The 57671-nt window shown below is 68.8% G+C and carries 51 protein-coding genes and 1 tRNA gene (2 of these 52 only partly in view); 32 read left to right on the top strand and 20 right to left on the bottom strand.

Features of this window, described 5'->3' with window-relative positions:
- The 5 genes from MTS1_RS13130 to MTS1_RS13110 form a co-directional block, all read left to right on the top strand.
- A protein-coding gene (locus MTS1_RS13130; RefSeq protein ID WP_023954763.1) for an endo-1,4-beta-xylanase crosses the window boundary here: on the top strand, positions 1 to 285 show its final stretch. The gene continues 1419 nt to the left of window position 1, outside the view; 285 of the gene's 1704 nt are visible here — the last part of the coding sequence; its start codon lies off the left edge, out of view; it ends in the stop codon at positions 283 to 285.
- Positions 286 to 424: 139 nt separating this feature from the next.
- Positions 425 to 1225, top strand: coding sequence for a hemerythrin domain-containing protein (locus MTS1_RS13125; protein ID WP_199485029.1), 801 nt, complete (start codon positions 425 to 427; stop codon positions 1223 to 1225).
- Positions 1226 to 1331: 106 nt separating this feature from the next.
- Entirely contained in the window at positions 1332 to 2033 is a 702-nt protein-coding gene (locus MTS1_RS13120; protein WP_023954759.1) for a hypothetical protein, read from the top strand.
- 1 nt (position 2034) lies between these two features.
- Positions 2035 to 3576 (top strand): DNA polymerase Y family protein, encoded by a 1542-nt coding sequence (locus MTS1_RS13115; protein ID WP_023954757.1) that lies wholly within the window; start codon positions 2035 to 2037, stop codon positions 3574 to 3576.
- A complete protein-coding gene (locus tag MTS1_RS13110) occupies positions 3576 to 6983 on the top strand; it encodes an error-prone DNA polymerase (RefSeq protein ID WP_023954755.1) in 3408 nt (1135 codons plus the stop codon). Before MTS1_RS13115 ends, MTS1_RS13110 begins: the two co-directional genes overlap by 1 nt.
- 92 nt (positions 6984 to 7075) lie before the next feature.
- Here the strand turns inward: MTS1_RS13110 and MTS1_RS13105 are convergent, their stop codons facing one another.
- The 5 genes from MTS1_RS13105 to MTS1_RS13085 all read right to left on the bottom strand — a co-directional run bounded on the left by MTS1_RS13105 (position 7076) and on the right by MTS1_RS13085 (position 12906).
- Positions 7076 to 8443 (bottom strand): alpha-amylase family glycosyl hydrolase, encoded by a 1368-nt coding sequence (locus tag MTS1_RS13105; RefSeq protein WP_023954753.1) that lies wholly within the window; start codon positions 8441 to 8443, stop codon positions 7076 to 7078.
- A gap of 62 nt (positions 8444 to 8505) precedes the next feature.
- Positions 8506 to 9801: an MFS transporter gene (locus MTS1_RS13100; protein WP_023954751.1), complete on the bottom strand. Its 1296-nt coding sequence runs from the start codon at positions 9799 to 9801 to the stop codon at positions 8506 to 8508.
- Positions 9798 to 10382, bottom strand: a complete 585-nt coding sequence (locus MTS1_RS13095; protein ID WP_023954749.1) for a helix-turn-helix domain-containing protein — start codon at positions 10380 to 10382, stop codon at positions 9798 to 9800. Before MTS1_RS13095 ends, MTS1_RS13100 begins: the two co-directional genes overlap by 4 nt.
- A gap of 84 nt (positions 10383 to 10466) precedes the next feature.
- Positions 10467 to 11210: an SDR family oxidoreductase gene (locus MTS1_RS13090; protein WP_023954747.1), complete on the bottom strand. Its 744-nt coding sequence runs from the start codon at positions 11208 to 11210 to the stop codon at positions 10467 to 10469.
- A gap of 4 nt (positions 11211 to 11214) precedes the next feature.
- Positions 11215 to 12906, bottom strand: a complete 1692-nt coding sequence (locus MTS1_RS13085; RefSeq protein WP_305079930.1) for a 2-isopropylmalate synthase — start codon at positions 12904 to 12906, stop codon at positions 11215 to 11217.
- A 273-nt stretch (positions 12907 to 13179) separates the two neighbouring features.
- Here MTS1_RS13085 and MTS1_RS13080 point away from each other — a divergent pair, with 273 nt between their 5' ends.
- Positions 13180 to 13887 (top strand): FadR/GntR family transcriptional regulator, encoded by a 708-nt coding sequence (locus MTS1_RS13080; protein WP_023954743.1) that lies wholly within the window; start codon positions 13180 to 13182, stop codon positions 13885 to 13887.
- Between the two features lie 636 nt (positions 13888 to 14523).
- Entirely contained in the window at positions 14524 to 15003 is a 480-nt protein-coding gene (locus MTS1_RS13075) for a DUF2087 domain-containing protein (protein WP_023954741.1), read from the top strand.
- Between the two features lie 12 nt (positions 15004 to 15015).
- Here MTS1_RS13075 and MTS1_RS13070 read toward each other — a convergent pair whose 3' ends face one another.
- The 6 genes from MTS1_RS13070 to MTS1_RS13045 form a co-directional block, all read right to left on the bottom strand.
- Positions 15016 to 15483 carry a DUF805 domain-containing protein gene (locus tag MTS1_RS13070; RefSeq protein ID WP_023954739.1) on the bottom strand — a complete coding sequence of 156 codons (468 nt, stop codon included), beginning with the start codon at positions 15481 to 15483 and terminating at the stop codon, positions 15016 to 15018.
- Positions 15484 to 15719: 236 nt separating this feature from the next.
- Complete coding sequence (locus MTS1_RS13065) at positions 15720 to 16271, bottom strand: GNAT family N-acetyltransferase (protein WP_023954737.1); 552 nt, start codon at positions 16269 to 16271, stop codon at positions 15720 to 15722.
- A complete protein-coding gene (locus MTS1_RS13060; protein WP_023954735.1) occupies positions 16268 to 16636 on the bottom strand; it encodes an SdpI family protein in 369 nt (122 codons plus the stop codon). Before MTS1_RS13060 ends, MTS1_RS13065 begins: the two co-directional genes overlap by 4 nt.
- A gap of 24 nt (positions 16637 to 16660) precedes the next feature.
- A complete protein-coding gene (locus MTS1_RS16360) occupies positions 16661 to 18259 on the bottom strand; it encodes a DUF4041 domain-containing protein (protein ID WP_023954733.1) in 1599 nt (532 codons plus the stop codon).
- Between the two features lie 187 nt (positions 18260 to 18446).
- Entirely contained in the window at positions 18447 to 18728 is a 282-nt protein-coding gene (locus MTS1_RS13050; protein WP_023954731.1) for an iron-sulfur cluster assembly accessory protein, read from the bottom strand.
- 117 nt (positions 18729 to 18845) lie between these two features.
- A complete protein-coding gene (locus MTS1_RS13045) occupies positions 18846 to 19484 on the bottom strand; it encodes a hypothetical protein (RefSeq protein ID WP_144083420.1) in 639 nt (212 codons plus the stop codon).
- A gap of 85 nt (positions 19485 to 19569) precedes the next feature.
- Between MTS1_RS13045 and MTS1_RS13040 the strand changes: the two genes are divergently transcribed.
- The 10 genes from MTS1_RS13040 (at position 19570) to MTS1_RS13000 (ending at position 32619) form a co-directional block, all read left to right on the top strand.
- Positions 19570 to 19641 (top strand) — tRNA-Arg (locus MTS1_RS13040).
- Between the two features lie 827 nt (positions 19642 to 20468).
- Complete coding sequence (locus MTS1_RS13035) at positions 20469 to 21134, top strand: hypothetical protein (RefSeq protein WP_023954727.1); 666 nt, start codon at positions 20469 to 20471, stop codon at positions 21132 to 21134.
- Positions 21135 to 21163: 29 nt separating this feature from the next.
- Positions 21164 to 22666 (top strand): Eco57I restriction-modification methylase domain-containing protein, encoded by a 1503-nt coding sequence (locus MTS1_RS13030; protein ID WP_023954725.1) that lies wholly within the window; start codon positions 21164 to 21166, stop codon positions 22664 to 22666.
- A complete protein-coding gene (locus MTS1_RS13025; protein WP_052007874.1) occupies positions 22663 to 25209 on the top strand; it encodes a GIY-YIG nuclease family protein in 2547 nt (848 codons plus the stop codon). Before MTS1_RS13030 ends, MTS1_RS13025 begins: the two co-directional genes overlap by 4 nt.
- 371 nt (positions 25210 to 25580) lie before the next feature.
- Positions 25581 to 26624, top strand: coding sequence for a DUF6615 family protein (locus MTS1_RS16540; protein ID WP_023954723.1), 1044 nt, complete (start codon positions 25581 to 25583; stop codon positions 26622 to 26624).
- Positions 26625 to 26800: 176 nt separating this feature from the next.
- Complete coding sequence (locus MTS1_RS13020) at positions 26801 to 27028, top strand: RNA-binding S4 domain-containing protein (RefSeq protein ID WP_023954721.1); 228 nt, start codon at positions 26801 to 26803, stop codon at positions 27026 to 27028.
- Positions 27029 to 27271: 243 nt separating this feature from the next.
- Positions 27272 to 28159 carry a phospholipid scramblase-related protein gene (locus MTS1_RS13015; RefSeq protein WP_023954719.1) on the top strand — a complete coding sequence of 296 codons (888 nt, stop codon included), beginning with the start codon at positions 27272 to 27274 and terminating at the stop codon, positions 28157 to 28159.
- Positions 28160 to 28334: 175 nt separating this feature from the next.
- Positions 28335 to 30461 carry a DUF262 domain-containing protein gene (locus MTS1_RS13010; protein WP_023954717.1) on the top strand — a complete coding sequence of 709 codons (2127 nt, stop codon included), beginning with the start codon at positions 28335 to 28337 and terminating at the stop codon, positions 30459 to 30461.
- A 75-nt stretch (positions 30462 to 30536) separates the two neighbouring features.
- A complete protein-coding gene (locus tag MTS1_RS13005) occupies positions 30537 to 32180 on the top strand; it encodes an ABC-F family ATP-binding cassette domain-containing protein (protein ID WP_023954716.1) in 1644 nt (547 codons plus the stop codon).
- A 31-nt stretch (positions 32181 to 32211) separates the two neighbouring features.
- Positions 32212 to 32619: a hypothetical protein gene (locus MTS1_RS13000; protein ID WP_023954714.1), complete on the top strand. Its 408-nt coding sequence runs from the start codon at positions 32212 to 32214 to the stop codon at positions 32617 to 32619.
- Between the two features lie 13 nt (positions 32620 to 32632).
- On the opposite strand, the gene MTS1_RS12995 is transcribed toward MTS1_RS13000, so the two are convergent.
- Complete coding sequence (locus MTS1_RS12995; protein WP_023954712.1) at positions 32633 to 33019, bottom strand: GntR family transcriptional regulator; 387 nt, start codon at positions 33017 to 33019, stop codon at positions 32633 to 32635.
- Positions 33016 to 34080, bottom strand: a complete 1065-nt coding sequence (locus MTS1_RS12990) for a hypothetical protein (protein ID WP_023954710.1) — start codon at positions 34078 to 34080, stop codon at positions 33016 to 33018. The genes MTS1_RS12995 and MTS1_RS12990 overlap by 4 nt, the downstream gene beginning before the upstream one ends.
- 127 nt (positions 34081 to 34207) lie before the next feature.
- Here MTS1_RS12990 and MTS1_RS12985 point away from each other — a divergent pair, with 127 nt between their 5' ends.
- Genes MTS1_RS12985 through MTS1_RS12975 form a run of 3 tightly spaced genes read left to right on the top strand, consistent with a single transcriptional unit; the run spans position 34208 to position 35935 of the window.
- Positions 34208 to 34453 carry a helix-turn-helix domain-containing protein gene (locus tag MTS1_RS12985; RefSeq protein WP_023954708.1) on the top strand — a complete coding sequence of 82 codons (246 nt, stop codon included), beginning with the start codon at positions 34208 to 34210 and terminating at the stop codon, positions 34451 to 34453.
- Complete coding sequence (locus MTS1_RS12980) at positions 34450 to 35442, top strand: SRPBCC domain-containing protein (protein ID WP_023954706.1); 993 nt, start codon at positions 34450 to 34452, stop codon at positions 35440 to 35442. The genes MTS1_RS12985 and MTS1_RS12980 overlap by 4 nt, the downstream gene beginning before the upstream one ends.
- A gap of 34 nt (positions 35443 to 35476) precedes the next feature.
- Positions 35477 to 35935: a DUF805 domain-containing protein gene (locus MTS1_RS12975; RefSeq protein WP_023954704.1), complete on the top strand. Its 459-nt coding sequence runs from the start codon at positions 35477 to 35479 to the stop codon at positions 35933 to 35935.
- 15 nt (positions 35936 to 35950) lie between these two features.
- Here MTS1_RS12975 and MTS1_RS12970 read toward each other — a convergent pair whose 3' ends face one another.
- Positions 35951 to 36340 carry a hypothetical protein gene (locus MTS1_RS12970; protein WP_023954702.1) on the bottom strand — a complete coding sequence of 130 codons (390 nt, stop codon included), beginning with the start codon at positions 36338 to 36340 and terminating at the stop codon, positions 35951 to 35953.
- Positions 36341 to 36445: 105 nt separating this feature from the next.
- Positions 36446 to 37876 carry a carboxylesterase/lipase family protein gene (locus MTS1_RS12965; protein WP_023954700.1) on the bottom strand — a complete coding sequence of 477 codons (1431 nt, stop codon included), beginning with the start codon at positions 37874 to 37876 and terminating at the stop codon, positions 36446 to 36448.
- A 198-nt stretch (positions 37877 to 38074) separates the two neighbouring features.
- On the opposite strand from MTS1_RS12965, the gene MTS1_RS12960 reads away from it, so the two are divergent.
- The 4 genes from MTS1_RS12960 to MTS1_RS12945 all read left to right on the top strand — a co-directional run bounded on the left by MTS1_RS12960 (position 38075) and on the right by MTS1_RS12945 (position 42630).
- A complete protein-coding gene (locus tag MTS1_RS12960) occupies positions 38075 to 39394 on the top strand; it encodes an ABC transporter substrate-binding protein (RefSeq protein WP_023954698.1) in 1320 nt (439 codons plus the stop codon).
- A 65-nt stretch (positions 39395 to 39459) separates the two neighbouring features.
- A complete protein-coding gene (locus MTS1_RS12955; RefSeq protein WP_023954696.1) occupies positions 39460 to 40353 on the top strand; it encodes a carbohydrate ABC transporter permease in 894 nt (297 codons plus the stop codon).
- Positions 40347 to 41294: a carbohydrate ABC transporter permease gene (locus MTS1_RS12950; RefSeq protein ID WP_023954694.1), complete on the top strand. Its 948-nt coding sequence runs from the start codon at positions 40347 to 40349 to the stop codon at positions 41292 to 41294. The genes MTS1_RS12955 and MTS1_RS12950 overlap by 7 nt, the downstream gene beginning before the upstream one ends.
- Positions 41295 to 41298: 4 nt before the next feature.
- A complete protein-coding gene (locus MTS1_RS12945) occupies positions 41299 to 42630 on the top strand; it encodes a cellulase-like family protein (protein WP_023954692.1) in 1332 nt (443 codons plus the stop codon).
- A gap of 6 nt (positions 42631 to 42636) precedes the next feature.
- On the opposite strand, the gene MTS1_RS12940 is transcribed toward MTS1_RS12945, so the two are convergent.
- Positions 42637 to 43500: an AraC family transcriptional regulator gene (locus tag MTS1_RS12940; RefSeq protein WP_023954690.1), complete on the bottom strand. Its 864-nt coding sequence runs from the start codon at positions 43498 to 43500 to the stop codon at positions 42637 to 42639.
- Between the two features lie 89 nt (positions 43501 to 43589).
- Here MTS1_RS12940 and MTS1_RS12935 point away from each other — a divergent pair, with 89 nt between their 5' ends.
- From MTS1_RS12935 to MTS1_RS16175, 3 genes are read left to right on the top strand one after another with little or no spacing between them, the layout of a single operon-like run.
- Positions 43590 to 46889, top strand: a complete 3300-nt coding sequence (locus MTS1_RS12935) for a DUF5107 domain-containing protein (protein WP_023954688.1) — start codon at positions 43590 to 43592, stop codon at positions 46887 to 46889.
- Positions 46886 to 47914 carry an alcohol dehydrogenase catalytic domain-containing protein gene (locus tag MTS1_RS12930; protein WP_023954686.1) on the top strand — a complete coding sequence of 343 codons (1029 nt, stop codon included), beginning with the start codon at positions 46886 to 46888 and terminating at the stop codon, positions 47912 to 47914. Before MTS1_RS12935 ends, MTS1_RS12930 begins: the two co-directional genes overlap by 4 nt.
- A gap of 47 nt (positions 47915 to 47961) precedes the next feature.
- Complete coding sequence (locus MTS1_RS16175) at positions 47962 to 48558, top strand: VanZ family protein (protein ID WP_052007935.1); 597 nt, start codon at positions 47962 to 47964, stop codon at positions 48556 to 48558.
- Between the two features lie 3 nt (positions 48559 to 48561).
- Here MTS1_RS16175 and MTS1_RS12920 read toward each other — a convergent pair whose 3' ends face one another.
- Entirely contained in the window at positions 48562 to 48915 is a 354-nt protein-coding gene (locus MTS1_RS12920; protein ID WP_023954682.1) for a LysR family transcriptional regulator, read from the bottom strand.
- 3 nt (positions 48916 to 48918) lie between these two features.
- Complete coding sequence (locus tag MTS1_RS12915) at positions 48919 to 50898, bottom strand: AarF/ABC1/UbiB kinase family protein (RefSeq protein WP_023954680.1); 1980 nt, start codon at positions 50896 to 50898, stop codon at positions 48919 to 48921.
- A 103-nt stretch (positions 50899 to 51001) separates the two neighbouring features.
- Here MTS1_RS12915 and MTS1_RS12910 point away from each other — a divergent pair, with 103 nt between their 5' ends.
- The 3 genes from MTS1_RS12910 to MTS1_RS12905 all read left to right on the top strand — a co-directional run bounded on the left by MTS1_RS12910 (position 51002) and on the right by MTS1_RS12905 (position 54205).
- Positions 51002 to 52810: a DEAD/DEAH box helicase gene (locus tag MTS1_RS12910; RefSeq protein WP_023954678.1), complete on the top strand. Its 1809-nt coding sequence runs from the start codon at positions 51002 to 51004 to the stop codon at positions 52808 to 52810.
- Between the two features lie 142 nt (positions 52811 to 52952).
- Positions 52953 to 53087, top strand: a complete 135-nt coding sequence (locus tag MTS1_RS16890; protein WP_023954676.1) for a hypothetical protein — start codon at positions 52953 to 52955, stop codon at positions 53085 to 53087.
- A gap of 194 nt (positions 53088 to 53281) precedes the next feature.
- Positions 53282 to 54205 carry an SDR family oxidoreductase gene (locus MTS1_RS12905; RefSeq protein ID WP_023954674.1) on the top strand — a complete coding sequence of 308 codons (924 nt, stop codon included), beginning with the start codon at positions 53282 to 53284 and terminating at the stop codon, positions 54203 to 54205.
- Here MTS1_RS12905 and MTS1_RS12900 read toward each other — a convergent pair.
- Positions 54192 to 54782: an ADP-glucose pyrophosphorylase gene (locus MTS1_RS12900; protein WP_023954672.1), complete on the bottom strand. Its 591-nt coding sequence runs from the start codon at positions 54780 to 54782 to the stop codon at positions 54192 to 54194. The genes MTS1_RS12905 and MTS1_RS12900 overlap by 14 nt on opposite strands.
- 3 nt (positions 54783 to 54785) lie before the next feature.
- On the bottom strand, positions 54786 to 55934 hold the full coding sequence (locus MTS1_RS12895) for a zinc-dependent alcohol dehydrogenase (RefSeq protein WP_023954670.1): 1149 nt from the start codon (positions 55932 to 55934) through the stop codon (positions 54786 to 54788).
- Positions 55935 to 56147: 213 nt separating this feature from the next.
- On the opposite strand from MTS1_RS12895, the gene MTS1_RS12890 reads away from it, so the two are divergent.
- Both MTS1_RS12890 and MTS1_RS12885 read left to right on the top strand, forming a co-directional pair.
- On the top strand, positions 56148 to 57230 hold the full coding sequence (locus MTS1_RS12890) for an iron-containing redox enzyme family protein (RefSeq protein ID WP_023954668.1): 1083 nt from the start codon (positions 56148 to 56150) through the stop codon (positions 57228 to 57230).
- Positions 57230 to 57671 carry the start of a glycosyltransferase gene (locus tag MTS1_RS12885; protein WP_023954666.1) on the top strand. Its footprint extends 512 nt past the window's final position, so the window shows 442 of its 954 coding nt (coding positions 1-442); it begins with the start codon at positions 57230 to 57232; its stop codon lies beyond the right edge, outside the window. The genes MTS1_RS12890 and MTS1_RS12885 overlap by 1 nt, the downstream gene beginning before the upstream one ends.

Genomic DNA, 57671 nt, shown 5'->3' with positions numbered 1-57671 from the left:
ACGACGCTCGATGCGTTCGAGGATGCTGGACTCGTCGTGCGCATCTCCGAGAACGACGTTACTGATGGCGACGGTCAGGAGGCGCAGGCGGAGCAGTACGCCACCGTGCTCTCGACCTGCCTCGGATCCGACGCCTGCGTCTCATACACGACGTGGGGAGTGGACGACGAGTACGACTGGTGGATCGATGACGACGGCGAGGTGCAGCAGGCTCATGATTTCCTCTTCGCAGAGGGGAAGCCGACGCCCGCGTACGCCGCGATGAGAGAAGTGCTCGCGGGCTGACCTCGCGCGTCATCCCTGCGCGGGGGCATCTATCGGCCGCGTCTTGCCCTGTCCACCCCCTGAGGTGACGCTCGCGCCCCTGCTTATCGTGCGCCCGACGGACGAGCGCCGCCCGTCGCCACGAACGGGGAGGATGACGATGACAATGAGATCGGTCGCCGATCAGAGTGTGCGGGAGCTCGGGGGACGCATGAGCGTTCTCGTCCTGCAGCGCGACGATCACGTCGAGTTGGACTCGTTGCTCGACCGCCTCGCGGTGTCATCGCACGAGGAGCAGCTGCCCGTCCTCCTCGACCTCTACCGGCTGGTCTTCCCGCACGCGTTCGCGGAGGAGTCCGTGCTGTGGCCCCTCATGCGCCGCGTGCTACCCGATGGCGAGCAGCTCACGCTCGAAGTCGAGCAGGAGCACCAGGAGGTGAACGATCTCGTCACCCGTCTCGAGCACCTCGAGCTGGGAACGGCCGAACGGGAGGCAGTACTGAAGCGTCTGGCTGAGGTGCTGCGTGAGGACGTGCGCGATGAGGAGGACGAGCTGTTCCCTCGCCTGCAGGAGCGGGTTTCGGTGCGGCGCCTGCGCATGCTCGGCCTGGCGTGGGAATTGGTGCGCCGTGTGGCTCCGACGAGGGCTCACCCGATCGTTGCCCGGCGGCCACCGGGAAACGTCCTCGCGGCGCTTCCGCTGTCGATCCTCGATCGGTCACGAGACCGCCTCGACGCGGCGCGGCTGGGGCGGGGTGGCGCGGACGGATCGCTGCGAGCGCTCAGTCAGGGATTGGCGCGTGCTTCTCACGCTGTGGAGCGACTGCCGATCCTGCAACGGGGTGAGGACGCCTCCACCAGCCGGGGAGCCGGCCGAGAAATCTCGCCGGTCGTGCCTGTCGTCGTCCTCGCCGCCGTGGGCGTCGCCGTGACAGTCGGGCTGGTGCGGCGGCGACGCTGACTACGGAGCGCACTCGTCGGCGCGAATGTCGGAAGTCGGTCGTATCTTCGATCTCGACATTGATGGTCTAGAACATATGTTCTACCCTTGCTGAGTGAGGTCGATCATGCGCAATCCCGCTGCCGCCGAGGACGTGCAGCGACTGCGCGCGCAGATGGAGCGGATGCAGGGGCGCCGCCTCGATGCTCCGGTGCTGCCGACCCATCCTGCCCTGGCCGGACTGCTGCCCGGGCGGGGGCTGCGGCCCGGCGCCGCCTATTCGCTCGGCTCGTCGTCCTCGCTGCTGTTCGCGTTGCTCGCCCAGCCGTCGCAGACCGGGTCGTGGTGCGGTGTGGTCGGGATGCCGGGCTTCGGGGCCGAAGCGGCGGAGCACGCCGGGGTCGACCTGTCCCGCGTCGTGCTGATCCCCGATCCGGGAGCCCGGTGGCTCGCCGTCACCGCGACGATCGCCGACGTCCTTCCCGTCGTCGCGGTGCGTCCGCCCGAGCGGGCGAAAGACTCCGACATCGCCAAGCTCGCCGGGCGGCTGCGCGACCGCGGAACGGTGCTGCTCGTGCAGGGGCCGTGGCCGCAGACCGAGGCGATGCTCGACGTCACCGATCCGCGGTGGTCGGGGTTGGGCGACGGTGACGGCTACCTCAGCGACCGCGAGCTGACGGTCACCGTGTCGAGCCGGCGGTTCCCGGTTCCCCGATCGGCGCGGATGCTGCTGCCCGCGCCCGATGGCGCGATCTCGGCCGCGCCGCACGAGCGGGCTCTCGCGGGCGGCCCGGTCGTCGAGCCGATCCCGATGCGACGGGCGGTCTGACGTGGGGGAGCAGGAGGCGACGGCGCCGGTACGCAGTCTCGTGGTGTGGGTGCCCGACTGGCCGGTCGTGGCGTTCGTGCGCGAAAGCGGCGGCGATCCGAACGCGCCGATCGCGGTCTTCGAGAAAGGCGTGGTCATCGCGTGTTCAGCGGCCGCGCGTGCCGACGGCGTCGCACGTGGGCAGCGTCGCCGTGACGCGCAGGCCCGATGTCCCGCGCTGCAGGTGGCCGACGCGGATGCGGTGCGCGATCACCGGGAGTTCGCGCCGATCGTGGCGCGCCTCGAAGAGATGGCGCCGGGAGTGCAGGTGCTCGAGGCGGGGCTCTGCGCGCTGCGTGTGCGCGGCCCCGCGCGTTTCTATGGCGGTGAGACCGAGGCCGCCGGCGCGCTGCTGGCCGCGGTGGCCGAGGGCGACCTCGACGTGCGGGCCGGTGTCGCCGACGGACCCTTCACCGCGCAGCAGGCGGCCCGGATGAGCACCCGCCCCGACCGGCCCATCCGGGTGGTCGAAGCCGGGCGCTCGGCGGAGTTCCTCGCTCCGTTGACGATCGCCGTGCTCGACGACGACTCCGTCGACCTCTTCGCCCGGCTCGGCGTGCAGACCCTCGGCGACCTCGCCGCGATCGAACCCGAACGACTGGTCGAACGCTTCGGCCCCCGCGGCGCGCGCTTGCACGGCCTCGCCTCCGGTGCCGATTCACGCCCGGTGACCCCGCGCACCCCGCCGCCCGAGCTCCACCGCGAGGTCTCGTTCGAACCTCCTCTCGAGCTGGCCGATCAGGTCGCGTTCGGCATGAGGGTCGCGGCCGAGGAGTTCGTCTCCGGACTCGGCGCGGTCGATCTCGTGTGCACCGAGCTGCGGGTCATTCTCACCGGCGACCGGGGCGAGACGAGCAACCGCGTGTGGCTTCACCCCGGCACCTTCGACGCCGCCGCCGTCGTCGACCGGGTGCGCTGGCAGCTGGCCGAGAGCGGCAAGCTCACCAGCGGTGTGGCTCGGGTCAAGATCGAGCCCGAAGCGGTGGATGCGGCATCCCACCACGCCGTCTCGCTGTTCGGTTCCGGTCCCGAGCAGCGGGTGCACCACGCCCTGTCGCGCGTCCAGGCGATGCTCGGTCACACGGGCGTCGTGACCCCGGTTGTCGGCGGCGGGCGCTGGCTCGCCGAGCGGCAGGTGCTCGTGCCGTGGGGCGACCGTCCGGTGACGAGCTCGCGCGAGCGGCCATGGCCGGGAAGCCTGCCCGATCCGCTCCCCGCGACGGTCTTCGAGCGGGCGCTGCCGCTGGCGGTCGTCGATCGGGAGGGTGACATGGTGGCCGTCGACGGGCGGGGCGAGCTGACGGCGATCCCGGCGGCGCTCGTGTCATCGACCGGGTCGCGCGGCATCCGCTCGTGGGCGGGGCCGTGGCCGGTGGTCGAGCGGGCGTGGGATGCCGCGCGAGCGCGCCATGCCCACCGCTTCCAGATGGTCGATGCCACCCAGACCGCGTGGCTGCTGGTGTGCGACGGCGGCGAATGGTCGGTCGAGGGGCGGTACGACTGATGGGCTTCAACAACCCCTCGGTGCCGTGGTCCGAGATGGAACGACTGCTCAGCGGCAACCGTGCCCCGAGCGCGCCGGCGGGTGCCGACGGCGGCGACAGTCCCGCGTGGTCGCGCAAGCGCGGAAAGTACTCGGCGCCGAGGATCGAGCGTCCTGAGAACGCGGTGCCGTACGCCGAGCTGCACGCGCACACGTCGTACTCGTTCCTCGACGGAGCCTCATCGCCCGAAGAGCTGGCCGAAGAGGCCGAACGGCTGGGGTTGCACGCTCTCGCCGTCACCGACCACGACGGGTTCTACGGCATCGTCCGCTTCGCCGAAGCCGCCGAGCAGTTGGCGGTGAAGACCGTGTTCGGGGCGGAGCTGTCGCTCGATCTGCCGCAGCGCGTCGGCGCCGCGCGCAACGAGGCCGACCCGCCGGGGGAGCATCTGCTCGTCCTCGCCCGCGGCGAAGAGGGCTACCACCGGCTGGCGCGCGCGCTCACCCAGGGGCAGCTCGCCGGAGCGGAGAAGGGCAAGCCTCGCTACCGGCTCGACGATCTGGCCGACATCGCCGGAGGCGAATGGAGCGTCCTCACCGGATGCCGCAAGGGAGCAGTGCGCCGGGCGCTCATCGAGCGCGGACCGGATGCCGCCGCCGCCGAGCTCGACGCCCTGGTCGACCGGTTCGGGCGCGATGCCGTCGAGGTCGAGCTGTTGGACCACGGCGAGCCGCTCGACTCGCGGCACAACGACATCCTCGCCGGCCTCGCCCGTGAGCGGGGTCTGCCGATCCTCGCGACGAACAACGTGCACTACGCCGTGCCCGAGCGCGCCCACCTCGCCGCGGCGATCGCGGCGGTGCGGGCCAATCGCGGGCTCGACGAGCTCGACGGGTGGCTGCCCTCGCATGCGGGCGCGCACCTGCGGTCGGGCGCCGAGATGACGCGGCGCTTCCGCCGGTTCCCCGGCGCCGTCGCGCGCACCGTCGAACTCGCCGACGAGCTCGCCTTCCCGCTGCGCCGTGCCAAGCCCGCCCTGCCGAAGCTTCCCGTTCCCGAGGGGCACACGCCGATGACGTGGCTGCGGCACCTCGTGTGGGAAGCCGTGCCGCGCAAGTACCCGAACTTGCCGGCCGAAGACCGCGACCGCATCGAGCGAGAGCTCGCCGTCATCGAACAGAAGGACTTCCCGGGGTACTTCCTCATCGTCCACGGCATCGTGCAAGAGGCGCGGCGTCGCGGCATCCTCTGCCAGGGGCGTGGTTCGGCCGCGAACAGCGCCGTCTGCTACCTGCTCGACATCACCGCGATCGACTCGATCTACTACCGGCTGCCGTTCGAGCGCTTCCTCTCGGCCCTCCGCGAGGAGGAGCCCGACATCGACGTCGACTTCGACTCCGACCGGCGCGAGGAGATCATCCAGTGGGTCTACGCCACCTACGGTCGCGAGCGGGCGGCGCAGGTGGCGAACGTGATCCAGTACCGGCCCAAGAACGCCGTGCGCGACATGGCGAAGGCCCTCGGGCACTCCCCGGGACAGCAGGACGCCTGGTCGAAGCAGGTCGAACGCTGGGGTGCGACCCTCGACACGGGCCCCGACCACGACATCCCCGAGCGGGTGCTCAGCTACGCCGCCGAGCTGCTGAAGGCTCCCCGGCACCTGGGCATCCACTCGGGCGGCATGGTGCTGACCGATCGTCCCGTCGGTGAGGTCGTGCCGATCGAGCACGCCCGGATGCAGGACCGCACCGTCATCCAATGGGACAAAGACGACGCCGCCTGGATGGGCCTGGTGAAGTTCGATCTGCTCGGCCTCGGCATGCTCGCCGCGCTGCAGTACTGCTTCGACCTCATCGAGGGGGCGACGGGGGAGAGGTTCGAGCTGTCGACGCTGCCGAAGGAAGAAGCGGCCGTCTACGACATGCTGTGCCGGGCCGACTCGATCGGGGTGTTCCAGGTCGAGTCCCGCGCGCAGATGGGCCTGCTGCCGCGCCTGCAGCCGCGCCGGTTCTACGACCTCGTGATCGAGATCGCCCTCATCCGGCCGGGACCCATCCAGGGCGGCGCCGTGCACCCGTACGTGCGCCGCAAGCTCGGGTACGAGAAGACGACGTATCCGCACGAGAAGCTCAAGCCCGTGCTCGAACGCACGCTCGGGGTGCCGGTCTTCCAGGAGCAGCTCATGCAGATGGGCATGGTCATCGGCGGGCTGTCGGGCGAGGACGCCGACCTGCTGCGTCGCGCGATGGGCTCCAAGCGCGGCATCGAACGCATCGACTCGCTCAAGCAGAAGCTCTACGAGGGCATGGCTGAGAACGGCCTGGTGGGGGATGCCGCCGACGACATCTACGCGAAGATCCAGGCGTTCGCGAACTTCGGCTTCGCCGAGAGCCACTCGCTGTCGTTCGGGCTGCTCGTCTACGCCAGCTCGTGGATCAAGCTGCACTACCCGGCGGCGTTCCTCGCCGGGCTGCTGCGGGCTCAGCCGATGGGCTTCTACTCGCCGGCGACGTTGGCGGCCGACGCCCGCCGTCACGGGGTCGAGGTGCGGCGCCCCGATCTGCAGCTCTCGGGGGCCGAAGCCGTGCTCGAATCCGTGTCGGGTGAGGCGGGGCGGCCGGGGCCGACGGGGCTCGACAGCTGCCTCGGCGAGCAGCCTCCGGTGCCGGTCTTCGACATCAACGCCCCCGACGAGTCGGCGGCCCATCGTCGCGACGGCGGCTTGGCCGTGCGGTTGGGGCTCGCCGCGGTCACCGGCATCGGCAAGAGGTTCGCCGAGCGGATCGTCGCCGAGCGCGAGGCATCCGGTCCCTATCGCGACATGCGCGACCTGGTGCGCCGCACCGGCGCCGACACGACGCAGCTCGAAGCGCTCGCGACCGCGGGAGCGCTGGAGTGCTTCGGGCACACTCGCCGCGAGGCCATCTGGCTGGCGGGGTCGGCCGCGCAGGACCGCATCGAGTACCTGCCCGATTCGCTCATCGCCGTGCAGCCGCCGCTGTTCACCGACCAGTCGAGCTACGACGTGCTGGCCTCCGACCTGTGGGCCACGGGCATCTCACCCGACGATCATCCGATGACCCACTACCGCTCGCAGCTCGACGCGCGCGGGGTGCTCACCGCGAACGACCTGCGTCAGCACGAGACCGGACGCCGCGTGGAGATCGCCGGGCTCGTCACCCACCGGCAGCGGCCGGCGACGGCATCCGGCATCACGTTCCTCAACCTCGAGGACGAGCACGGACTGATGAACGTCATCTGCTCGACGGGCATGTGGCACCGCTACCGGCGGGTCGTGCGCGACAGCCCGGCGCTCATCGTCCGCGGCATCCTGGAGCGGTCCAACGAGGGAGTCGTGAACATCCTCGCCGACGCCTTCGAAGACCTGCGGGTGGGGGTGAGGCATCAGTCACGAGACTTCCGCTGAGCCGGCGCCACCGCGCGACCCGAACCCGATGCGAGCCGACGCGAACTGTCGTCACGCGTGGGGGAGAACCGCCATCTGGGTCGGGTCGCGGGTCAGGCGGGGGTACCCGATAGCACTGCCCAGCCGCGCGGGGAAAGGGATGCCTCGCCGGCGCGCCTGTCGATGTCGTCGGCCAGCGATCCGGCGAGCACCTGTGTCGCGTCGGCGACCGGCACGGTCACCGGTGCGTCGCCGACGTTGAGCGCCGTGACGACGGCATCCGTTCCCGTCGCGGTCCGCAGCACCATCGCGGTGTTGTCGATATGGATCACGTCGGTGTGGGCGCGATGCAACCAGGGATGCTGCCGGCGCACGGCGATGAGCTGCTGATGCGTGCGGAGGATGTGCTGCGCGCTCTCGGGCAGCGACTCGGGAGCGGGCGGCGCGTCGGGGAACTCGGGGCGCACCGCGTCGTCGCCGCCGAGACGTTCCTCCTTCACCGCTTCGTAGCCGTACTCATCGCCCGCGTACACCGACGGCACGCCTGCCACCGTGAACAGCACCGCCAGTGCGTGCGGCATCAGGTCGGGGCCGACCGCCGAGGCGATCCGCGTGACGTCGTGGTTGCCGACGAAGGTCTGCGGAGCGAAGACCGACAGGAGCTCGTTGTTCCGCTCGATCGCGTGCTTCAGCTCGAACAGGTTGCGGTCGGCGATGCCGTGCCAGATGCCCTGCCACAGCTCGTACTGCGTCAGCGCGTCGATCGTCGACTCCTCGACGATGCGAGCGGCGTCGCCGTGGATGACCTCGCCGAGGAACCACGCCTCGGGATACTCGGCGCGAACCCGCGGCAGCACCCGAGCCCAGAACGCGGGAGGCACGGCGTAGGCGGCATCCAGTCGCCATCCGTCGATGCCCCGTCCGAGCCAGTGGGTCATCACCTCGACCACGAGGTCGGCGACGGCGGGTGAGTCGTGGTTCAGTGTCACGAGGGCGTCGTGCCCTTCGAAGACGTCGGCGTCCACCGGCACACCGGGCTGCCAGCCGTCCCACCGCACGCGGAAGAGGTCGGCGGTGTCAGCCTCCGGGCCCCGTTCCTCGAGAGCTTCGAAGGCCGGATGCTCGCGTCCCACGTGGTTGAAGACACCGTCGAACAGCACCCGGATGCCGCGGTCGTGGGCGGCCGCGATGAGGCGGTCGAGATCGAGCCCGTCGCCCAGCCGCGCGTCGATGCGGAAGTAATCGGTCGTGTCGTAGCCGTGCGTGCTCGACGCGAACACCGGCCCGAGCAGCAGCCCGTTGAGCCCGAGCTCGACGGCATGGTCGAGCCACGCCTCGATACGGCCGAGCCGGTGATCGACGGGCTGGTCCGCGCCGGCAGCGTCCGCCTGCGCGTCGGAGAGGTCCGGCCGGATCGGTGCTCCCGTGAATCCCAGCGGGTACACGTGCCACCACATGACGGTCTCGGCCCAATTGCTCATCCCGGCAGTCAACACGAGCGGATGCCGGATAGGGAACGACGTGCGAGACGCGGCGCTGGGGCCTAGAGTGCCGTCTGTTCGTTCGGGCGCCGTTCCATCAGCCGCCAAGCTCCGCCCGCGAGGGGTGCCGTCGTGACCACGGTGTAGATGATCGCGACGATGCCGAACGACGCGAAGAGACCGAGGCCATCGGCGGCGATGCCGCCGAGCAGCGCGCCGAGCGGGACCCCTGCCCACGTGCCGGCGTTGATCAGACCGAAGACGCGACCGCGCATGGGCGCCGGGACGCGTTCGAGCTGTACTGCGCCGAGGATCGGGTTCAGCGCGCCGGCCGCGAGCCCCGAGATGCCGGCGGCGGCGACGAGCACCGGGAACGGCGCGCCGAGGGCGAACACCGCGCTGGACGGGCCGCCGGCGACGAGGAAGCACAGCGCGAAGGTCACGCGCCGCGGCATCCTGTGCGCGATGAAGCCGAACGCGACGTTGCCGATGAGCGCGCTCCCTCCCATGACGGCGACGATGACGGCGAGGGCTCCGGCGCCGCCGAGCTCGGCGTTCGCGTAGAGAGGCATCAGCGAGGCGCTGCGGGCAGCATCGAGCAGATTGGTGATGAGCACCATGCCGACGATGAGGCGCATGAGCGGATCACGCACGACGAACCGGAACCCGTCACGCAGCTCGCGCCAGTACGAGCGCCGGGCTGCAGCATCCGTGTCGCCGTCGGCGGCCATTCGCACTGTCGTTGCCGGGACCATCAGGCGGGTGATCGCAGCCGAGATGAGAAACGCGACAGCGTTCGTGACGAGCGCCGCCATCGGTCCGAGGAGGGCGACGAGTGCGCCGGCGACGGATGCGCCGATGAGCTTGGAGAGGCGCTCCGAGCCGTCGAGGAGCCCGACGCTCCGCTCGATGCGGACGCGGGCGGTCTCGGTGAGCTCGGGCAGCATGACCCGGCGCGCGATCTGTCCGGGGGTGTCGAGCACGCCGCTCGTGAAGACGAGCGCCAGCAGAGCCCAGAAGGGCAGGCCCACCGTGAGCGCGAGCGCGGGGATCGCGAGAACCGTCACACCGCTCACGATGTCGGCGACGATCGCGGTGCGACGGCCGCCGATGCGGTCGATGACCACCCCGCCGAACACGCCTCCCACGATGACGGGCGCGGTCGCGGCGAACGCGGCCAGCCCGACCTCGACGCCCGAGCCGCCCGTGGCCAGGACGTAGAAGGGGATGGCGAAGGCCGTGATGACGTTGCCCGTCTGCGAGATCGCGTGCGCCGACAGAAGGGCGTAGAGGGCGCGGGATGCTGCGCGCCGGTGCGTCGCATCGGCCGAACGGACAGGGGAGTCGGTCGTGGTCATGGCCGGCGGTAGGCCTGGTAGACGAGGGCGACCGGTGCGGTGGTCTCGTCTGCGTCGTCGTGCCGCGCGCTCGCTTCTTGCCACCGGTGCATCAGCGATTCGAGTTCGGAGCGCATCGCGGCCAGCTCGTCGAGCGTGAGTCGTAGCGTGCGGTCACCGGTGGTGCCGGCGGCGACCCATTCGGCGGGGAGGGTCGGCATCGCGTCGACGTATTCGCTGTAGCGGGCGGCGTAGATCTGCGCGATCGACTTCTCCAGCGCCGATGAGGCAGCGCGTTGGGCTGGGTCGTCGAGGTGTTCGGCCGGTTCCCACGTCGTCTCGGCGGCGGCGGCCTGCCACCAGCGCTCGCGCTGGTCGGCGCTGCGCGGCTCGGCGGGCTCTATGAGATCGATCGAGGCGAGTTTGCTCAGGTGGTAACTGATCGTGCCCGGCGCTTCGTCGACGACCTCGCCGAGCTGAGCCGCCGTCTGCGGTCCGTTCTCGCGCAGGAGGCCGAGCAGCCGCAGTCGGGTCGGGTGTGCCAGCACGCGCATGGCGGCAGCGGTCTCGAGTCGTGAGGCGGAGCGGTCAGCAGAGGTCATAACCGCAACGCTAGATGCACAAGGAGCATTGCGCAACAAGTCTTGTGCTTTATCGGATGCGGCGGGCGAGGTGCGACAGACGCCTCAGCTCTGCGCTGCGAGCCACTCCGCGAACGTGACGGTGCCGCGTTCGGCGTTCGCGTGCCCGCGCAGGCGCCCCGACGACATCGCGCGACCGAACGATCCCGGCAGGCGCATCTCGATCGTGGTGCGGCGGATGCCGCGGGCATCGAGCAGCGCTCGCACCATGTCGATGAGCAGCTCGTCGCGCGGCCCGGTCAGGTCGCGCGCCCGGCCGACCGGCTCGCCCTCCGCGAGCGTGACGAGGTGCTCGGCGACCTCGCGTGCAGCGATCGGGCGTACCCGGGCGGCCGGCACGACGGTGATCGGACCCATCTTTCCGCGGACAAGCGTCTGCTCGGCGAACTCGTGGAACTGCGCAGCGCGGAGCAGCGTGTGGGGGAGCGCCCCGCGCTGCACGGCCCGTTCGTGCGCCAGCTTCCCGCCGTAGTAGGCGGCATCCACCCCGTCGATGCCGACGATCGAGAGCGCGACGAGGTGCCCGACTCCGGCGGCCGTTCCCGCCTGTTGCAGGTTGGCTGACACGCTCTCGAAGAACCGCCGCGAGCGATGCCGCGAGAGCGTCTGGATGCCGCTGACGTCGACGATCGTGTCGACACGGTCCAGCACCGACGGTGGGAGCGAGGCATGCTCGAGGTCATGACCGTTGCTGCGCGCGAGCGCGACGACGTCATGTCCGCGTTCGGTGGCGATGCTGTGGACGAGCTTGCCGACGGTGCCGGTGCTGCCGGCGATCGCGATCCTCACGAGGTCAGTATGACGCTTCGGCCGACCTCTGCGCGGCGCGGATGATCGCGTCGAGAGTGGCAGCGAGCACGGATCGGTTCGAGCCGGCGGCCCAGGCGACCACGCCGGAGCCGTCACGGTACTCGACGAGGGTCAGGGCGTCGGTATCGGTGCCGCTGCCGATGCTGCTCTGGTGCAGGCTGAGCACCTCGATGGCGATCCCGTGCTCGGCGAGGGCGGCCGTGAGCGCCTCGAGGGGTCCGACTCCGGGGTGCTCGCCGGTGTGCGTGACCCCGTCGACGGTGAGGGTGATCTCGGTGCCGGCATCCGTCGAGTCGTAGCGCGTCAGCCGCGGGCCGGTCGTGATGTCGCCGAGATAGGTCGTCCGGAACAGCTCCCACAGCTCGCTCGCCGTGGCCTCGCCGCCGCCGGCATCCGTGTGTCGCTGCACGTGCCGGGCGAACTCGATCTGGAAGCGCCGTGGCAGTTCGATGCCGTACGCCGTCTCGAGCAGGTACGCGACGCCGCCTTTGCCCGACTGCGAGTTCACGCGGATGACGGCGTCATAGCTTCGCCCCAGGTCGGCGGGATCGATCGGCAGATAGGGCACTCGCCAGTCGATCTCGCGCTCGTCGCGCCCGAGCGCGGCGGCACGTTCGCGGTGCTCGGCGAAGCCCTTCTTGATGGCGTCCTGGTGCGTGCCGCTGAAGGCCGTGTGCACGAGGTCTCCGACGTACGGATGCCGCGGGTGGATCTCGATGCGGTTGCAGTACTCGACGGTGCGCCGGATCTCATCGATGTCGGAGAAGTCGATCATGGGGTCGACGCCCTGTGCATGCAGGTTGAGCGCGAGCGTGGCGATGTCGACGTTGCCGGTGCGCTCGCCGTTGCCGAAGACGCATCCTTCGACGCGCTGGGCCCCGGCGAGTACGGCCAGCTCGGCACAGGCGATGCCGGTGCCGCGGTCGTTGTGCGGGTGGACCGACAAGATCACCGAATCGCGACGGGCGAGGTTTCGATGCATGTACTCGATCTGGTCGGCGTACACGTTCGGTGTCGCGATCTCGACGGTGGCGGGGAGGTTCAGGATGACGGGGCGCGCGGGCGCGGCATCCCACAGGGTCGTCATCGCGTCGCAGACCTCGAGTACATAGTCGGGCTCGGTCAGGTTGAACACCTCGGGCGAGAACTCGAGGCGGATGTTCGGCGAGTCGCCCGCGAGGCGCAGCACGTCCTCACCTCCCGCGATGATGAGCTCTGCCAGCTCGGTGCGGTCGCGCCCCAGCACGACATCCCGCCACACCGGTGCGGTAGCCGTGTACATGTGGATGACGACCTCGTTGCGGATGCCGCGGATCGATGCGACCGTCCGCTCGATCAGGTCGCGTCGTGCGGGCGTGAACACGACGATCGTGACGTCGTCGGGGGCGAGATCGGTCTCGGCGATCAGCCGCACGAAGTCGTAGTCGGTCTGCGAGGCGGAGGGGTAGCCGACCTCGATCTCCTTGTAGCCCATCGTCACGAGCAGTTCGAAGAAGCGACGCTTGCGCTCGGGATCCATGGGTTCGGCGAGGGCCTGGTTGCCGTCACGGAGGTCGACGGGCACCCACAGCGGTGCCGCAGTGAGGCGGTTGGCGGGCCAGCTGCGCTGGGTCGCCTCATCTGCTGCCGGGATGTCGACGCGCGCGAACGCGTCACGGTACCGGTGCGACCGCATCTGCGACTGGCGCTGCCGATTCCAGAGGGGCGCATCGGCGGGGACGGGGCCCGCGGGCGTGGAGAGGCGGGTGGAGGCGTGGATCGTCATGGGTCTTCTCGCATTGGTCGGTAGGGGAGACCGGCGCGGGGAGGCTCCACGGCGGGGAGCCGGTCTGGCTAGGCCCCGCCGTGGCGGCGAAGAAGGAGGTCGTGACGATCGAGCATGACCCAGACGCTAGCACAACTCCTCAGACAAGCTGAGGTGTTGCCTGATCGATGAGAGGATGTGGGTATGACCACCGTCCGACGGGAACCCCTCGCCGACCAGGCCGCCGAGCTGCTGCTCTCGCGGATACGTGCGGGGGAGTGGGCGCTGGGTGCGAAGCTGCCGGGGGAGACGACCCTCGCGCCGCAGCTCGGCGTCGGTCGCTCGACCGTCCGCGAGGCTATTCGCCAGCTCGCCGGGCGCGGGGTGCTGACCTCACGCCAGGGCGCGGGAGTTTTCGTCGCCGCGCTCGACGCCCCCGAGGACTGGTCGCGCGTCGTCGGACGGGCCGACATCCGTGCCGTGATCGAAGCTCGCCTCGCGATCGAGGTCGAAGCGTCGGCGCTCGCCGCCGTGCGCCGGACCCCGGCCGAGGTGCGGGCGCTCCGTGCCGCGTTGGATCGGCGCGCCGCCCACCGTTCGGATATCGAGGAGCACGTCGACACGGATGCCGCGTTCCACCGGGTCATCGTCGCCGCGTCGCACAATCCGCTGCTGCTCGAGATGTTCGACGGTTTCACCCCGCGCAGCCGCGAGGCCATGATCGCGATGCTGCGGGCGCGGGGCGGGCGCGGGGGTGCTGGTGCGGGTGCGGGTGCCAGTGTGGATGCCGGCGACGCGGACCACGAGGTGCACGAGCGCATCGCCGACGCGATCGCCGATCGCGATGGTGAGCGCGCGGCAGCGCTGACCCGTACGCACCTGATCTCGCTGCTGGATCAGTTGGCAGCCTGAGTGCGCCGGGCCCGGCGCGATGCCTGCGCACGTGAGGTCGGCGTGTAGTAGCGGGCGAGGCGGTTCATTTGGCAGCTGCGGCCCCTCCTGGCGCTGTGAAGGGGCGCGAGGTGTCAGGTGAAGCGTGGCCTCCCTGGGCTGCGCGAGTTCGCTCGCGTGTGCGTCGGTTCAGCTGTCAGCTGCGGCCCTTTCTTGCGCTGCGAAGGGGCGCGAGGTGCCGGGTGAAGCGCGGTCTGTCTGGGCTGCGCGAGTTCGCTCCCGTATGCGTTGGTTCACTTGGTAGCTGTGGCCCCTTCTGGCGCTGTGAAGGGGCGCGAGGTGTCAGGTGAAGCGTGGTCTCCCTGCGCCGCGCGAGCTCGCACGACGCGTACGCGTCGGTTCACTTGGCAGTTGTGGCCCCTCCCGGCGCTGTGAAGGGGCGCGAGGTGCCGGGTGAAGCGCGGTCTGGGTGCACGCCCCCAGCTGCGCGAGTTCGCACGCGCCTGGGCTTCTGCTCTCTCGGGATCCACCTGTCAGCTCTGGCCCCTTCTGGCGCAGTGAGGGGGCTCGAGGTGACAGGTCAGACATCCGATGGCCCGCGCTGCGCGGTCAGCTCGTCGCCTTGATGCGCGCGCTGTGGTCGGTGAGGATCGAGGGATGTCTGCTTCGTCGCTGCGTCCGATCCGCTCCCTCGTCATGATGCTTCGCAGTCCGCGCCTGCGCGTGGCCTTCGCTGAGCTGATCGGGCCGACGCCGGCGGCATCCGCGCGGGAGCAGTCTGAGGCGTTCGTTCGCAGCGGCGTCGCCGAGCGGGCGGATGGCGGCGTGCGGCTGAGCGAGAGCTTTCTGGATGAGGCGCTCGCCGCGCTCGACGCTCAGCTCAGCCCGCTGGCGGTGCTGCAGGGCTCGCGGATCTCAGCCGGTGATCTCGCGCTGGACGAGCTCGACCCCGCTGTGGCGGCCGTGGCCCGCCGAGTCGTCGGCGAGGGCGAACGAGTCGCCGAGTCGGCGCTCAACGAGCGGCTGAGCATGTTCGTGACGGATGCTGCGTTCTTCCGGCGTCACGCCGTCGACACCGGTGTGCTCGAGCGGACGGCCGACGGAGCGCTGTACTGGCTCGCCGACCGCCCGGAGTGATTTAGGCTGCGGTCAGCGGTCGAAGCGAGCTCCCGCGGGGTTCGAGGGGAGCACGCAGAGCACCAGCACGACCAGGCCCCCGATGCCGGCGACCAGGCTGAGGAACCAGAACGGCCCCGCGAGGTTCGCGTCGTGCAGGCGACGCCACGAGAGGGCGATCGTGGGAACCAGCGTCGCCAGGTGCCAGACAGCGATGAGCAGCGCGCCGATGCCGAACAGCGGGCCGGGCACGACCGCGCCGGTCATCGAGTCGTAGGTGGCACCGGAGAATCCCAGGATGCCGGCGATGATGTAGAGCACGGCGGTCACGACGGCGGCCGCGAGGTACCACCACCAGAACTCGCTGCGGCTTGCGCGACCGGTGAAGGTGGCGTACTTCTTCCAGAAGCGGCTGAAGGCCTGGCCGAAGCTCGCGCCGTAGAGGGGCTGCGAGAGCGGGTCGACGTTCGAGGCGGCGGGCTGCGGGGCGGCGTAAGACACGGGATCCTCCAGGGTGACGCGACGGGTCGCGCCGGGATGGCGCGCCTCATCCTCCCGTACCGGTATTTCGGCCGTGAGTCGTGTTGCGCGTCGTGACAGCGGGCATGTGCGATCGCTACGATCTCCGCCTCTCCGCTGCGGCGGTCGATGCGATTCGCTTTGTCAGGTCACGCCGCTATCGACGCCGCGAGTGGGCGCGAAGCGCCAGGTGGGTATGTTTCGCGGTCGCCCGGACCTCAGGGCTCGAGGATCCTCTGGAACAGTCGGTGGTCCTGCCAGCGACCGGCGATGAGCAGGTATTCTGGCGCGAGTCCGAACTCGACGAAGCCGCACTTTCTCAAGACGGTCTGCGAGGCGACGTTGTCGACGAGCGTGCCGGCCTGGATGCGGTGCAGCTGGAGTTCATTCGCCGCGAGACGTGAGATCTCGTTCACCGCAGCGGTCATGAGGCCGTGGTCCGCGTAGCGCTGGTCGATCCAGTAGCCGAGGTTCCCGCTTTGGAACGCCCCGCGGACGATGCCCGAGAGCGTGACCCGTCCGACGATTCGCGAGCCGTGGGCGAGGACGAGAGGCAGAGCGGTGCCGGCCTCGCGGCTCGCGATGAGCGCGGCGATCTCGGTCCGCTGCCCCGACTCGGTACGGAAGTCGTTCGAGCGGATCGGCTCGAATGGCGCGAGGTGCTCGGAGTTCACGCGGTAGGCCTCGGCGAGAGCCGCGGCATCCTCTAGGCGCAGCGAGCGCAAGACGACGTCGTCGTACAGGTCGATCTCGGTGGTCGCTGGTGTCACCGCGCTGCCTCGGTCGCCGCCAGCGCCGCTTTGATGCCGACGCGCGTTCCCCACATCATCACGATGACCATGAGCGCGGCGCCCACGAGCACCATGATCCCGAGTGCTGCCGGAGGCATGGGCACAAGCGAGATCACCCCGATCGCGACGGACAGGTAGCCGGTGAGGAGTGTCGCCCCTTTCGAACGCACGTGGGCGGCGAGCCACGCGTCGTCGTTGGCCATCGTGGCGGGGGTGCGGATGCCCGCGAGGGAGTTCCGCTTGAGCTTTCCGGATGCCGCGGCCCGCGCCATCCAGATCAGCAGAGCTCCTGCGCCGCCCATCGTGACGAACAGGACGATGCGGGGGATGATCTCGGCTTCCATCCCTTTGACCCTATCGAGGCGGGTTCAGGCGACGGCGATGGAGCTTCGATACTCGGCTGCGACCGGATCCAGGGTGTACTCGAGGACCTCGACGTGATGCTCGTTCAGCGCTTTGAGTACGTCTTCGGGTGTCACGCGGAAGTACTCTCGTCGCAAGTTCACCTTGTTCAGTCGTTGCTCAGCGAACTGCTGGTGCAGCATGGACTCGATCGCAACAGCGTCATCGGCGAAGAACAGCGCATGCACGTCGAATCGGAACGGCACGGACGCGTCCCCGAGCTCGTTCACCCGGTCCATGGGGTCGAGCCGTCGCGTGAGTCCGATCTTCACGACGTCGGGTCCGAAAGCACCGATGTTGCTGATCACGTAAACGTAACCGGCTCGAATGTTTGCGGCACGGTAGTCAACGTTCTCGATCGCGTTCTCAACATCGTCGAGCTTTTCGCGAATGCGCTGCGCCCCTTCGAGGTCACCCTTCGCCTCGAGGGTCGCGAGCGCGTTTGCGTAATGCGAGCGCTCCTTCTGCAGCCGCTCCTTCTCCCGCGCGAGCTCCTGCTCGGCCTTCTTCTGCTCTCGCAGTTCCTCGCGTCGTGCGCGCTCGAGCTCCTTCTCGGCCTGGACCGCCTGTAGGTGACGGCTCGCAAGTTCGAGCTCGCGCAGTCGAAGCCGGTGGTACCGGGGAGTGATGCGCAGGTCGATCATCTTGCCAAGACGCTCGACCTGATCGACGACTGTCGAGAGACGTTTGCGGGCGGCCTCGAGGTTGCCTGCTCGAACTGTCTTGACGCAGTTCTCAGCCTCGGCGTTGTAGGCCCGCAGAAGAAGCTTCGACATGTCGGCGACGAACTTTCTTCCCTTGGCGGCGCTGTTGTTGAACGTGAAGTTCTGCGTAGCCTGCGTGGCCCCGCCGGCCTTGATCTTGCTCTTGATCTCACTGCGCACGGACTCGAGCTCGGTCGCTAGTGCTACTGAGCTTTCCGCGGGGTGCTCGAAATCGAAGAGTCCGAACTCCTGCAGCTCGATCTGATTGCGGAGGTCGATGACCTGGGCGGCTACCGATGCCTTCTCCTGGTGGGCCGCGAAGGCACCGGAACGAGCGCGGTCAAGATCCGCTTCCGCCCGCGTGGTCTCCGCCTGAATGCTCACCTTCGCCGCGTCCAAGTCGGCAAGCTCTCGGAGGCCGTAGCGAGCGATGAGTTCCTCGAGGCGGGCGTTCTCTGCTTGGAGGTCCTGAGCGAACTTGCGGGCACCAAAGAACGGGACCTTCTGCGGCAGTGTTGGCCGAGCCGGGGAGAGTTCCTGCGGGGCGAGAGGCGCGCTCGGCTGTTGCGCGATGGCGGGCGCAGCTTCATCAAGGAGGGGTGCGCCGACCTGCCCGCCCGCAGCGGGCATGTCACCGCTCACTGATTCGCTGACCGTCGATTCACGGGCCGCACGCCGTGTCGTGGGCTGGCCGGGCGTGGTCGCGGCCCTGTCGGGTGTTTCGCGGACCTGCTCGCGCGTTTGAACCCCATCGATCACGATGTGGTCCGTCCAGGTAGCGCCGTCCCAGTAGCGGCTCTCGTATACTCCACCCGGGTCGGGATACCACGATGCGGGCGGCGGAGAAGTGCGATCGGTCACGTCGTTGGGCCTTTCAGATGAGACCCTTCTAATATGCCCGACGGCGGGCCATGCTCAAATTTCGCTTGTCGCCGGGAATGAATGCGCGTCGCATCCTGGACTCACTTTGCTGTCGCTCGGACAGACGAAAGCCCCGGCCTCCGCGCTGAGGATGCGGATGCCGGGGCTCTCGAAGTCTGTCGGGGTGTCAGCCCCGGACTCCGAGCGCGAAGCTGATCGCGCCCTCGCCGTCGACCTGTGCGTCGAGCACGCGGTCGTCCAGCGCAAGGGCTGCGGCCGGGTCGACGAAGATGCGGGCACCGTCGGCTTCGACGACGGCATCCTCGCTGTGCGGGGCCTCGGCGAGGGAGAGGGCGAAGCCGGTCTCGGGGGAGCCGGAGTCGCTGATACGGATACCGCCGGTCTCGGCGGGGATCTGGGCGGTGAGGTTTTTCACCGCGGTGGCGGCGTTCTCGGTGAGCGTGAGCATGAAGCTCTCCTTCCGTGGATTGCTGCGGAGCCCGCCACGATTCCGAGAATCCGAGCCGAGCGCAAACGTGAGCGCCGACTCCCAGGGGATTCTGAAGGTCGGCGGACGACTACCGCGTCAGAGGGTTCTGGCGAGAACGAAGCTCATGATCAGCCCGAGGAGCAAGCAGCAGACCCATGCGGTTCCCGCCGAGACGTACCAGTTCTGCCGGAGCTCGAGGCTGAGCCGATCCGGATGATCGAGCGGGGTGCGGCGCAGGCTCCGCTGCGTGATGAGCATCGGCGGAACCATCAGCGCGAAGCACAGCAGCAGACCGATCAGCTGCAGGAGCGCGCTGGATGACCGTCCGCCCGGAGCGATGATCTGCCACGCCTCGGCCAGCGCAAGGGTGATGTTGCGCGGCCCGCACAGCGCGACGAGCCCCGCCGCGCCGACGACCATGACGAGGATGCGCAGAGCGCGATCCGGTGTCGTCACGGACGCTCTCGGCGGAATGGCGCCGTGGTGCTGTTGAGCCCAGAACTCGCGGTGCGCTCGCCGTCGCGCGAGCGGCCACACCGCGAGGGCGATGAGCCCCGCGATCACCCAGCCGAGCCACTCGTCGCCTTGCATCGGGATTCCGAGCGCGTGGAACGCGACGAGTCCGCCGATCCAGGCGGCCATCGTGGCGAAGAAGAGGACGAACGCGGCCAGGATCCCGAGCGCCGTCCGCAGCGGCCTGCGCGCTGGCGCGCTCGCTGGGGTGTCTCGGGTCACGCTGGTCAGCATAGGGCGGGGGTGCGTTGGGGTTGAGGAGGGGCGGGATGCCGCGGCCCGCGGCCGTCTAGACTTGGGGTGCCTTGCCTCTGTAGCTCAGTGGAAGAGCCACTCCGTCCTAAGGAGCGGGTCGGGGGTTCGAATCCCTCCAGGGGCACGTTTGTCGAGGTCGTGACGGCGTCCGCTTCGGCTTCACTGCTGCAGCGTGAGTGCAAAGGCTTCCCCGAACTGGGGGAGCGACGTCAGCTGAGACTGAGCTCAAGGTGCCGTGTCACTCAGTACAGGACGGGGTGCTACCCGCGGCGTCGGCAGCGGTGACTCGGGGCTGCCCAAGCGTAAACTCATGCCGCTCCGCGAAAGCCGGGACAGAGTTCGGCGATCCGTTGCGAGCTAGAAGCGGCTGGATGGCTCGGCTGTTGCTGATCCTGACGATCAAGCAGATCGGACTTCCCGTTCCGGTGCTTCCTTCGCAGCAAACAGAAGTCCGCCTGCGATGCCGAGATTCACGTTGACATGGCGTCTGCAGCACACGGATGATCCGTCTTTGGCTCCGAGCACCCACGCGCATAGCTCAAGGAGGCAAAGACACGTCCGCCCCGGCCTCGTCCTGGCTCGCGCACTCTCTGATGCCGCTACCTGCGGACGCCCACCCCATGCCAAGCCTCGGCCCTCTTTCGCGGCATGCTGGCTATGCGCCACGCCGCCTCGATGATTCAGCCACGGCGAGCATGAGCCCTCGTTCACCGGCGCACGCGCGACTGCCGGGGCGGTTCTCGTGATGCATGAGTGGCGGACTGCTCGCCGGACGCTTGGGTCGTCGACGCAGAGCTTCCCACAGAGGTCGATGCGCGAGGAGGATACACGCAGCGTGCTTATCCCCTCCTCAGCTGACCAGTCCTACGTATGTCCCCGGCGCGCCATAGGGTGAGTAAGTGGCGGTGAGGCGTGGTCTCGGCGCCCATGAGCCACCAGTGAGGAGTCTCGATGGCGACGCCCATACCGGATAAGCAACCTCTCCAGCGAGTGCAAATCAAGTCCCGTCAGCGCGTACGCGAGCTGGCTGAGGTCTACACGCACAAGCGCGAGGTGGACGCGATGCTCGGGCTGGTCGACGACATGTTTCCCAGCGAGCTGCACCCCGAGAACACTGACCGGAAGTTCCTAGAGCCCGCTTGCGGCTCAGGCAACTTCCTCGAGGAGATTCTCGTCCGCAAGTTGAGGCACGTCACCGTCGCTCGGTACGGGACCGGGGCGCGCTTCGAACACCGAACCCTCCGCGCGCTCGCTTCCATTTACGCCATCGACATCGACGCGCAGAACGTCGGCGAGTCAAAGGACCGCCTGCGTGCCGTCGTCAACTCGCACCTCGACATGGAGGTCAACACGAAGGCAGCGACCATGGGCTTCGCCGATGCGGTAGAAGCCATTCTCGAGACCAACATCATCCGCGCAGACAGCCTCGCCGACGCCGATTCCATCCGGTTCGTGGACTACCAACCCTCACGCGGACACACATTCGTCCGACAGTGGTCACCGATGGTGGAGCAACCCGGAATGCTCGGCATCTTCGACATTGAGCAAGACGCCGTTCCCGTGCACTACACGGAACTCGCGCTCCACCCCACACCGACGGTCGGAGGAACCCGATGAGCATGACCATTCAACATGCGAGGCGGCACGTGCCCGACATCCTCGACTCGCTCGCCCAGCTGTCGAACGACGAAGTGCCGACGCCACCGAAGGTGGCCAACGCGATGCTCGACCTGCTGCCCACCGAGGTGTGGTCCAAGCCGGACTATCGCTGGCTCGACCCCGGGGTGAAGTCGGGAATCTTCCTGCGGGAAGCTGCCCGACGGTTGCTGGATGGGCTCGCGGAGTGGGAGCCTGACTTCGAGCGGCGCCGAGACCACATCTTCAGAAACATGCTGTTCGGCTCTGCCATCACCGAACTCACGGGCGCCATCGGACGCCGCAGCCTGTACTACTCGCGCGACGCGTCGAGCGAGAACTCGGTCGTCGTATTCGACGAGGCTGCGGGAAACCTTCCCTTCGTCTACGCCGAGCACACTTTCAATCGCCGGGGACGTTGCACGCAGTGCGGATCGCCCGACGACATCGAGCGCGGAAGCGCGCTGGAGAATCACGCATACGCGTTCATCCACGGCGCCTACCCCACCGAGGAGCACAAGGAAATGAAGTTCGACGTCATCGTCGGCAACCCGCCCTTTCAGCTGGAGGACGGCGGGCACGGCGCGAGCGCTGCGCCCATCTACCAGCACTTCGTTGAGAAGGCCATCGACCTGGAACCCCGATACGTCGTCATGATTACCCCGTCCCGGTGGTTCGCCGGCGGCAAGGGACTCGACAAGTACCGCGCCCGGATGCTCGCCGACCGCCGGATGAAGAAGCTCGTCGACTACCCAAAGCTCTACGACGCTTTCCCCGGCGTGAAGATTCGCGGCGGTGTCTCGTACTTCCTCTGGCAGCGCGACTACAACGGCCCGTGCACGGTTCAGACGATGTGGGACGGCAAGCCGGTAGGCGAACCGGCCGCGCGATACCTCGACGAGTTCGATGTGCTCGTCCGACGCAACGAGGCCGTGAGCATCCTCGAGAAAGTCCGGGCCAAGCAGGAACCCACCCTCGACGCGCGTGTCTCCAGCCGAAAGCCGTTCGGATTTCCTACGAACCACCACGGCGTCGCCAGGAAGGACAAGCTCCAGGACCCGGTCAAGTTACACGGCTCCCAGAAGGTCTCCTGGGTTGAGCGGTCCACCGTCCAGCAGAACGATGCGTGGGTAGACGACTGGAAGGTCCTCATGACCGCCGTCCAAGGAACCAGCGCGGCAGTGGAGACGATGTTTCTCGGCAAGCCTGTCGTGGCCGGTCCCGGTACAGCGTGTAGCGAGACATACCTCGTCGCAGGCAGGTTCGACGCGAGCTCCGAGGCTGAGTGGTACGCCACCTACCTCCGAACGCGATTCGTTCGCTTCCTTGTCTCCCTCCGCAAGTCCACACAGCACGCGACTAAAGAGGTCTACTCCTTCGTCCCGGAAGTGCCGCTCGACCGCGCGTGGACCGATGAGGCCCTTTACGGGCGATACGACCTGACGGATGACGAGATCTCGTTTATCGAGTCGCAGGTACGAGAGATGCCCGCCAACGCCGAGGTGTCCGAGTGAGCCTCGTCGTCGCCGATGTCGACGAGACCGTCGGCAGCGGCGCCCAAGCACGACGCGTCTACGCGTACACCGTCCCGGGGCGCAAGGACCAGTCCTGGCAGCGCGACACTGAGGCCGGTCCTGTAACTGGGGTGGGCGTCATCAAGGTCGGCGAGACCACCAAGCCGACGGCACGGCAGCGCATTCACCAACAGCTCAACACTGCTTACCCCGGCCTGACCGGCGTAGACATCCTCCTCGACGATCCTGCGGTACGTACAGACGGGTCGACGTTCCGCGACTACGACGTTCACCGCGCGCTCGCCGCGGCCGGTATCCGGCGCGTCGGCGGCGAGTGGTTCGAGGCGACGCTTGTCGAGGTCAAGGCTGCTATTGGTGTCGTCCGTGCCGGTCGGCGCTTCGACCCGACGCGTACGCTCGACTTCGGTATGCGGCCCGAGCAGGAGGCGGCTGTCGCCGAGACTGCGTCGTACTTACTCGAGCATCGTGACGATACGCGGCCTCCGCACTTCCTGTGGAACGCGAAGATGCGCTTCGGCAAAACCTTCACCACGTACCAGCTCGCACGCGAGATGGAGTGGTCGAAGGTGCTTGTTCTGACGTACAAGCCCGCGGTCCACGGCGCGTGGAAGGACGACCTGCTCGGCCACGTGGATTTCGAGGGCTGGAAGTTCGTCGACGCGACCGTCCCGGTCAGTGAGGCTGCGGCCATCGCCGACGGTGCGGATCCGTTCGTCTGGTTCGCATCCTTCCAAGACCTAAATGGCCGCGTCGCGGGCGCCGTGAAGGAACGCAACGAGCCCATCCATCTCCTGGATTGGGACGTCATCGTCATCGACGAGTACCACTTCGGTGCGTGGCGCGAGAGCGCACGCGAGCTCTACGACCCCGCAGACAAAAAGCTGGCCGAGGCGGAGGAGCCCGAGGAACAGGTCACCGAGGCCGACCTCGGTCTGAACTCGCGGAACTACCTTTACTTGTCCGGCACGCCGTTCCGGGCCATCACCAACGGTGAGTTCGGCGAGGACCAGGTCTACAACTGGACGTACATCGACGAACAGCGCCACAAGGAGCAGTGGCCTGCCGACCGCGGCGAGAATCCGTACATCGACCTGCCGCGCATGGAGATGTACACGTACCGGATGTCGCAGACGGCTGAGGAGTTCGCCGACGACGGCGAGTTCAACGGCTTCTCGCTGAACGAATACTTCCGCGCTCGCAAGGTGGGAGGCGGTGGCCGAAGTGACTACGAGTTCGCCGCGCCAACGCAGGTCGCGCAGTTCCTCGACATGCTGCGTGGCAAACTCGCCTCCCAGATGAAGGCTGAGCTGCTCGGTGCGAAGCCCCCGTTCCCATACGAGGACCAGCGGTTCAGCGGTGCCGTGAAGCACAGCGTCTGGTATATGAATGACGTCGCGTCGTGCTTCGCGATGAAGGCCATGCTCGAGACGCACCCGTTTTACTCCGGTTTCGTTATCCATGTCGCCGCTGGCGGACGGGCGGGACAGGGTGCCGCCGCTAAGCCTCCGGTCGACGAGGCCATCCACAAGGCGGAGAGCGAGGGCAAGTCGGGCTCCATCACGCTCTCTTGCGGCAAGCTCATGACCGGCGTGACCATCAAGCAGTGGGCAAGCATCTTTATGCTCCGCTCGCTGAAGTCGCCGGAGTCCTACTTCCAGGCAGCCTTCCGTGTCCAGTCGCCGTGGTCGGACAAGCCGGCCGACCACCCGCGCGTCGTCCATAAGGACACTTGCTACGTGTTCGAGTTCGATCCCAACAGGGCGCTGTCGCTATTGGCCGAGTACGGCACGCGGCTCGCGACAGGGGAGGAGCAGACCGCGGCGGAAGTGCTGGGTGAACTCATCAATTACCTGCCCATCTTCGCCTTCGACGGCGGGCGCATGCACGAGCTTGATGCGACGGATGCGCTCAACTGGGCCACCGCCGGTATCGGAGCCACAGCGCTCGCAAGCCGGTGGAATTCGCCGCTGCTCGTCGACATAAACGAGTCCACGCTCACGCGGCTCCTCGACAACGCCGACCTGCTCGAGTCGCTCGAGAAGATCGAGGGCTTCCGGAACCTTTCCTCGGACGTCCAGAAGGTCATCACCTCCACCCAGAAGCTGAAGGCTGCCAAGCGCGAGAAGCAAAAGGGGCTCGACGTGAATGAGAAGAAGGAGAAGAAGGAGACCGCCAAGCTGCGGGCAGAGCTCCGCGAGAAGCTGCAGAAGTTCGTTGTGCGCGTTCCCGTCTTCATGTACCTCACCGACTTCCGCGAAGAGGCTCTGGCGCATGTCATCCGGTCGCTAGACCCCGCCTTATTCGAGCGAGTCACGGGCCTCACCATCGCGGACTTCGAGATGCTCGCGAAAATTGGCATCTTCAACGCGAACCACATGGATGCCGCCATCTGGCAATTCCGCCAGTTCGAGAATGCTTCGCTCCGCTACGCCAACGAGAGCGGTGTCGAGGCATTGACTATGCGCAAGGTCGGTCTCTGGGATAAGAGCTCAGATGTCGATGAACTAGCAATTGCCGATTAAGCCGATTGGTGTTAGCGTCGAAGAAAGCTGAGGGACCCGGTTAGATTCCTCGAGACTCTACAGGGCGTTTCCGCCGGATGTGCCGGAAGCGGTCATCCTCCAAGCGCGTTCGGTGACCCGTGGACCTGACGACAACGCGCTGGGACTGGTCACCGTAAACGACCGGACGAGGTTCCGCCTCAGAAAGCGGAATCCGGTGACAGGAGCGGGAACCACGATGCAGCACTGCATAGCGAGGCGCGGCGGCGTCCGTGCTGCAGGATAGGCGCGAGACCTGCAGCTATCGCCAAGTTCCTCATCGCGGTTCTTGACTCGCGGGCGGCTCCGCCAGCTCTTCACCAACGCGTCTGCGAATCTGGCATCCTGAGTGGGTGACCGAACTCGACTTCTTCCTAGGCATGCAGGAAGCAATGAACGCTCAGGCCCGGCAGATCTGGGACATGGTGCACTACTCACGGGCGCGAGGGTATCGGCTCCGGCTCGGCGAGGTCACGGCCAGCGAGCTCAACTTCTTTGCACTCCGCGACTATTGGACGAAGGGCGTCTACGTCGTGACGAACGAGCCCGACGAGGCAAGGACCGGGGCAGACTGGGAGTGGTTGATCGGACACGGTGACAAATGGCTCCAGATCCGAGTTCAGGCGAAGATCTTGAGTTCGAGAGGCAGTTTCGAGCATCTTGGGCACCCAAACCGCACGGGCGATCAGATGCAGCGACTTCTGAACCCCGACCCCGGTGATACGGTTTGTCGGTACTTGCCGCTATACATCTTTTACGCAGCAAGCCCGCCAGCTGGGGTTGCCGTCGAGAAGCATGCTGGTTGCAGCGCCCAGATAGCTAGGCGAGTCCAAGAGACGTTCAAGCCAGGGTATGCAAAGCGGGCCACGCTTGCGGCAGCCGCGCACCTGCCCGGTAGTGTGCCGTGGGCAAACGTCTTCGATGGATTGGTCTCGCGCCTCCGGCGCGGGGAGTCGCTCGCTTCGGTGGTGGACTCTCTAGCGAACCGTCGAGTTTCCGCGGAGGCAGCCTCGATCGACAATTTCTGGCTCGTGGACGAATCTGCGGAGATTTGCCACAGAGAAATTCCTGAGTATGTCAAGGCGATCGTCGGACGTGATGGAGATGAGTTCGATGGATCGCTGGTGGGCCGCTTGAATGTGAATGTCCGAGGCCGACCCAACAAGGGTGACGACGTTCCCGACCTTTATGACGATGGAGCGGCGTCAGGCCGCCCGGAGGTCGCCGCGCAATACGGCGCGGAAAAACGCGTCCAAGCATTCGCTGACGATCATTCCGTGCACTTGCCATCGAGGTCGATTTCTCTCGATCGATCCGAATCCGATGCGTCGGCGCTCCCGAATGTCGTCTCCGTTATCGATATTGACCGTCTGAACCCAGCTGCTCTCTCGGGCTGACACGAGCGCGCCGGGGTGACACGCAGAACGTACAGCGAGAGCGCATCGCTTCGCCCTCTCGGCGTGCGCACAAGCATCACTCTGTTCGCCCACAACGGCGAGTTGATGGCCGAGAAGGAGGTCCGGCCGGGAGAGGTCCTGTTCCTGCGGCCGTAGCGCTCGGCTAGCATTTCGGCATGGCTGAAACTCCCCGGATCATCGACGTCTCGATCGGCAGCGACGGCATCCGCCTCGGCCAGTTCATGAAGTTCGCGGGCCTGCTCGACTCGGGCGGTGACGTGAAGGAAGCCATCATCGACGGCTTCGTCACGGTCAACGGCGAGGTCGACCGCCGCCGCGGACGCCAGCTGCAGCACGACGACGTCGTCGTCTTCGACGGACGCGGGGCTCGGGTTCGTCCGTAGCGCCGAGGCGCCGTCGCGAGGTTCGAGCGGGCGTTCTCCGGGACGCGTGTGCCGCTGGCGGAGGGGATGCCACGTCCAAGAGCAGAATCGGTGGGGCCTCGCCCTCCTTACGCCCGACGGCAGATTCCAGGACAACAAAAAGCCGTTTCGATCGCGATGAGAACGTCGGCTCCGACAACGAAGTCGAGACTGATGAGCGCAGGCAGTGCGCCGGTTGCGAGGGCCGGCAGTAGTCTCAGCTTCATGTCGCAGCATGTCGCCCCCGGTTGGTTCTCGGACCCGTTCGGACGTTATGAGCACCGGTATTGGGACGGCGCTCAGTGGACGGAGCACGTGGGGTCTCGTGGTCAACAGACGATCGATCCACCTGTGGTGATGCCGCCCGCCGGCGGTGCGCTTCAGGAGGCGCAGAGTTCCGCGCCGTTGCGCAGCAGCCAGACTCCAGCCGACGCGAGAGTGCTCAAGCAGGTCCGGAGGCTCGGCATTTCGGAGCAGGCGGAAGGTGGCGGGGGGACCCTGTTCACCGAACGCGTGTTGGTGGTCAACCAGAAGGCCAAGCTGTTCGAGAGAAAAGCTGAGTACACCGTCTTCGATCGACACGGACGCAAGGTTGGCGGGGTGCGCGAGTTTGGGATCAGCATGGCTCGCCTAGCGGTCGGCCGCGAGAATGCGACGAAGCGGCTAGAGATCGTCGACGCAGACGGAACTCCGCGCCTCACATTGACGCGACCCGCCACGGTCTGGAAGTCGAAAGTCACGGTGATGCGTGCGGATGGCAGTCTTGTTGGACACCTTGCCCAGGAGAGTCTCGGCGTCATGGCGTCGGTATTCGGGGGCAGGTTTAACGTTCGCTTTCGTATGGAAGCCGACGGCGCGACGCTCGGCTCTGTCAATGCGGAGGATTGGCGGGCCTGGGATTTCAGTATCCAGGACGCGGCCGGTTCCGAGATCGCACGTATCACCAAGACGTGGGCCGGATTCGGCAAAGAGAGGTTCACGAAAGCGGACAACTATGTTCTGCAGGTCCACCGCGAACTGGTCGATCCGCTCCTGACCCTGGTTGTATCCGCCGCACTCGTCGTCGACACCGTCTTGAAGCAGACCAGCGACGGGAACCGTCGGTCGCGGTGACCCTCAGTCCCTCGCCGCTCGGCCACTGGCTGGTCGTCCGACGTGGCTACGCGCGTGCGCCTCGACACGGCATCAGTGAGGGATCATCACCCGTTCACTTGCCGCCGAGCGGACGGCGGCGTGATACATGACTGTAGTGTGCGGCGGGAACGTCCGATGAGGGAGTATAGATCTCGTGGAGACTTTCAAGCGAACACCGCTGCAGCTGTTCAACTTGCCTCAGCACTTCCTTGTCCCTCTTTTTCAGCGCCCCTACGTTTGGCGCGAGGATGAACAGTGGATCCCGTTGTGGAATGACATCCGGCGCGTGACGGAGCTACGGATCAACGATCCGCGCTCCAACGCCACACACTTCATGGGCGCGGTCGTTCTCCAGGCGCATGACGCAAAGAGTAAGCGCATGACGACGTGGAACGTCATCGACGGTCAGCAGCGTCTGACAACGCTCCAGATTCTGGCCGACGCAGCTTGCGGTTTGCTCGCGGTGAGCGGACATGCCCGCCTCTCAGGACAACTTGAGCGGCTCACCCAGAACGACGACATCTATGTCGAAGAGCGCGACAGTCGCCTCAAGGTCCGTCATCATAATAAGGATCGTGCGGCCTTCGACGAGGTGATGACGGCCGATCCGCCGGTCGACCATGCCTACTTGACGCACGCGGATTCGCAGATCGTGCGCGCCCACGAGTACTTCTCGACGGCCGTCCAGCAATGGCTGGGTACGCCCGACTCGGCTGAGTACCCGATCAAAGCGAAAGAGCTCACAACAGTTCTGCTCGACGGTCTGCAACTTGTCTCCATCGAGCTGGAAGCTTCCGAGAACTCACAGGAGATCTTCGAGACGCTGAATGCTCGCGGCACTCCGCTCACTGCCGCGGATTTAGTGCGCAACTTCGTCTTCCAGAAGCTCGAGGCTGACGGTGTCGACACCCGCAGGGCCTACCGGGAGGACTGGCCGTTTGAGTCCAAGTTTTGGATGGAAGAAGTGAGTGTTGGCCGCAACCTGGTGAGCCGTAGTTCTCTGTTCCTCAACCAGTGGCTCGTCGCGCGGACCGGCGAAGAGGTCAGCCCTCAGTCGACATTCACCAGGTTCAAGTCCTACGTCGAACATGAGTCCGGTCATGCGATGTCCGAACTCTTGCCGATCATCAAGATGCAGGCGCATCAGTACGAGTCGTGGACGGAAGCAGCGCGCCGTCCGGGGGGAAGCCTCACAGCCGCTGAACTGGCCGTCTACCGTATGCAGGCCGCAGGCGTGGAGGTGCTCAAGCCGCTCCTCATATGGCTGCACGAGCCCGGCCGGGGCGCATCAGAGGACTCGGTGGGTCGAGTCATCAATGCGGCGGAGAGCTGGGTATTTCGCCGGCAACTCCTGCGCCTGTCGGGCAGTGATCTCGGCCGCATCATCGCTGACGTCATTGCCGCGAACGCGAACGTGCCGTCGAGCGACCTCGCGGAGCGGGTTTCAGCCCATCTCGCGCGCCTCAACGTAACGAGTACCTATTGGCCCGGCGACGAAGAGGTCCGCCGCGCTTTGACCACAGAAGCAGCGTATACACGGTTCCCGCGAGGCCGACTGCGCATGATGCTTGAGGCAGTTGAGGACCACTACCGCGACGTTACCGGTCAGCCTCAAATCGAGCGCAAGGGTTACCCGATCGAACACCTGCTCCCAAGATCCTGGCGGGATACCTGGCCCGTCAACGCTCCTGACGAGGCCGAGGGGAGGCAGGCTCGGGTTCATCGCTTGGGTAACCTCACGCTCCTGACCAAGTCGCTCAACTCGAAGGTCTCGAACGGGGCCTGGCCCGTAAAGAGAGCCGCGTTACAAGACCACAACACGATCATTCTGACCGGCAGGGTGATCAAGCGCACTGAGATAGACGCGTGGAACGAAGAGCTGATCGATGAGCGCACTGCAGAGCTCATCGATACGTTGTTGCGGGTCTGGCCCGTCCCCGCAGGGCACCACGGCAAGGTCGCTGACCCTCAGACCAAAGCGGGCGACTGGGTTGAGTTACGGCACTTGATCGCAGGGGGCTTCCTCGCGCCCGGCGACAGGCTATTCGCGACCCACCGCGACCATAAGGGTAGGCAGGCAATTGTCACCGCGGACGGTGCGATCGACATCGACGGTAAGCGCTACACTTCTCCCTCGGCCGCGGGCTCCGCGCTCCAGCGAGGAGCGACGAATGGGTGGTACTTCTGGGCAGTCGCGGACGGTCGGAGATTGCGAGACGTCCGCACTGACTTCCAAAATTCGTCCGACGTCGACGAGCGCGTCGTAATGCCCGAGCCGTAGTCGAGACGCTTCTGCTCGACCTCGCTGGCGAAGTCTGAGGCGATAGCCCACCCCGCCAGATGGAAGAATCGTCCGGTGACCGCAACTCTCGTCGCTCAGGGCCTCGCCGGCGGATACGGCCACCGCACACTCTTCGATGGCGTCGATCTCACAGTTAGCCCGGGGGATGTCGTCGGGGTCGTCGGCGCCAATGGTGCCGGCAAGTCGACGCTCCTCCGCATCCTCGCCGGGCGCGATGTGCCGCAGGCGGGAACCGTGAGTCTTGCTCCGGCTGACGCGTTCGTCGGCTGGCTGCCGCAGGAGCACGAGCGCGTCGAGGGCGAGACCGTCGCCGCGTACATCGCCCGCCGCACCGGGTGCGCGGAGGCGACGGCGGAGATGGATGCCGCAGCATCCGATCTCGGCGATCTCTCGATCCCCGGCGCCGACGACCGGTACGCCACGGCACTGGAGCGCTGGCTCGCGAGCGGTGCGGCCGACCTCGACGAGCGCCTGCCGATCGTGCTCGCCGACCTCGGGCTCGAGCTCGACGCCGACGGCATCCTCATGACATCCCTCTCGGGTGGTCAGGCGGCGCGCGTCGGACTCGCGGCCCTGCTGTTGTCGCGCTTCGACATCGTGCTGCTCGACGAGCCGACGAACGACCTCGACCTCGACGGGCTCGAGCGCCTCGAAGCTTTCGTGCGCGGCCTGCGCGGGGGAGTCGTGCTGGTCAGCCACGACCGTGAGTTCCTCGCGCGCAGCGTCACCCGTGTGCTCGAGCTCGACCTGGCGCAGAACTCGCACCGCATTTACGGCGGCGGCTACGACGCCTACCTCGAAGAGCGGGCGACCGTGCGCCGTCACGCGCGCGAGAAGTACGACGAGTTCGCCGGCAAGAAGGCCGACCTCGTCGCGCGGGCCCGGGTGCAGCGCGAGTGGTCGAGCCAGGGCGTCCGCAACGCGATGAAGAAGAACCCCGACAACGACAAGATCCGGCGCAAGGCCGCGACGGAGTCGAGCGAGAAGCAGGCGCAGAAGGTTCGCCAGATGGAGAGCCGCATCGCCCGGCTCGAAGAGGTCGACGAGCCCCGCAAGGAGTGGCAGCTCGAGTTCACGATCGGTGCCGCCCCGCGGTCGAGCTCCGTCGTCTCGACGCTCAACGGCGCGGTCGTCCGGCAGGGCTCGTTCACGCTCGGACCGGTCTCGCTGCAGGTCAACGCTGGCGACCGCATCGGCATCACCGGGCCCAACGGTGACGGCAAGTCGACGCTGCTGCGCACCATCCTCGGTCGGCAGACTCCCGACGAGGGATCGGCGGGACTCGGGTCGAGCGTGAGCATCGGCGAGATCGATCAGGCGCGCTCGCTGCTCGTGGGCTCACGCCCGCTGGCCGACGCGTTCGAGGCGCTCGTGCCCGAGATGGCGTCCGGCGAGGTCCGGACGCTGCTCGCGAAGTTCGGCCTCAAAGCCGATCATGTGCTCCGCCCGGTCGACGAGCTGTCGCCGGGGGAGCGCACGCGCGCCGGTCTCGCGCTGCTGCAGGCGCGCGGCGTGAACGTCCTGGTGCTCGACGAGCCGACCAACCACCTCGACCTGCCCGCGATTGAACAGCTCGAGCAGGCGATCGAGTCGTACGACGGCACACTGCTGCTGGTCACCCACGACCGGCGGATGCTGGATGCCGTGAGCACCAACCGTCGCTGGCACGTCGAGGGCGGCCGCGTCACCGAGGCCTGAGTCTCGACAGCCATCCCGATAGGGTGCAGGCATGCGATCGCCGATGAAAGCACTGCTCCTGGCCGCACCGATCCTGTTGCTCGCCGGCTGCTCGGCAGGCGATCTGCCCGAGTTTGCGACCGAGCAGACCGACCGCGACGTCGTCGACGACGAGCGGGCGATCGAGGGTATCGCGTCCGAGACGACGCGCTTCGTCGGCGAAGTGGACGGCGTCGAGCTGTTCCTCGCGAAGAGCCAGGACGACGAGATCTGCCTCATTCAGCTCCGCGACGGCGGCTTCGAGAGCACCGCGTGCTCCTCTGGGGGCGGACTCGGAACGACCGTCACGGGAGGGCCTGCCATCGAGGTGGGCGACTTCCGCTACCTGCCGGATGCCGAGAACCGCCCGGGCCGTGAACAGATCAGTGACAGCGTCGTCGTCATCCGGAGTGGGCTGTAGCCCGAGCCCCGCCTCAAACGGCCGGCGGCTGCTCGGTCTGAGCGCCCCACTGCGCCCGCAGCACGCTCACGACATCGTCGATCCCCGCGCCCGTGCGCAGCGCCTCATCGGTCAGCTCGCGGATCCGCTTGAGCACGGGGCGGGGGAGTACCGCCGCCGATTCGGCGACGCGGGTTCCCGCGGCGGTGCGGGTGACGACGAGACCCTCCTGCTCGAGCAGCTTGTAGGCCTTCGCGACGGTGCCGGGCGCGACGCCGAGGTCGGCTGCGGTCTGGCGGACGGTGGGAAGGCGTTCGTTGGCCGCGAGCATGCCCGACACGATGAGGCCGCGCAGCTGGAGGTAGATCTCGCGCGACGGGGTGATCTCGTCAGTCGCGGAGAGAGTTCGGGTGAGGGTCATCGGGCGTACCCGACATCCGTTGCCGACGACCCCGGCCCCGCAGATGCCGGGGCGGTTGCCGAGGCATGGGCGGCGCGCGGCACGAGCGATCCGCCGACGACGAGAAGCAGGCAGAGCGCGATGATCTCGACGATCGGTGCGGTTGCGCCGGCGATCGAAGCGAGCTCGGCGTAGCGCCACGCGACGTCGTACGAGGTCGATGTGCCCGGACCGTCGATCACGAGCGTCGTCGTCGAGCCCGCGTTGCCGATGAGGCGCCACCCGCCCGCGAGGGCGAGCAGGCACGCGCCCGTCGTGAGCCACACGACCCCGCCCGCGGTGCGGCGGCGGGCTGCGCGTTCGATCGCGACGGTCTCGGGCCGGAGGAACGAGCGTGCCGCGTTGCGATCGAGGGCGCGCCAGGCGGCGATCACCAGCAGCACCAGCCCGACGAGGGCAGGCACGCCGTAGACCCAGCCGTAGAAGACGACGCGCAGCGGGTCGACATCCGCGGCGTTGGGGATCGGGATGACGAGCCAGAGCCAGTCGCCGGCATCGTCGGGCGACGACGCGAGCCCAGCCGCCACGGTGGTCGCCGCGAGCGCGAGGGCTGCGACCGTCACGGCGGAGAGGGCCACCGGTGAACTGAACGACACCCACGATCTGCGCACCGGTGGCGACACGGGCCGTTCGGGGGCGCCCGATCCGCGCGTGCGGACCAGGACGAGCGCGGTGAGGACGCCCACCAGAGCGACGACGAGTGGTGTCGCGACGCGCCACCACGACGCGCCGGAGCCGTCCCAGATGTAGCCGCGGAACAGGAACTCGAGAACGAAGCCGAGGGCGATGACGACCCCCGCGACGGCGAGGGCGATGTGCTCTCCCGCGTAGCGACGCCGAACCGCGGACCGGCGCGCACCGAGGAGTCCGGCGCCGCGCTCGTCACCGCCGCTCGTGTTGGCCCGGATCGCGACGACGGTCGCGGCGGCCACGAGGCCGAGGACGAACGACATCGGAGGCCACGTCGCTATGGCCCCGGTGAGATCCAGGGGCCCGAAGCTCGCGAGAGAAGGGATGAGCATGCGTGATGCCTTTCACTTGTACCTCGATGATGACACGAAATGTATCAGGAGCATGACACAAAAGGCGCACAGACCTGATGAGCAACCAAGGTTGACAAGATGACTACGAGCAACCTAGGTTGCTTAGATGGAATCCACCCAGATCGCCGGCGTCGCCGCAGACACGCGTGATCCACGTGCGGGCCTCCGCGCCATCGCATCGCTGCGCTCTCTCACCGAACGCCTCGAGCTGGCGCAGGTCGAGGCGGGCCTGCGTGCCGGCATGAGCTGGCAGGAGATCGCCGATGCGCTCGGCGTCTCGCGCCAGGCCGTGCACAAGAAGTACGCCAAACGGATCGACCCGAGCATCGACATCCCGAGGAGAACCCGATGAGCAAGCTGACGGTCGCGACCGCGACGATGTACGACCTGTCTCTCGCCGGCGCTGAGGAGGCATCCCGCTTCGGCGAGCACAGCGGCGACATCGACCATCTCCTGCTGGCCCTGACGATCAACGAGCAGGTCGCCGGTCAGGTTCTCCGTGCACTCGGGGTGGATCTCGAACGCACGCGAACGGCGGTGGAGCAGCAGCACGCTCACCAGCTCGCCTCGCTCGGAGTGCAGGCCGAAGCGCCCGGTCCCGGCCGCATCACGTATCACGAGCGAGGGGAGTTCGCGTGGAACGATCGCGCCCTCGACGTCCTCCGGCGTGCGGGTCAGGGGGGCAAGCGCGGTGATGCCGCCGCGGTCCTGCGCGAGCTGGTCGACGAGGGCAGCGGGCTCGTCGAGGCGATTCTCCAGCGCCTCGACACGAGCCCGCAGCAGGTGCGCGAGCTTCTCGATCAGGCGGAGCGTTATCCCGCTCTGCCGACCCGCGTCGCCGATAACGGTCGGTCAATCTCGGGTGCCGGCGCGGCACATGTCTCCGCTCCCGTCGCAGAGGTGTGGGCGCTGCTCAGCGATCCCGCACGGATGCCGGAATGGGATCTCGGTTTCGGGCGCGTCGACCACCTGCCCGCCATAGCCGTGCCGGGCACCGCCTGGACCGCGTACGCGCTCGAGACGGCGCCGAACGGCAAGCCGCAGCGGGTGAACCCCGAGCGCCGACGGGCTCGTGTCGAACTCGTCGCGAGCGAGCCCGCGACGGCGATCGAGTGGGTCACGACCTGGCCCGATTCTCCGACATCGAACAGGCGCCGGATGCGGATCGAACTCGAACCCGCCGCCGGCGGCACCCGCCTGCTGGTCCGTCAAGCGTGGGAACGTACCGCGTCGCGGCGAGGCCTCCCGCCGCTGCGATGGGTCATGCGACCCCTGCACAACTTCGCGATCTGGCTGCAGATATCGCAGGTCGGTGCGTCGATCGGGCGCGTGTTCCGGTAGACGCCCACGGGAGGGCGCCGCGTAGGCTCGGGGAATGACGAGTGAAGCGACACCCCGACCGAACCGTCTCACCGAGCCGCCGCTCACCCGCCCGTATGTCGGTGCCCCGCCGCTCGCGGCACTGAGGCGATGGATGCAGAACTACGCGACCTTCCGCGGTCGCGCGAGCCGGTCGGAGTTCTGGTGGCCGATGCTCGTCATCGTGCTGTTCCCGATCGTGGTCCAGGTGCTCAACGGGTTCGCGACCGGCGACTGGCGGCCGATCGACACGCGCGTCGTGCAGGACCTCCCCGACGTCATCGTGCTCGTCTTCTCGCTGGCCACGCTGCTGCCGATGCTGGCCGTCACCTGGCGTCGCCTGCACGACACGAACCGCAGCGGCATCTGGTTCTTCCTGATCTTCTTGCCGCTGATCGGCTGGATCGCGCTCGTGATCATGCTCTCGATCCGGGGCGAGCGCGGTGGTGCGCGGTTCGACCCGATCGAGGCGTGACTCCGGGCTCGTTGCTTACGAGCGACGAGCGATGAGCACGGCGATGACGGCGACCACCGCGATGACCGCGGCGATCCGTGCGGCCTTGCCGGTGCGCCGAGTGAGGCTGAGCGCCCCGTCGGCGATCTTGACGTTCTGATCGATCCGGGCGGTGGCGAAGCCGGCCGCGGCATCGACGATCTTGTCCGCGACGTCGGGAACGGCGTCGGGAAGCGCGTCCTTCGCGGCATCCTGCGCTTTGTGGATGGCGCCCTTGCCGGCATCGGCGACACCGTGCACGACCCGCGATGCGGCGCGGGTGACGCCCGATGCGTTCTCGGATGCCTCCGGGACGGGCGTCTGCGCGTCGGCATCGTCGACGGGGGCGTCGTCGCCCGTGGCAGGTGAGGTGTTGGCGTCCGTCATGACGGCTCCGTTCGTCGGTGCGAGAGGTCCGGACGAAAACTCTGGCACCGCCGACGAATTACCGAGAGGGCCTAGCCGACACGGCGGATTTCGCGTATGCCCGGGTCAGCTCAGGGCGTCGATCACCTCTACCCGGCGCTGCGGAAGGTCGCGGGGCGCGGCATCCCAGATGCGGGTCGTGCGCGACGGCGAGAATCGCGGCCAGCCGGGGTCGCCGCCGCGGATGAAGGCGACCCACGCCGCGTGCATGTCGCGCGCGAGGTCGGCGGGGGCGTCCGAGCCTGCTAGCAGCAGCGCCTCGGGGTCGCCGAGCCGGTCGAAGGCGAAGCCGATCTCGAGCGCGTGTGCGGCATCCAGACCCCGAACCGGGCTGCGCCAGGCGAACTCGTAGACGAACGTCGGTGCGGTGCGCGCACGAGCGACACGGGTCGCGGGGGCGCGCAGCATCCGGTCGGTGAGCAGCTGCCCCAGAACCTCACCGGGCGATGCGCCGGGGAATGAGCGTGCGACGGCCCGGGCCGCCCGCTCGGACACCCCCATCGCGCGGCGCGCCACCCATGCCTTCAGCCGCCCGATCCGGGCGATCGCGTCGGGGGTCAGCCACAGGCGGTACTCGTCGGTGTTGGTCCCGATCATGATGGGCAGGTCCGCCGACGTCAGCGCGTCCTCGGGCACCTCGGGCAGCGACTCCTCGTCGAGGGCGAGGACGAACCCCGGCGCGCCGCGCAGCGGGCTCGAACCGGCCGAGGCCCGCGACCGCGCGCTCAGCAGATCGGCGGTGGACGTGGCGGCGAACGCTTCGCGGGTCGTCGGGATGCCGAGTTCGCGGGCGATCGCATCCGACGCCCGGCGCGCCTTGTCGGGCTCCGCAGCTTCGAGCGGACCCGACTGGATGATCGCTCCCGCGACCAGGGCGCGTGAACGGGGTTCGCTCACCAGCGCGGCGACCAGAGCGCCGCCGGCCGACTCGCCCATGAGTGTGATGCGCGCCGGATCGCCGCCGAAGGCCCGGATCTCGTCGCTGACCCAGCGCAAGGCCGCCGCGGCATCCCGCAGCCCGAGGTTGCGGGGAACGCCGTCGAGCACGCTGAATCCCTCCACGCCGAGGCGGTAGTTCGCCGAGACGAAGACGATGCCGTCTCGGGCGAACGTCGTGCCGTCGTAGATCGTCTGCGCGGCGGCGCCGCGTTCGAGAGCGCCGCCGTGCAGCCACAGCACGACGGGGGCGTCCGCCGCTCCCACCGGTGCCCACACGTTGACGGTGAGGATGTCGTCGCCCTCGATCGTCGGGACGGTGAGCAGCTCGCCGAGGTCGCCCGGATACGGGGTCTGCGGGGCCGTGGGGCCGAACCGTGTCGCGTCGCGCTCGCCGTCCCAGGGGTCGACCGGCTCGGCGACCCGGAAGCGGCGCTCGCCGACGGGCGGTTTCGCGTACGGGATGCCGAGGTAGCGGTCGACCCCGTTCAGGCGCGAGCCTCGCAGTTCGCCGCCGCTGATGCTGACCCGCGCTTCGTCCGACACGACTTCCTCCGGCATCCCTGCTCCCTCCGTGTGCTCCCACCGTATGAGGCCCACTTATGAGGCGTCCCGGAGAGGGGCTGTCCTCAGGGGGTGATCAGCGGATCGTCCAGGGCGCACGCTCATTCGGCTATGTGCGCGCGCTCTCGGTGGTTCTAGCGTGTGAAATCCGGCTGCTACCCGAGCAGCTCGTCGCACACATGCAAAGGGGCATCGATGTCTACTCCACCCCGGCGGCTCCGCGGCCGTCGCCTTCTCCCGCTGGCGGTCACCGCCGCCGTCATCGCGCCGCTCGCGGCCTGTTCCGCGCCCGCCGACGAGGGGCCGGTCACCCTCACCTTCCAAACCTGGGTGCCCGGTATCGACCAGGCCGTCGATCTCTTCAACGAGCAGCACGACGACATCCAGGTCGAGCTGCAGACGATCGTCTCGGGCGCCGAGGGCGGCTACGCCAAGATGCTCTCGGATGTCCAGGCCGGCAACCCCGCGGATGTCGCCCAGGTCGGCTACGACCAGATGCCGACGTTCCTCCTCAACGGCGCCCTCGAAGACATCACCGATTACGTCGGCGACGAGGTCGACGTCTTCTCCGACTGGCAGATCGGCGCGACGACGTTCAACGATCGGGTGTACGGCATCCCGCAGGCGGCCGGGCCGATGGGGCTCTACTACCGCTCCGACGTGTTCGCCGAGGCGGGCATCACCGAGGCCCCCGCGACGTGGGACGACTTCTATGCGGCCGCCGTGGCGGTGCGGGCGACGGCGCCCGACCGCTACATCGCGGCGTTCGCGCCGAACCAGGCTGCGTGGATGGAAGGCCTCGCCGAGCAGGCGGGCGAGCCCTGGTTCCAAGTCGAGGGCGACGCCTGGAAGGTCGCGATCGACAACCCCGACACCCTCCGCATGGCCGAGTACTGGCAGCGCCTCATCGACGAGGATCTCGTGAAGGTGCAGGCCGACCTGTCGAGCGAGTGGTTCGCCGACGTGCAGGCCGGGCGCATCGTTTCGTGGATGAGCGGCTCGTGGGCCGACGCGATCATCCGCAACAACGCCCCCGAAACCTCGGGACTGTGGTCGGTCGGACTCATGCCGCAGTGGGATGAGGCGAACCCCCGCTCGGCGAGCTGGTCGGGCGGTTCCGCGAACGTGGTGCTGAAGGGGTCGGCGCACCCCGAGCAGGCGGCCGAATTCGCCCTCTGGCTCAACAGCAACCTCGACAGCGTGAGCCTGCTGACCGAGAACGGCGCAGGCTGGCCCGCGATCGCCGACGTCGACTCGATCCCCTCGATCCAGTCGGCCCCCGAGGTGTTCGAGTTCTTCGGCGGCCAGGACATCTGGGATGTCTTCGCCGAGTCGAGTGAGCAGGTCGCGCGCGACTGGCAGTGGCCGCCGCTGGTCGACGCGCTGAACGCGAGCCTCCTCGACGAGGTCGCCGCCGCCGTCGAGTCGGGCACCCCGCTCACCGAGGCCTACGCCGCGGTGCAGGAGCGGATGGTGGCCGAGATGACGGCGAAGGGGATCTCGGTCGCCGACTGAACCGAGCGGGGCGGACGGCAGCGACGCCGTCCGCCCCGCGCGGGTCGCGCCCCGAAGGGAATCGCATGCACACCACCCGAAGCCGGCTGCCGCTGTTGCTGCTGCTCGGCCCGTTCCTCCTGGCCTTCGCCGTCTTCTACGTCGCCCCCATCGTCTGGGCGATCGTCCAGAGCCTCTTCTCGGTCCGTGCGAGCGGACTCGGGCTGGGCGCGCCCGAAACGCTCTTCGTCGGGCTCGACAACTACGCCCGGGCGCTGGCGAATCCCGCGTTCGTCTCGAGCCTCGGACGCATCGCCGTGTTCGCTCTCATTCAGGTGCCGCTGATGGTGGTGCTCTCGGCGGTGCTCGCGCTGCTGCTGGAGTCGACCCGAGCCCGCTGGCCGCAGTTCTTCCGCGTCGCGTTCTTCATGCCGTACGGCGTGCCCGGCGTCATCGCGTCGCTCCTGTGGAGCTTCCTCTACGTGCCGAGCACGAGTCCGATCCTCCAGGGGCTGTCTGCCGTCGGCATCTCGGCCGCGCCGCTCGAATCGGGCACCGTCATGTTCGCCATCGCGAACATCGGCATCTGGACGTTCGCCGGCTACAACATGCTCGTGCTCATCGCAGCGCTCCAGGCGGTGCCCGCCGATCTGTACGAGGCCGCGCGCATCGACGGCGCGAGCGAGTGGCGCATCGTGTGGGAGATCAAGCTGCCGCTCCTGCGCCCCTCGCTCGTGCTCACCACGGTGTTCACGATCATCGGCACGCTGCAGCTTTTCGTCGAACCCCTCGTGCTGCGTCCGCTCACGACCGCCATCAACACCGACTACACGCCGAACCTCGCCGCCTACAACCAGGCGTTCACGCAGAGCAACCCGAACCTCGCCGCCGCGATGGCCGTCATCGTGGCCGTCATCGCCTTCGTGTTCTCGTTCGTCTTCCTGCGGCTGGTCAACCGGAAGGGCAACCGCGCATGGTGATCGCACCCGTCACCGAGTCCACCCGCACGGTCACCACCGGCGCGGCATCCGATCGTCGCGATCGCCGCGGGGCCCGCCGCGGCGGCACGGGGGGACCGGGTGCGGGGTTCTGGGCATCGCTGCCGACCCTCGCCGTGCTCGTCGCCGCTCTCGTCTACTTCGCGCTTCCGGTGGTGTGGGTGCTGTTCGCCGCGACCAAGAGCAACGCCGACCTGTTCGGCTCTTTCGGGCTCTGGTTCAGCGATGCGCCGCAGCCGCTGACGAACCTCCAGAACCTCTTCACGACCGATCGCGGCATCTATACCCAGTGGCTGCTCAACAGCCTGTTCTACTCGGGGCTCGGCGCACTCATCGCGACGATCCTCAGCGGGGCGGCGGGCTACGCCTTCGCGAAGTACGCCTTCGCCGGGCGCGAGGCCGTCTTCGCGATGATCCTCGGCGGCGTCCTCGTTCCCGCGACCGTCATCGCCCTGCCGACCTACTTCATGTTCAACGCGGTAGGCCTGACCGGCACGTACTGGTCGTTCCTGCTCCCGAGCATCGTCAGTCCGTTCGGGGTGTACCTCTGCCGCATCTACGCCACCGCCGGCGTGCCCGACGAGGTCATCGAGGCCGCGCGCCTCGACGGCGCCGGCGACGTGCGCATCTTCGCGACCATGGCCACCCGCATGATGGCGCCCGCGCTCGTGACGGTGTTCCTCTTCCAGTTCGTGGGAATCTGGAACAACTACCTGCTGCCGCTCGTCATGCTCAACGACGCCCGCACGTTCCCGGTCACCCTCGGGCTCATGCTCTGGAACGGCCAGACGCAGCGCGCACCGCTGTACTACGAGCTCGTCGTGACGGGAGCCGCGGTCTCGGCCGTCCTGCTCATTGTGGTCATGGCCGCTCTGCAACGATTCTGGCGAGCCGGTCTCACCGCCGGCGCGACGAAGGGATGAACCGATGACCCGCTACCTCGGCTCCGGACACGACCCGGCCCCCGACACCCGGGCGCTGACGGGCGCCGTTCCCGCCCACCTGCCGCCGCGCCTCACGATCACCCTGTGGGACTTCTCCTGGTACACCCGGGCCGGCGCCGGCGAGCCCTACGCCGACCTCGGCGCAGCCCTCGATGAGGCCGTCGACCGCGGCTACAACGCCATCCGGATCTGCGCCGCGCCGCTGCTGCTGTTCGGCGGTCTCGGACTCGACGACCTTGCGAGCGACCTCGAGATCGAGGGACTCGGGCGCTCGCCGCACGGCGAGGTGTTCGGCAACGGAACGCGCTGGTACGACGTGCCCGGCGGCTACCGGCTCGACCTCCGCACGCGTTTCTTCGACCTGCTGCGCGGTGCCCGCGAACGCGGCATCGTCGTCATCCTCGCGAGCTGGGAGTACCAGCAGTCGCCGGCGTTCGCGGCGGACGAGCGCTGGTTCCGCGCGATCGACGCCGTGCCGCTCGCCGAGCGCTACGACCTGCTCGCGTCCGCGACGATCCGGATGCTCGATGAGATCGAGGCCGCGGGTCTGGACGATACGATCGCCTTCGCCGAGCTCCACAACGAGGTCGACTTCTCGATCGTCCCCGCGTTCGCCGACGGCGGGGATGCCGCCCTCGACCGCGTGCGTGCCGCGCACCCCGGTCACCTCGTCACCGCCAGCTACGGCAAGGCGCCCTTCCTCGACCTCGCGGCACTCTCCGAGCGGTTCCAGGTCGGCCAGCTGCACGTCTACGCCTACGGCGTGCTCGACGCGCTGCAGCGACGCATCGACATCCGTTCCGAAGGCACCGACGGCTTCCCGGGCGCAGCCATGCGAGCGCTGCTCGTCGATGACGCGCCCACGTTCGCCGAGTACGGCCGCGCCGCCGACTGGAAGTTCGAGGCCACCGTCATCACCGATCAGCAGATCTACGGATACGACTGGGTCGACCCCGACCTCTGGGACCGCTGGCTCTACAACCACTACGGGCTCTACCGCGAAGAGATGCTGCGCGAGATCGGGTCGCGGGTGACGGCGCTCGCCGCGTGGTCTCGCCGCCGCGGCATCCCGGCCGTCGTGGGGGAGGGGTGGGTCGGCTACACCCCGCTGCGCGCCGACTTCGAAGACGGGCCGGTCGGAACCGAACTCGCCGAGCATGGCGTCCGCACCGCACTCGAGCACGGGGTGTGGGGCATGGTGCTCAGCTCGAACGCGGCGCCGCATCATCCGCAGTGGTCGGATGTCGCGTGGCAGCGGCGCCTCAACGCCGAGATCCTCGCGGCCCCGACGACGGCCGCCCCCGGTCGCGACTGAGGGCTGTCACCCGCGACGGTCCTCCCGGTAGCGGCTCGGGCTCATCCCGTGCACGCGTCGGAAGTGCCGCGAGAAGTAGAACGGATCGCTGTACCCGACCTCGGTCGCGATCTGACCGACGGTGCGGTCGGTGCGCTCGAGAAGGGTGCGCGCCGCCGTCATGCGGAGGCCCGTGTGGTAGGCCAGGACGCCGCCTCCCGTCGCGCGCCGGAACAGCGACGTCAGATGGGATGCCGAGACGCCGACGAGGGCTGCGAGCTCGCTCACCGGCACCGCGCTGTCGAGCCGCTCGGACAGGAACGTCATCGCTCGCTCGAGCGGGTCGCCGCGCTCGGGCAGCGCCTGGTCTGAGGCGAGCTGCGTCATGAGCTTGAATGCGGCGCCCGTGACGGCGACGAGGCGCACGGGCGACTGGTCGCGCTCGAGCCCGCGCACGATCTCGTCGAGCAGCGACACCGCGCGTTCGACGCTGTGCAGCCGTACGAGCGGACGCGCGGCGGTCGTGCCGATCGCCGCGGTGAGGTCATCGACGTCGGAGCCGACGACATGGCACCACCAGATCGTCCAGGGGTCATCGGCATCCGCCCCGTAGTCGTGCGGCGTGCGCGCGGGGATCACCACGGCGGTGCCGGCCTGCACCCGGTGGCGTGTCCCGGCGATCTCGAGCCACCCGGCGCCCGCCGTGCAGACGATGACGATCGTCGTGCGAATGCCGCGCTCGCGAGTCCGGCCATGATCTGCGGCGTGCGGAAACCAGCCGGCATCGGTGACGACGAGTCGGCGGGTCACGGGGCGCTGCAGTGCTGCGGTGATGGCCGGCGCCGGCACGACGCACAGCCTCTCACCCGCGAAACCGTCCGAGATGGCCATGGTCGCCATCCTGGCATATCGGCGAATCGTCCAGGTGCACGGCCACTTCCGCCATGTCGCCGCCGCGCTCGCTCGGCGACGCTGGAGGCATGCATTCGACCTCGACATCCTCGCTGCGTCTTCCCGAGCCGCCCGCGGACGAGCAGGCGACGCTCGACGACGGCGGCGTGGCCGTCTGGGAGCAGCCGCTCACGATCCCCACCTACGAGCCGGCGCAACCGGAGAAGCTGCCGATGTTCTTCGACCGCCGGGTCTACCAGGGGTCGAGCGGCCGGGTGTACCCGCTGCCGTTCACCGAGCGGATCGCCGCCGCGCCGCGCGATCGCGACTGGCGCGCGGTGCACATCGAGAACCGCTGGATTCGGCTGGTGCTGCTTCCCGAGCTCGGCGGCCGCATCCACATCGGCTACGACAAGACCGCCGATTACGACTTCTTCTACCGGAACAACGTCATCAAGCCCGCCCTCGTCGGGCTCGCCGGTCCCTGGGTGTCGGGGGGTGTCGAGTTCAACTGGCCGCAGCACCACCGTCCCGCGACCTTCCTGCCGATGGAGAGCTGGATCGAGCGCGAACCCGACGGGGCGGTCACCGTCTGGATGTCGGACCACGACCCCTTCGCGCGCATGCGCGGCACCCACGGCATCCGCCTGCGCCCCGACAGCTCGCTGATCGAGCTGCGCGCGCGGCTGCACAACCGCACCGAGGTGCCGCAGACGTTCCTGTGGTGGGCGAACGTCGCGGCGCGCGCGCACGACGACTACCAGTCGTTCTTCCCGACCGACGTCCGCTACGTCGCCGATCATGCGCGTCGTGCCATCACCGCCTTCCCGCGAGCCGACCGTCCCTACTACGGTGTCGACTACCCGGCGCGGGTCGACGCGGCCCATCCCGATGCCGACCGCATCGACTACTACGGCAACATCCCCGTGCCCACGTCGTACATGGTGGTCGAGACGCGCGACGACTTCTTCGGCGGCTATGACCACGCCGTCGGTGCCGGCTTCGTGCACTGGGCCGACCGCCGCATCGCACCGGGCAAGAAGCAGTGGACGTGGGGCAACGCGCCCTTCGGCCACGCGTGGGACGACCAGCTGACCGACGGCGACGGCCCCTACGTCGAGCTGATGGCCGGGGTGTACACCGACAACCAGCCCGACTTCGCCTACCTCGCACCCGGCGAGGTCAAGACGTTCTCGCAGTTCTGGTTCCCGATCACCGGCATCGGCGCGGCGCACCAGGCGACCCAGGATGCCGCGGTCTCGGTGCGTCTCGAAGAGGGGCGCGTGCACATCGGTGTCGCCGTCACCGCGAACGTATCTGGCGCGCGGGTGCGGCTCAGCGTCGGGGCCGACACCGAGGAACGTGTCGTCGACCTCGGGCCGGGCCGGGCGTTCATCGAGTCGATCGAGTGCGCTGAGGGGATCGTGGCCACCGATGTCGAGATCGTCGTCCGCGACGGCGATCGCGAGCTCATCCGCTGGCGGCCGCGCTCCGACGGCGACGGCGCGCCCGAGCCCGCCGTCGCGACCGAGCCGCCGCTGCCCGCAGACATCGCGTCGGCCGACGAGCTGTACCTCACGGGCGTACACCTCGCGCAGTACCGCCATCCGACGCGGCATCCCGAGCCCTATTGGGAAGAGGCGCTCCGCCGCGACCCCGGCGACGCGCGCGCGAACACCGCGCTCGGCGCGTCCGCCTACGGCCGCGGCGAATACGACGACGCCGCGGCATACCTGCGTGCCGCCGTCGACCGGCTGACCTTCCGCAACCCGAACCCCGCCGACGGTGAGGCGCACTACCGCCTCGGCCTCGTCGAGACGCGTCGCGGCCACGACGAGCGTGCCTACGACGCGTTCGCGAAGGCCGCGTGGGATGTGCGGTGGGCCCACCCCGCCAGTGTGCAGATGGCTCTGCTCGACGCGCGAGCCGGGCGCGACCTCGCCGCGCTCGGCCGCCTCGACGATGCGCTCCGTCAGGGGTCGGACGATCCGCTCGCGCGGAACCTGCGGGTGATCGTGCTGCGTCGCCTCGGGCGTGAGGCGGAGGCGGCGGCCGAGCTCACGACGCTCGAGCAGACCGATCGGCTCGACGTGCTCACCGCCTACCTCGGCGGGCGCGGCCTCCCGGACGACGGCCTCATGCTGCTCGATCTCGCGGGCGACCTCGCCCGTGTCGGGCAGCGAGACGAGGCGCTCGCCGTGCTCGCCGCCGCGGCCGCGCGCCCGGCGGCCGGCACGGGAGGAGCGGCACCGATCGCCGAGTACGTCCGGGCGCGTCTGCTCGCCGGAGCGGGCGAGACCGAAGCCGCCGCCGAGGCTCGCCGTCGCGCGCAGCGCGCACCCGCCGACTGGGTGTTCCCCGCGGGCCTCGACGCCTACGACGCTCTCGCCGCAGCCGTGGCCGCGGATCCGACGGATGCGCGTGCCCGATCGCTGCTCGGTATGTGGCTCTACGACCGCGGACGCCGAGCCGACGCGCTGGCCCAGTGGCGCGCCGCGCTCGACGACGCGACCCGCGACGGCGTGCTGCTGCGCAACGCCGCGCTCGCGACGGCAGAGGTCGGGGGCGACCTCGACGCCGCCGCTGAGCTGTACGACCGGGCCGTCGAGGTCAGCGATGACCCGCGGTTGTGGTTCGAACTCGACCAGCTCGCGCAGCGTCGCGGTATCTCGACCGCCGCCCGGTTGGCCAGGCTCGAGCCGCAGCGCGACCGGCTGATCGTGCGCGACGACCTTCTCGTGACCCTGGCAGACCTGCTGACGACGAACGGGCGATCCGCCGAGGCGCTCGACCTGCTGCTCAGTCGTCCGTTGCAGCCGTGGGAGGGCGGCGAGGGAATGGCGATCCGCGCGTTCGCCCGGGCGTCGATCGCACGCGCCGAGGAGATCGAGCCGGATGCCGCGCAGGCTGCGGCCATCCTCGAGCGGGCTCTCGACGCTCCGCGATCACTCGGCGAGGCCTGGCACCTGCTCGACAATCGCGCAGCCCTGTGGCTTCGGCTCGGGCGGCTTCGCGCGGATTCGGGTGAGGGGGTCGCGGCCGACGATGCGTGGCGGGCGGCAATGGCGGAGGCGGCCGCGTCGGAGGTCGACGCCGACACGCTCGACGGGGCGCGGGCAGCCCGTGCCCGGGGTGACGTCGATGCCGCGGCGGCCCTGTGGTCGCGCGTCGCGGCGCGGGTGAGCGAGCTGCGCTCTGCTCCGGCACGCGTCGACTACTTCGCGACATCGCTCCCCGAGACGCTGCTGTTCGCGCTCGACCCGGTCGAGGCAGCGCGCCACCGGGCCGACGACCTGTCCGCGGCGCTCGCGCGCTACGACGAAGAGATCGAGGCGTCGCTGGCACAGTCGCCGGCGACCGCATCGGCCGAACAGCGGGTGCACGCGTGAGCGGCATCCCCGATCGCATGATGGCGAGCGTTCTGGTCGCGCCGGGACGTCTCGAGGTCCGCGATGTCGCGGTGCCGGCCATGGAACCGGGTGACGTGCTCGTCGAGCTCACCGCCGTCGGGCTCTGCGGGTCGGACGTGCACTTCTTCGAGCACGGCCGCGTCGGCGACCTCGTCGTCGAGAGCCCCCTCATCCTCGGACACGAGGCCGCCGGAGTGATCGCCGCCGTCGCCTCTCCCGCCGACGCGCACCGGATCGGAGAGCGGGTCGCGATCGACCCGCAGCGTCCCTGCCGCTGGTGCCCGGCGTGCCGGGCGGGGCGTACGAACCTGTGCGAGCGGATGCGGTTCCCCTCGGCACCGCCCGAGAACGGCGCGTTCGCGCGCTACCTCGCGGTTCCCGGCGACGCGGCGCACCCGCTGCCCGAGACGATGAGCGACGACGAGGGCGCGCTGCTCGAGCCGCTGTCGGTCGGCATCGCCGCCGTGCGCAAGGCCGGGGTGGTGCCGGGCTCGAGAGTGCTGGTGGCCGGTGCCGGTCCCATCGGCGTCCTGACCGGCGCCGCGGCGCGTGCGTTCGGCGCGGCCGAGGTCGTGGTGGTCGACCCGGTCGACGCTCGTCGACGGGTCGCGCTCACGCACGGGGCGACGCGCGTGATGGAGCCCGCCGAGGTGGCGTCGCTCGATCGGCGGATGGACGCGTTCATCGACGCGTCCGGCGCCCGGGCGGCGATCGCCGCCGGGCTGCGCTCGCTCCGCGGCGCCGGCCGCGCCGTCCTGGTCGGGATGGGGTCGTCGACCGTCGACCTCGACCTCTTCCTGCTGCAGAGTCGCGAGCTCGTCGTTGAGGGGCTCTTCCGCTATGTCGACACGTGGCCGCTCGCCATCCAGTTTGTCGCGTCGGGGGCCGTGAAAGTGGACGACCTCGTGACTGCGCGCGGCGGACTCGATGACCTCACCGACTTCTTCGGGCGCAACTCCGACCCCGACACGATGAAGTTCCTCATCGACCCGCGGGTGCGGTGACCGGCGCCGTCCCGGCGTGGGGCAGCGTCGCGATAGCGTCGACGGTGATGAGCAATCCCTTCGCCGAAGTACCGGTCCTCCCCGTTGTCATCCCCTTCGGCATCGTCGTCTTCGCCGTGCTGCTGGCCGTGCTGTGGGCCCGGCGCAGCTTCTCGCCGGCTCGCGCGGCCGTGGCCGCGGCGGTCGCCGTCTACGCCGCGGGCATCGTGGGAAACACGATCTTCCCGATCTTCCTCGACAAGCCCGATTCGGGAACCCCGTGGACGCCGGGTCTGGCGCTCATCCCGTTCGCCGACTACGAGCTCGACGACGCGCTGATGAACATGCTTGTCTTCGTGCCGCTCGGCATCCTGATCCCGCTCATGCTCGCCCGGCCGACGTGGCTCAAGGTCGTCGGCGCGGCGGCGATCACGAGCCTGACCGTGGAGGCATTGCAGCTCGCGGCTCAGGCGTACTTCGCGGGCGGACACATCGCCGATGTCAACGACTTCCTCTCGAACGTCGCCGGCGGTGCCCTCGGCTACGGCCTGCTGCTCCTGCTCGCGCGCGTTCCTGCGCTCGCGCGGCTCATCGATCTGTTCCGCTGGAGCCCGCGGACCGGTGCGGAGGCGCGAACGCGCGGGACGACCGCCACCCGCACCTGAAGGTCAGCGTCCCTGACGCTTCTTGTACGGCTTGGGCTGTCCCTTGACGATGGGGGCCCGGCCCGAGCCCTTCGAGGCCTTGGCCTTTCCGCCGCCCGACGCCTTCTGCTTCGGCGCGACGGCCCGCGCGGGAGCCGCGGCGACCTCGGCTCGGGCGTCGGCGAGCAGCAGGGTGCCCGCCGGGGTCAGGCGCGGCTTGCCGCCGTCCTTCGTGAACAGCGGATGTCCGACTTCTTCTTCCAGGCGGTCGATCGACGAGTACAGCACGGGGAGCGATACTCCGAGCTTCTCGGCGGCACGCGGAAAGTGCAGTGTGTCGGCCGCGGCGACGAAGTGGACGAGATCGCGGATCTTCATGGGTCACCTTCCATCGCGACGGACGAGCGCCGAGCGCAGCGAACGCAACAGCAGCAGAAGGCCGCCGAGCCCGACCACACTACCCAGGAACGGGAAGACCGACACCGAGTCGGTGAGCAGCGGACCGTGCTGGACGACGCCCATCATGACGCCGACGATGACCAGGGTGGCCCCGACGAGCGTCGTGGTGAGGCGTCCGGTGAGCGACTCGACCCACGAGCGGTCGTCGGGCGACTCCAGCGCGCGGAGACGGAGGGTGAGACGGCCCGCCTCGAGATCGCCGAGGATGCCGTCCACGCGGCGGGGCAGCTCACGCGCCCGCTCGATCCCGAGCTGCAGCTGCACCTGAGCGGTCATCGCCACCGAGCGCGGGTCGTTCATGTGCAGGGCGTACTGCGGGGCCCGCGACAGTGCGCGCTTGATCATGTCGTAGTCGGGATCGAGTCGCCGCAGCGTCCCCTCGATCGCGCCGAGCGTCCGGAATCCCAGCAGCAGACCGGGCGGGAGTGCGAGTCGGTGGCGCCGGAGCACCTCGATCAGTGCGGTGAAGAGGTGCTGGTCGGAGGTGGAGTTGTGCAGTCGTGTGAGGATGACGCCGATGTCGTGCTGGAGTGCTCCGACGTCGAGCTCGGCGTCGCCGCGCGGCTTCACGAGCATCAGCACGGCATCCGTCGCCCCCGAGTCGTCTTCGTTGTGGAGCGCGACGAGCATCGGCAGCAACAGGCGCCGCATGCTGCGCTCGATGATTCCGACCGACCCGAAGTCGATGAGGGCGACGATGCCGTCGGGCTGCAGGATGAGGTTGCCGGGATGCAGATCGGCGTGGAAGACGCCGCGCAGCGCGATCTGCCCGACGATGACGTCGAGTACGGCGTCGGCGATGCGCGTCGCCTCGTCGGGAGCGACGGCGTTCGGTGCGTCGCTGCCGGGCTCGGGCAGCCGGCTGAACGGGATGCCCTGCACGTGCTCCATGACGATGAGCTGTTCCGTGCAGAGGTCGGGATAGACGTCCGGGATCCGCACCGCGCGAGCGTCGGCGGCCGTCATCGAGTCGCGCAGCATCTCCATGTTCGCGACCTCGACCCGGTAGTCGAGCTCTTCGCGCAGTGCGGCGGAGAACTGCGCGGCGAGGGCCGAGGCGCCGACATCCTTCGCCCATGTCGTGCGCCGCTCGAGGTCCGCGGCCGCCCGTTCGATGATGTCGAGGTCGGTGGCCACCTGCGCGCGCGCCTTGGGGCGCTGGATCTTCACGACGACGGCGCGACCGTCTTTCAGCCGTGCGCTGTGAACCTGACCGACGGATGCCGCTGCGAGCGGCGTCTCGTCGATGCTGACGAAGACGAGCTCGATCGGCCGGCCCAGCTGCTTCTCGATCGCGGCCTTCGCCTCATGCCAGGGGATGGGCGTCGTGTCCATCTGCAGCGAGGCGAGCGCACTCGTGATCTCGGAGGGGAGGAGGTCGTTGCGGGTGGAGAGGATCTGGCCGAGCTTGACGAAGGTGACGCCCGCGTCGTCGAGGGTGGCCGCGAGCGCTCGGGGCAGTTCGGCGCGCGCGGATTCGCTGCGCATCCCGCCGAGGCCGTGCCGCGAGGCGATCGCGACGATACGTGCGTACCGCACCGCCCGGCGGCGCCGGTGCAACGCTTCGCGAACGTAGGTGACGGGCCCCATCGGCGGCCGCGCCGGCCACATGAGCTCGAGCGTGATGAGGGCGATGAGGACGATCGCGAACAGCCACGCGAGCACGAGCAGCACGAAGCCGAACGCGACGGGCTGGTCGGTGAGCAGACCGCCCTGCTCCTGAAGCACGCCCGCTCCGCGCAGCACCCAGACGCCGAGCGGTCCGAAAACGACGAAGACGATGAGTGAGACGAGCGGCCCGCGCACCCAGCCGACCCGCGCCTCGAGCGCGCGCTTCGCGAGCCAGGTGGCCGCGATCGAGAAGACCACCGCGGCGATGGTGAAGAGCAACCACTCCGGCATCGATACCCCCTCGAGTCCCTCGACCTGCTTCGAGGCTAGGGCACCGGGCCGAAGCGCGCCGGGCCGATCGCGCGTTCTCAGCAGAGGCGGACTACCCTGAAGCGTGTCCACTTCTGCTGAACAGCCTGTACCCGAGTCCGCCGACGAGCCGCCCGTCATCACTTTCCGCGACCTCGGGCTGGGGGAGCAGGTGCTCAAGGCACTCTCCGACGTGGGCTACGAGACCCCGTCGGCGATCCAGGCGGCGACGATCCCGACGCTCCTCGAGGGACGCGACGTCGTCGGGCTCGCGCAGACCGGTACCGGCAAGACCGCCGCCTTCGCGCTGCCGATCCTCGACCGGCTCGACCTGACGCAGAAGACCCCTCAGGCTCTCGTGCTGGCTCCGACGCGCGAGCTCGCGCTGCAGGTCTGCGAAGCGTTCGAGAAGTACGCGTCCCGCACCCGCGGCGTCCACGTGCTGCCGGTCTACGGCGGCCAGGGATACGGTGTGCAGCTCTCGGCACTGCGCCGCGGTGTCCACGTGATCGTCGGTACGCCCGGCCGCATCATGGACCACCTCGACAAGGGCACGCTCGACCTGTCCGAGCTGAAGTATCTCGTGCTCGACGAAGCCGACGAGATGCTGAAGATGGGCTTCGCCGAGGACGTCGAGACGATCCTCGCCGACACCCCCGACACGAAGCAGGTCGCGCTGTTCTCGGCGACGATGCCCGCGGCCATCCGCCGGATGTCGAAGCAGTACCTCAACGACCCCGAAGAGATCACCGTCGCGTCGAAGACGACGACCTCCTCGACGATCACCCAGCGCTACCTGATCGTGTCGTACCAGCAGAAGATCGACGCCCTCACCCGCATCCTCGAGGTCGAGAACTTCGAGGCGATGATCGTCTTCGCCCGCACGAAGAGCGCGACCGAGGAGGTCGCCGAGAAGCTGCGCGCCCGCGGTTACTCCGCCGCCGCCATCAACGGTGACGTCGCCCAGGTGCAGCGCGAGCGCACCGTCAACCAGCTGAAGTCGGGCAAGCTCGACATCCTGGTCGCCACGGATGTCGCTGCCCGCGGCCTCGACGTCGAACGCATCTCGCACGTGGTGAACTTCGACATCTCGACCGACACCGAGTCGTACGTCCACCGCATCGGCCGCACCGGGCGTGCCGGCCGCACCGGCGACGCGATCAGCTTCGTCACCCCGCGCGAGCGCGGGCTCGTGAACGCGATCGAGCGTGCGACGCGCCAGCCGCTGACGCAGATGCAGCTGCCGAGCGTCGACGAGGTCAACGTCACGCGCCTGTCGCGCTTCGACGACCGCATCACGGCGGCCCTGGAAGACACCGACCGCATCGAGCGATTCCGAGACATCGTCGCCCACTACGTCCGTCACCACGACGTGCCCGAAGTGGATGTCGCCGCCGCGCTCGCCGTCGTCGCTCAGGGCGAGACCCCGCTGCTGCTCGAACCCGACCCCGAGCCTCGCGCCCGCGCTCCGCGCGAGGACCGCGCCCCCCGATCGTTCGATCGCGACGACCGCGATGGGCGTCCCGAGCGTCGCCCGCGCGCAAGCAACCCGAACATGACGACCTATCGCATCGCGGTCGGCAAGCGTCACCGCGTCGAGCCCCGTCAGATCGTCGGCGCGCTCGCGAACGAGGGCGGTCTGAGCCGCGGCGACTTCGGCGCCATCCAGATCCGTCCCGATTTCTCGCTCGTCGAGCTGCCGAACGACATGCCCCAGTCGACGCTCGACCGCCTGGCCGACACCCGCATCTCGGGCAAGGCGATCGAGATCCGCGTCGACACGGGCGGACCGAGCCGCAGCTCGCGGAGTCGATACGACCGCGACGATCGCCCGCGCGAGCGCGACGACCGCCCGGCGCGCAAGCCGCGCCACCGCTCGGAGCCCAGCGACTGACAGTCCGGCGTCCCTCGAGAGCGGACTGCGTCTCGCACGCATCCGCTTTCGGGGCAAGCCCGGTTCGCGGCATCCGCCCGGCGTGCACAGTGGAGGTGTCCCGCGAGCGCGGGACGCCACGCGAGCCGATCGGAGAAGTGACATGAGCGTCGACCACCACGGACGAGACGACGAGCACCAGCACGACGCGGACGACGCGGCATCGGCCGGTTCCGAGTCGCCCGAAGAAGGCGCTGAGGCCGAAGAGGCTGCCGAGGACGCCCGCACCGACCGCTGACGGCTGCGGTCGTCATCGGCGTCGGCGGTGCTCTGTTCCCGGAAGGTGCTCTGTTCCCGGAGCACTGAGGGGCAGGAGCACCGCCGACGTCGTCGTTCCCGCGCCGGCTCCGGAGGACGCGACGCGGAATAGCGTGTGCGCGCGGGGAACGCAACCGGCTTCGGCATCCGCACCGCCGGGACGATCCTGCGTCGATGAGCGCGACCACTCCGCATCCCCATCTCACCGGCCGGACGATCGTGGTCGTCGGCGCGTCCAGCGGCATCGGTCGCGCCGTCGCCGTACGCGCGGGCGAGGCCGGCGCGCGGGTCGTCGTGTTCTCGCGGCGCGGCGAAGCGCTGGACGAGCTCGCTCGACGTATCCGTGACCGGGGCGGTCAGGCTCACGTCGTGCCGGGCGACGCCGGCCGCACCGAGGACCTCGAGCGCCTCGCCACCGAGGCGGAGCGGATGTTCGGACCGATCGATGTCTGGGTCGGCAACGCGGGCGTCGCCACGATCGGACCATTCTGGAAGGCGCCCCTCGACGAGCACCTCCGCGTGGTCGACACCAATCTCGCCGGTGCCGTGCGCGGGGCGCACGTCGCTCTCCGCCGTTTCGTGCCGCGGGGGAGTGGCGTCATCGTGAACACCGCGTCGGTCGAGAGCGTCGTCCCGCTGGCGTATCAGGCGTCGTACGCGGCCACGAAGGCCGGCGTGCTGTCGCTCACCCGTGCCCTGCGACAGGAGCTGCGGCTCGCCGGTGCGACGGGCGTGGCGGTGACGGCGGTGCTGCCCTGGGCCGTTCGGACACCGTTCTGGCGCCACGCGGGCAACCACGCGGGTCGCGCGCTGCGGCTGCCGCTGATGGACGAACCCGAGCTCGTGGCCGACGCGATCCTGCGGTCGGCGGTCTCCCGTCGCGAGTGCGTCGCCGTCGGGTGGAAGGCGCGCGCGGCGCTGCTCGGCCACCGCATCGCCCCGGGGCTGACGACCCGGCTCGCCGCCGATCTCGTCCAGGCCTGCCTCCGGCGGGGCGCCGCGGCGGAGCCGAGCTCGGGAGCGGTTCTCGACAGTCTCGACGACCCCGCGACGGCTGCCGAGATCCCGCGCCCGCTCGATCGGCCTAGCGACGTCTGAACGCCCGTCCGACGATACGGATGACGACCCACCCGGCGAGGACCCAGGGCCCGGCGACGAGGAGGGGATCGAGCCAGGTGTGCCGCTGGTCGACCCGTCCTCGGCCGAACCGCGACCGGATCGGATGCCGACGGGCTTCACTCAGAACCCCGGTCTCGGTGATGGGGTTGTCGGGCCGAGCCGTCGCCAACGAGCGCACATGTGCGCCGACGGCCTCGACGCGATCACCGGCGACGAGCAGCAGCCAGTGCGCGGCACGGCCCTCGCTGAAACGCGCATAGGCCAGCCGGCGGATTCGCCCAGAGAGGCCGTGCAGCGGTTGCGCCGTGCCGTAGACGGGCGTGAGGAACGCGTGCTCGATCGAGCGCTCGCGGCCCGGGTCGTCGGCCTGTCGCGGCGGCATCCCGCGATCGGCGGCAGTCTCGTCGATCCTCTCGACGCTGCCGGACGGACGGTCTGCCGGGTCGAGGTCGGCGCCCCACCCGGGGATGCGGGCGCGCAACGCCGCGCGATCGGGCGCCGGCCGGGGCACGTTCGGGCTGTACGGGGTGGGGACGTCGGAGGAGTTCGCGCTCACGGGTCAGCCTTCCGAGGGGACGACGACGGTCTTCACGCAGTCGTCGAGCTTGGATGAGAACATGTGGTATCCCTCGGCGATGTGCTCGAGAGGGATGCGGTGGGTGATCAGGTCGCTCGGCGAGATGTATCCCGCGCGGATGTGCTCGAACAGGCGCGGCCACTGCCGTTTCACCGGTGCTTGATTCATCCGTAGCGTGAGGCCCTTGTTGAGGGCGTCGCCGAACTTCACCGCGCTGAACAGCGGACCGTACGCGCCGATCACCGAGACCGATCCGCCCTTGCGTGCTCCGTCGATGGCCCAGTTCAGGGCGACGGGCGAGCCGCCCTGCAGCTTGAGCTTCGCCGAGGTGACGTGCTGGGTGACGTTGCCGTCCGCCTCGGCACCCACGGCATCGATGACGACGTCGGCACCGAGGTAGTCGGTCATCCGCTTCATCTCGACGACGACGTCGCGGTGCTCGGAGATGTTCACCGTCTCGGCGTGCGCGAACTCACGAGCCTTAATCAGCCGATAGTCGAGGTGGTCGAACGAGATGACCCGCCCCGCACCCATCAGCCAGGCCGACTGCGCCGCAGCGAGGCCGACCGGCCCGGCGCCGAGCACCATGACGGTGTCGCCCTCGACGATGCTTCCCAGCTGGGCGCCGAAGTAGCCCGTCGAATAGGCGTCGGTGAGCAGGAGCGCGTCCTCATCCGACATCCAATCGGGAATGACGGTGGGGCCGACGTCGGCGAAGGGAACGCGCACGCGCTCGGCCTGACCGCCGTCGTAGCCGCCCGCCGTGTGCGAGTAGCCGTAGATGCCGCCGACCGCCGTCGCATTGGCGTTGACGTTGTGGCAGTTCGAGAACAGCCCGCGCGCGCAGAAGTAGCACGAGCCGCAGAAGATGTTGAACGGCACCATCACGCGGTCGCCCACAGCGAGGTTCGTCACGGCGCCGCCGAGCTGCTCGACCACGCCGATGAACTCGTGACCGAACGTGTGACCGATCCGGGTGTCGGGCATCATGCCGTGGTAGAGGTGCAGGTCCGATCCGCAGATCGCGGCGAGCGTCACCCGCACGATCGCGTCGTGCGGGTGCTCGATCCTCGGATCGGGCTTCTCTTCCACGCGGACCTTGTACGGTCCGCGGTAGGTCATGGCTTTCATCGATCGCCTCTCTGCCGGGGTTCGTGCCCGTCACACTGCGCGCGACCGCGCCTGCCGCCCACGGGCTGGACGAGCTGACGTCGACGCGCTACCGCCCGCGCGCGTCACGCCGCAACGGAGGCGCCGCTTGCACACCGAGATCGCACGGGTCAACCCGCTCGAAGCACCCCGCGCAGGCCACGTACGGTCGCCGCTGTCACCCCGAGGAGCCCCATGAGCATCACCATCGAGACCATCCCCATCGACCTCGGCGGCGCCGATCCCCTGCCGTTCGGTGCCCGGGGGCCCGTGAGCGCGATGCTCCAGCGGGCGCTCATCGCCCCGGCGACGAGTGGTCTCCCGATCGACGCTCCCGAGCTCGTGGGGCGCGCCCTCGCCGAGACGCCCGACATCCTGTGCGACGACGACCTGCAGCTCTCCCTGTTCCTCATGTATGCCGTCCATTACGGCTCGCTGCCGGGGCTGGACGCCTCGTGGGAATGGGAGCCGTCGCTCATCGCCGCAAGAGGGCGCATCGAGCGCGCTTTCGAGGGGGCCCTGCGCGCCGCGGCCGAGATCGCCGATCCGCCCGAGGCGGAACGGGACGCCGTCGCACGCTGGCTGTTCGACCTGACTGCCCCGACCGCGGGACCGGGCATGGCGCGCTTCGTCGCGAAGAAGGCCTCTCTCGAGCAGTTGCGTGAGTTCCTCATCCTCCGCACCGTCTACACGCTGCGCGAAGCAGACCCGCACTCGTGGGCGATCCCGAGACTGCGGGGCCGGTCGAAGGCCGCCCTCGTCGAGATCCAGTCGGACGAGTACGGCGGCGGTGACCCGGCCCGCGTGCACGCGACGATCTTCGCCCAGACCGTCCGCGGCGCCGGCCTCGACGACACCTATGGCGCATACATCGACGCCGTGCCCGCCGTCGTCCTGGCCAGCCATAACGCGATGTCGCTGTTCGGGCTGCACCGGCGCCTCCGCGGGGCGATCGTGGGGCACCTCGCGGCGTTCGAGATGACCTCGTCGATCCCCAACCGCTCGTACGGCGACGGCTTCCGGCGGCTCGGGTTCGGCTCCGACGTCACGTGGTACTTCGACGAGCACGTCGAGGCCGACGCCGTGCACGAGCAGATCGCGGGTCGCGACCTCGCGGGTTCCCTCGCCGAGGACGAGCCGGAACTGCTGCCCGACATCCTCTTCGGCGCTCGGGCCTGCCTCGTCCTCGACGACATGGTCGGCGACCACGTGCTCGCTGCCTGGGAGGAGGAGCGGAGCGCGCTTCGCGGCGGCGTCCTTCCCGACCTCACGGCGTGATGCGCGACGACGTCGAGTACGTTCTGCCGCTGCGCTGGGATGACCAAGCCCATCGGTCCGACGCGGCCGAGCTGGGGGAGTACCTCGCCTGGCTCACCTGCCGCGTCGACGTCACCGTCGTCGACGGCTCGCCCGCGCACCTGTTCGCCGCGCACCGTCGTGACTGGGCGCCCGCGCGGGTGGTGCCGCCGTCGGTGCCGGGCCGCAACGGAAAAGCGCGCGGAGCGATGACGGGGCTCGTCCTTGCCCGGCATCCGCTCACGGTCATCGCCGACGACGACGTCCGGTACGACGACGGCTCCCTGCAGCAGGTCGTCGCAGCGCTGTCGGATGCCGACATCGTGCGGCCGCAGAACGTCTGGCTGCGGCCCCGGCCGTGGCACGCCCGCTGGGACACCGGCCGCACCCTCGTCAACCGCGCCTTCGGAGGCGACTTCTCGG

Origin of the sequence: Microbacterium sp. TS-1 (assembly GCF_000509385.1) — a bacterium.
Taxonomy (GTDB): Bacteria; Actinomycetota; Actinomycetes; order Actinomycetales; family Microbacteriaceae; genus Microbacterium; species Microbacterium arborescens.
This window is presented reverse-complemented; position numbering and strand designations above follow the sequence as displayed.

Coding starts and splice junctions, on each gene's coding strand:
- MTS1_RS13060 (WP_023954735.1), bottom strand. CDS start 16,636: ATGGAAGCCGAGATCATCCCCCGCATCGTCCTGTTCGTCACGATGGGC.
- MTS1_RS12895 (WP_023954670.1), bottom strand. CDS start 55,934: ATGAAAGCCATGACCTACCGCGGACCGTACAAGGTCCGCGTGGAAGAG.
- MTS1_RS13020 (WP_023954721.1), top strand. CDS start 26,801: ATGGCTGAAACTCCCCGGATCATCGACGTCTCGATCGGCAGCGACGGC.
- MTS1_RS13075 (WP_023954741.1), top strand. CDS start 14,524: ATGTCTGCTTCGTCGCTGCGTCCGATCCGCTCCCTCGTCATGATGCTT.
- MTS1_RS13050 (WP_023954731.1), bottom strand. CDS start 18,728: ATGCTCACGCTCACCGAGAACGCCGCCACCGCGGTGAAAAACCTCACC.
- MTS1_RS13110 (WP_023954755.1), top strand. CDS start 3,576: ATGGGCTTCAACAACCCCTCGGTGCCGTGGTCCGAGATGGAACGACTG.
- MTS1_RS12960 (WP_023954698.1), top strand. CDS start 38,075: ATGTCTACTCCACCCCGGCGGCTCCGCGGCCGTCGCCTTCTCCCGCTG.
- MTS1_RS12980 (WP_023954706.1), top strand. CDS start 34,450: ATGAGCAAGCTGACGGTCGCGACCGCGACGATGTACGACCTGTCTCTC.
- MTS1_RS12975 (WP_023954704.1), top strand. CDS start 35,477: ATGACGAGTGAAGCGACACCCCGACCGAACCGTCTCACCGAGCCGCCG.
- MTS1_RS13035 (WP_023954727.1), top strand. CDS start 20,469: ATGGCGACGCCCATACCGGATAAGCAACCTCTCCAGCGAGTGCAAATC.
- MTS1_RS13120 (WP_023954759.1), top strand. CDS start 1,332: ATGCGCAATCCCGCTGCCGCCGAGGACGTGCAGCGACTGCGCGCGCAG.
- MTS1_RS12990 (WP_023954710.1), bottom strand. CDS start 34,080: ATGCTCATCCCTTCTCTCGCGAGCTTCGGGCCCCTGGATCTCACCGGG.
- MTS1_RS16175 (WP_052007935.1), top strand. CDS start 47,962: ATGAGCAATCCCTTCGCCGAAGTACCGGTCCTCCCCGTTGTCATCCCC.
- MTS1_RS12920 (WP_023954682.1), bottom strand. CDS start 48,915: ATGAAGATCCGCGATCTCGTCCACTTCGTCGCCGCGGCCGACACACTG.
- MTS1_RS12985 (WP_023954708.1), top strand. CDS start 34,208: ATGGAATCCACCCAGATCGCCGGCGTCGCCGCAGACACGCGTGATCCA.
- MTS1_RS12915 (WP_023954680.1), bottom strand. CDS start 50,898: ATGCCGGAGTGGTTGCTCTTCACCATCGCCGCGGTGGTCTTCTCGATC.
- MTS1_RS12970 (WP_023954702.1), bottom strand. CDS start 36,340: ATGACGGACGCCAACACCTCACCTGCCACGGGCGACGACGCCCCCGTC.
- MTS1_RS12945 (WP_023954692.1), top strand. CDS start 41,299: ATGACCCGCTACCTCGGCTCCGGACACGACCCGGCCCCCGACACCCGG.
- MTS1_RS13100 (WP_023954751.1), bottom strand. CDS start 9,801: ATGACCACGACCGACTCCCCTGTCCGTTCGGCCGATGCGACGCACCGG.
- MTS1_RS13000 (WP_023954714.1), top strand. CDS start 32,212: ATGCGATCGCCGATGAAAGCACTGCTCCTGGCCGCACCGATCCTGTTG.
- MTS1_RS12940 (WP_023954690.1), bottom strand. CDS start 43,500: ATGGCCATCTCGGACGGTTTCGCGGGTGAGAGGCTGTGCGTCGTGCCG.
- MTS1_RS13125 (WP_199485029.1), top strand. CDS start 425: ATGACAATGAGATCGGTCGCCGATCAGAGTGTGCGGGAGCTCGGGGGA.
- MTS1_RS13080 (WP_023954743.1), top strand. CDS start 13,180: ATGACCACCGTCCGACGGGAACCCCTCGCCGACCAGGCCGCCGAGCTG.
- MTS1_RS12995 (WP_023954712.1), bottom strand. CDS start 33,019: ATGACCCTCACCCGAACTCTCTCCGCGACTGACGAGATCACCCCGTCG.
- MTS1_RS13085 (WP_305079930.1), bottom strand. CDS start 12,906: ATGCGGTCGCACCGGTACCGTGACGCGTTCGCGCGCGTCGACATCCCG.
- MTS1_RS16890 (WP_023954676.1), top strand. CDS start 52,953: ATGAGCGTCGACCACCACGGACGAGACGACGAGCACCAGCACGACGCG.
- MTS1_RS13095 (WP_023954749.1), bottom strand. CDS start 10,382: ATGACCTCTGCTGACCGCTCCGCCTCACGACTCGAGACCGCTGCCGCC.
- MTS1_RS12935 (WP_023954688.1), top strand. CDS start 43,590: ATGCATTCGACCTCGACATCCTCGCTGCGTCTTCCCGAGCCGCCCGCG.
- MTS1_RS12950 (WP_023954694.1), top strand. CDS start 40,347: ATGGTGATCGCACCCGTCACCGAGTCCACCCGCACGGTCACCACCGGC.
- MTS1_RS12965 (WP_023954700.1), bottom strand. CDS start 37,876: ATGCCGGAGGAAGTCGTGTCGGACGAAGCGCGGGTCAGCATCAGCGGC.
- MTS1_RS12890 (WP_023954668.1), top strand. CDS start 56,148: ATGAGCATCACCATCGAGACCATCCCCATCGACCTCGGCGGCGCCGAT.
- MTS1_RS12955 (WP_023954696.1), top strand. CDS start 39,460: ATGCACACCACCCGAAGCCGGCTGCCGCTGTTGCTGCTGCTCGGCCCG.
- MTS1_RS12905 (WP_023954674.1), top strand. CDS start 53,282: ATGAGCGCGACCACTCCGCATCCCCATCTCACCGGCCGGACGATCGTG.
- MTS1_RS13015 (WP_023954719.1), top strand. CDS start 27,272: ATGTCGCAGCATGTCGCCCCCGGTTGGTTCTCGGACCCGTTCGGACGT.
- MTS1_RS13105 (WP_023954753.1), bottom strand. CDS start 8,443: ATGAGCAATTGGGCCGAGACCGTCATGTGGTGGCACGTGTACCCGCTG.